This window comes from Streptomyces sp. NPDC031111 (assembly GCF_055570675.1).
This window is the reverse complement of the sequence record NZ_JBVIGS010000003.1, coordinates 55,739-112,198: the sequence shown is the minus strand read 5'-3', so window position 1 is coordinate 112,198 and position 56,460 is coordinate 55,739. Positions and strand designations below refer to the sequence as shown.

The 56,460-nt window shown below is 72.6% G+C and carries 49 protein-coding genes (2 of these 49 only partly in view); 17 read left to right on the top strand and 32 right to left on the bottom strand.

What is annotated here, in order from left to right; genetic code table 11:
- Positions 1 to 159, bottom strand: the 5' portion of a protein-coding gene (locus tag ACZ470_RS07720) for a hypothetical protein (RefSeq protein WP_468425372.1). Its footprint begins 1,299 nt before the window's first position; only the first 159 of its 1,458 coding nucleotides appear in the window; it begins with the start codon at positions 157 to 159; its stop codon lies beyond the left edge, outside the window.
- 118 nt (positions 160 to 277) lie between these two features.
- Between ACZ470_RS07720 and ACZ470_RS07715 the strand changes: the two genes are divergently transcribed.
- Positions 278 to 2,050, top strand: a complete 1,773-nt coding sequence (locus ACZ470_RS07715) for a hypothetical protein (RefSeq protein WP_468425371.1) — start codon at positions 278 to 280, stop codon at positions 2,048 to 2,050.
- A 3-nt stretch (positions 2,051 to 2,053) separates the two neighbouring features.
- Here the strand turns inward: ACZ470_RS07715 and ACZ470_RS07710 are convergent, their stop codons facing one another.
- The 5 genes from ACZ470_RS07710 to ACZ470_RS07690 form a co-directional block, all read right to left on the bottom strand.
- A complete protein-coding gene (locus ACZ470_RS07710; RefSeq protein WP_468425369.1) occupies positions 2,054 to 3,211 on the bottom strand; it encodes an XdhC family protein in 1,158 nt (385 codons plus the stop codon).
- 49 nt (positions 3,212 to 3,260) lie between these two features.
- Complete coding sequence (locus ACZ470_RS07705) at positions 3,261 to 4,718, bottom strand: NCS2 family permease (protein WP_468425367.1); 1,458 nt, start codon at positions 4,716 to 4,718, stop codon at positions 3,261 to 3,263.
- A gap of 264 nt (positions 4,719 to 4,982) precedes the next feature.
- Positions 4,983 to 7,370, bottom strand: coding sequence for a xanthine dehydrogenase family protein molybdopterin-binding subunit (locus tag ACZ470_RS07700; protein WP_468425365.1), 2,388 nt, complete (start codon positions 7,368 to 7,370; stop codon positions 4,983 to 4,985).
- A gap of 2 nt (positions 7,371 to 7,372) precedes the next feature.
- On the bottom strand, positions 7,373 to 7,945 hold the full coding sequence (locus tag ACZ470_RS07695) for a (2Fe-2S)-binding protein (protein ID WP_468425364.1): 573 nt from the start codon (positions 7,943 to 7,945) through the stop codon (positions 7,373 to 7,375).
- Positions 7,945 to 8,835 (bottom strand): FAD binding domain-containing protein, encoded by an 891-nt coding sequence (locus tag ACZ470_RS07690; protein ID WP_468425362.1) that lies wholly within the window; start codon positions 8,833 to 8,835, stop codon positions 7,945 to 7,947. Before ACZ470_RS07690 ends, ACZ470_RS07695 begins: the two co-directional genes overlap by 1 nt.
- A gap of 344 nt (positions 8,836 to 9,179) precedes the next feature.
- Between ACZ470_RS07690 and ACZ470_RS07685 the strand changes: the two genes are divergently transcribed.
- Both ACZ470_RS07685 and ACZ470_RS07680 read left to right on the top strand, forming a co-directional pair.
- A complete protein-coding gene (locus ACZ470_RS07685; RefSeq protein WP_468425360.1) occupies positions 9,180 to 10,865 on the top strand; it encodes a PucR family transcriptional regulator in 1,686 nt (561 codons plus the stop codon).
- Between the two features lie 160 nt (positions 10,866 to 11,025).
- Positions 11,026 to 11,787, top strand: a complete 762-nt coding sequence (locus ACZ470_RS07680) for a hypothetical protein (RefSeq protein WP_468426275.1) — start codon at positions 11,026 to 11,028, stop codon at positions 11,785 to 11,787.
- 183 nt (positions 11,788 to 11,970) lie between these two features.
- Here ACZ470_RS07680 and ACZ470_RS07675 read toward each other — a convergent pair whose 3' ends face one another.
- A complete protein-coding gene (locus ACZ470_RS07675) occupies positions 11,971 to 12,810 on the bottom strand; it encodes a GntR family transcriptional regulator (protein ID WP_468425359.1) in 840 nt (279 codons plus the stop codon).
- A 169-nt stretch (positions 12,811 to 12,979) separates the two neighbouring features.
- Between ACZ470_RS07675 and ACZ470_RS07670 the strand changes: the two genes are divergently transcribed.
- Complete coding sequence (locus ACZ470_RS07670) at positions 12,980 to 13,840, top strand: (2Fe-2S)-binding protein (RefSeq protein ID WP_468425358.1); 861 nt, start codon at positions 12,980 to 12,982, stop codon at positions 13,838 to 13,840.
- Positions 13,841 to 14,143: 303 nt separating this feature from the next.
- Positions 14,144 to 15,187, top strand: coding sequence for a DUF2637 domain-containing protein (locus ACZ470_RS07665; protein ID WP_468425357.1), 1,044 nt, complete (start codon positions 14,144 to 14,146; stop codon positions 15,185 to 15,187).
- Between the two features lie 58 nt (positions 15,188 to 15,245).
- Here the strand turns inward: ACZ470_RS07665 and ACZ470_RS07660 are convergent, their stop codons facing one another.
- Both ACZ470_RS07660 and ACZ470_RS07655 read right to left on the bottom strand, forming a co-directional pair.
- Positions 15,246 to 15,647: an ATP-binding protein gene (locus tag ACZ470_RS07660; protein WP_468425355.1), complete on the bottom strand. Its 402-nt coding sequence runs from the start codon at positions 15,645 to 15,647 to the stop codon at positions 15,246 to 15,248.
- A gap of 239 nt (positions 15,648 to 15,886) precedes the next feature.
- Positions 15,887 to 16,507, bottom strand: a complete 621-nt coding sequence (locus ACZ470_RS07655; RefSeq protein WP_468425353.1) for a hypothetical protein — start codon at positions 16,505 to 16,507, stop codon at positions 15,887 to 15,889.
- Positions 16,508 to 16,739: 232 nt separating this feature from the next.
- Between ACZ470_RS07655 and ACZ470_RS07650 the strand changes: the two genes are divergently transcribed.
- Positions 16,740 to 18,905, top strand: a complete 2,166-nt coding sequence (locus ACZ470_RS07650) for a helix-turn-helix domain-containing protein (protein ID WP_468425351.1) — start codon at positions 16,740 to 16,742, stop codon at positions 18,903 to 18,905.
- A gap of 6 nt (positions 18,906 to 18,911) precedes the next feature.
- Here ACZ470_RS07650 and ACZ470_RS07645 read toward each other — a convergent pair whose 3' ends face one another.
- Positions 18,912 to 20,654, bottom strand: a complete 1,743-nt coding sequence (locus tag ACZ470_RS07645; protein WP_468425350.1) for a pyruvate dehydrogenase — start codon at positions 20,652 to 20,654, stop codon at positions 18,912 to 18,914.
- Between the two features lie 66 nt (positions 20,655 to 20,720).
- Positions 20,721 to 22,145, bottom strand: a complete 1,425-nt coding sequence (locus ACZ470_RS07640) for a protein phosphatase 2C domain-containing protein (RefSeq protein ID WP_468425348.1) — start codon at positions 22,143 to 22,145, stop codon at positions 20,721 to 20,723.
- Between the two features lie 172 nt (positions 22,146 to 22,317).
- Between ACZ470_RS07640 and ACZ470_RS07635 the strand changes: the two genes are divergently transcribed.
- On the top strand, positions 22,318 to 22,800 hold the full coding sequence (locus ACZ470_RS07635) for a DUF456 domain-containing protein (protein ID WP_468425346.1): 483 nt from the start codon (positions 22,318 to 22,320) through the stop codon (positions 22,798 to 22,800).
- Positions 22,801 to 22,809: 9 nt separating this feature from the next.
- On the opposite strand, the gene ACZ470_RS07630 is transcribed toward ACZ470_RS07635, so the two are convergent.
- From ACZ470_RS07630 to ACZ470_RS07610, 5 genes are all read right to left on the bottom strand, one after another.
- Positions 22,810 to 23,313 (bottom strand): methylated-DNA--[protein]-cysteine S-methyltransferase, encoded by a 504-nt coding sequence (locus tag ACZ470_RS07630; RefSeq protein WP_468425344.1) that lies wholly within the window; start codon positions 23,311 to 23,313, stop codon positions 22,810 to 22,812.
- Between the two features lie 2 nt (positions 23,314 to 23,315).
- Positions 23,316 to 24,704 (bottom strand): DNA-3-methyladenine glycosylase 2 family protein, encoded by a 1,389-nt coding sequence (locus ACZ470_RS07625; protein ID WP_468426273.1) that lies wholly within the window; start codon positions 24,702 to 24,704, stop codon positions 23,316 to 23,318.
- 72 nt (positions 24,705 to 24,776) lie between these two features.
- Positions 24,777 to 25,868 carry a ribosome small subunit-dependent GTPase A gene (rsgA, locus tag ACZ470_RS07620; protein WP_468425342.1) on the bottom strand — a complete coding sequence of 364 codons (1,092 nt, stop codon included), beginning with the start codon at positions 25,866 to 25,868 and terminating at the stop codon, positions 24,777 to 24,779.
- A 286-nt stretch (positions 25,869 to 26,154) separates the two neighbouring features.
- Positions 26,155 to 27,636 carry a cellulose binding domain-containing protein gene (locus tag ACZ470_RS07615; protein WP_468425340.1) on the bottom strand — a complete coding sequence of 494 codons (1,482 nt, stop codon included), beginning with the start codon at positions 27,634 to 27,636 and terminating at the stop codon, positions 26,155 to 26,157.
- A gap of 228 nt (positions 27,637 to 27,864) precedes the next feature.
- Entirely contained in the window at positions 27,865 to 29,187 is a 1,323-nt protein-coding gene (locus tag ACZ470_RS07610; protein ID WP_468425338.1) for a radical SAM protein, read from the bottom strand.
- A 153-nt stretch (positions 29,188 to 29,340) separates the two neighbouring features.
- On the opposite strand from ACZ470_RS07610, the gene ACZ470_RS07605 reads away from it, so the two are divergent.
- The 6 genes from ACZ470_RS07605 (at position 29,341) to ACZ470_RS07580 (ending at position 38,068) form a co-directional block, all read left to right on the top strand.
- A complete protein-coding gene (locus ACZ470_RS07605) occupies positions 29,341 to 30,597 on the top strand; it encodes an FAD-binding protein (RefSeq protein WP_468425336.1) in 1,257 nt (418 codons plus the stop codon).
- Between the two features lie 123 nt (positions 30,598 to 30,720).
- The gene (locus tag ACZ470_RS07600; protein WP_468425334.1) at positions 30,721 to 31,935 is read left to right on the top strand and encodes an ROK family transcriptional regulator; all 1,215 of its coding nucleotides are present in this window, start codon (positions 30,721 to 30,723) and stop codon (positions 31,933 to 31,935) included.
- Between the two features lie 156 nt (positions 31,936 to 32,091).
- Positions 32,092 to 33,357 (top strand): ABC transporter substrate-binding protein, encoded by a 1,266-nt coding sequence (locus ACZ470_RS07595; protein WP_468425332.1) that lies wholly within the window; start codon positions 32,092 to 32,094, stop codon positions 33,355 to 33,357.
- A 23-nt stretch (positions 33,358 to 33,380) separates the two neighbouring features.
- Entirely contained in the window at positions 33,381 to 34,331 is a 951-nt protein-coding gene (locus ACZ470_RS07590; protein WP_468425330.1) for a carbohydrate ABC transporter permease, read from the top strand.
- Positions 34,328 to 35,185 carry a carbohydrate ABC transporter permease gene (locus ACZ470_RS07585; RefSeq protein ID WP_468425329.1) on the top strand — a complete coding sequence of 286 codons (858 nt, stop codon included), beginning with the start codon at positions 34,328 to 34,330 and terminating at the stop codon, positions 35,183 to 35,185. The genes ACZ470_RS07590 and ACZ470_RS07585 overlap by 4 nt, the downstream gene beginning before the upstream one ends.
- 12 nt (positions 35,186 to 35,197) lie before the next feature.
- The gene (locus tag ACZ470_RS07580) at positions 35,198 to 38,068 is read left to right on the top strand and encodes a glycoside hydrolase family 2 TIM barrel-domain containing protein (RefSeq protein WP_468425327.1); all 2,871 of its coding nucleotides are present in this window, start codon (positions 35,198 to 35,200) and stop codon (positions 38,066 to 38,068) included.
- Between the two features lie 5 nt (positions 38,069 to 38,073).
- Here ACZ470_RS07580 and ACZ470_RS07575 read toward each other — a convergent pair whose 3' ends face one another.
- Entirely contained in the window at positions 38,074 to 38,583 is a 510-nt protein-coding gene (locus ACZ470_RS07575; protein WP_468425326.1) for a hypothetical protein, read from the bottom strand.
- A complete protein-coding gene (locus ACZ470_RS07570; protein ID WP_468425325.1) occupies positions 38,580 to 40,304 on the bottom strand; it encodes a PHP domain-containing protein in 1,725 nt (574 codons plus the stop codon). The genes ACZ470_RS07575 and ACZ470_RS07570 overlap by 4 nt, the downstream gene beginning before the upstream one ends.
- Positions 40,305 to 40,480: 176 nt before the next feature.
- Here ACZ470_RS07570 and ACZ470_RS07565 point away from each other — a divergent pair, with 176 nt between their 5' ends.
- From ACZ470_RS07565 to ACZ470_RS07555, 3 genes are all read left to right on the top strand, one after another.
- The gene (locus tag ACZ470_RS07565; protein WP_468426271.1) at positions 40,481 to 41,059 is read left to right on the top strand and encodes a TetR/AcrR family transcriptional regulator; all 579 of its coding nucleotides are present in this window, start codon (positions 40,481 to 40,483) and stop codon (positions 41,057 to 41,059) included.
- 226 nt (positions 41,060 to 41,285) lie between these two features.
- Entirely contained in the window at positions 41,286 to 42,590 is a 1,305-nt protein-coding gene (locus ACZ470_RS07560) for a hypothetical protein (protein ID WP_468425324.1), read from the top strand.
- 18 nt (positions 42,591 to 42,608) lie between these two features.
- Positions 42,609 to 43,334: a hypothetical protein gene (locus tag ACZ470_RS07555; protein ID WP_468425322.1), complete on the top strand. Its 726-nt coding sequence runs from the start codon at positions 42,609 to 42,611 to the stop codon at positions 43,332 to 43,334.
- Here the strand turns inward: ACZ470_RS07555 and ACZ470_RS07550 are convergent.
- The 11 genes from ACZ470_RS07550 to ACZ470_RS07500 form a co-directional block, all read right to left on the bottom strand.
- Positions 43,321 to 43,746: an NUDIX hydrolase gene (locus ACZ470_RS07550; RefSeq protein ID WP_468425320.1), complete on the bottom strand. Its 426-nt coding sequence runs from the start codon at positions 43,744 to 43,746 to the stop codon at positions 43,321 to 43,323. The genes ACZ470_RS07555 and ACZ470_RS07550 overlap by 14 nt on opposite strands.
- A 97-nt stretch (positions 43,747 to 43,843) precedes the next feature.
- Positions 43,844 to 44,617, bottom strand: a complete 774-nt coding sequence (locus ACZ470_RS07545; protein ID WP_468425318.1) for an isocitrate lyase/PEP mutase family protein — start codon at positions 44,615 to 44,617, stop codon at positions 43,844 to 43,846.
- A complete protein-coding gene (locus tag ACZ470_RS07540) occupies positions 44,614 to 45,075 on the bottom strand; it encodes a hypothetical protein (RefSeq protein ID WP_468425316.1) in 462 nt (153 codons plus the stop codon). The genes ACZ470_RS07545 and ACZ470_RS07540 overlap by 4 nt, the downstream gene beginning before the upstream one ends.
- Before the next feature lie 152 nt (positions 45,076 to 45,227).
- Positions 45,228 to 46,640 carry an RICIN domain-containing protein gene (locus ACZ470_RS07535; protein ID WP_468425315.1) on the bottom strand — a complete coding sequence of 471 codons (1,413 nt, stop codon included), beginning with the start codon at positions 46,638 to 46,640 and terminating at the stop codon, positions 45,228 to 45,230.
- Position 46,641: 1 nt separating this feature from the next.
- Positions 46,642 to 47,730, bottom strand: coding sequence for a glycoside hydrolase family 43 protein (locus ACZ470_RS07530; protein WP_468425313.1), 1,089 nt, complete (start codon positions 47,728 to 47,730; stop codon positions 46,642 to 46,644).
- A 131-nt stretch (positions 47,731 to 47,861) separates the two neighbouring features.
- On the bottom strand, positions 47,862 to 48,410 hold the full coding sequence (locus ACZ470_RS07525; protein WP_468425311.1) for an AAA family ATPase: 549 nt from the start codon (positions 48,408 to 48,410) through the stop codon (positions 47,862 to 47,864).
- A gap of 51 nt (positions 48,411 to 48,461) precedes the next feature.
- The gene (locus ACZ470_RS07520) at positions 48,462 to 49,295 is read right to left on the bottom strand and encodes a class II glutamine amidotransferase (protein ID WP_468425310.1); all 834 of its coding nucleotides are present in this window, start codon (positions 49,293 to 49,295) and stop codon (positions 48,462 to 48,464) included.
- Positions 49,296 to 49,333: 38 nt separating this feature from the next.
- Positions 49,334 to 50,635: a diacylglycerol/lipid kinase family protein gene (locus tag ACZ470_RS07515; RefSeq protein ID WP_468425308.1), complete on the bottom strand. Its 1,302-nt coding sequence runs from the start codon at positions 50,633 to 50,635 to the stop codon at positions 49,334 to 49,336.
- A gap of 11 nt (positions 50,636 to 50,646) precedes the next feature.
- A complete protein-coding gene (locus ACZ470_RS07510) occupies positions 50,647 to 51,087 on the bottom strand; it encodes a DUF7144 family membrane protein (RefSeq protein WP_468425307.1) in 441 nt (146 codons plus the stop codon).
- A gap of 30 nt (positions 51,088 to 51,117) precedes the next feature.
- Complete coding sequence (locus ACZ470_RS07505; protein WP_468425305.1) at positions 51,118 to 51,588, bottom strand: SHOCT domain-containing protein; 471 nt, start codon at positions 51,586 to 51,588, stop codon at positions 51,118 to 51,120.
- Between the two features lie 126 nt (positions 51,589 to 51,714).
- A complete protein-coding gene (locus tag ACZ470_RS07500; protein WP_468425304.1) occupies positions 51,715 to 52,380 on the bottom strand; it encodes an HdeD family acid-resistance protein in 666 nt (221 codons plus the stop codon).
- 168 nt (positions 52,381 to 52,548) lie between these two features.
- Here ACZ470_RS07500 and ACZ470_RS07495 point away from each other — a divergent pair, with 168 nt between their 5' ends.
- Positions 52,549 to 53,952: a DUF2252 domain-containing protein gene (locus ACZ470_RS07495; RefSeq protein ID WP_468425302.1), complete on the top strand. Its 1,404-nt coding sequence runs from the start codon at positions 52,549 to 52,551 to the stop codon at positions 53,950 to 53,952.
- 13 nt (positions 53,953 to 53,965) lie between these two features.
- Here ACZ470_RS07495 and ACZ470_RS07490 read toward each other — a convergent pair whose 3' ends face one another.
- From ACZ470_RS07490 to ACZ470_RS07480, 3 genes are all read right to left on the bottom strand, one after another.
- A complete protein-coding gene (locus ACZ470_RS07490) occupies positions 53,966 to 54,163 on the bottom strand; it encodes a hypothetical protein (RefSeq protein ID WP_468425301.1) in 198 nt (65 codons plus the stop codon).
- A gap of 147 nt (positions 54,164 to 54,310) precedes the next feature.
- Entirely contained in the window at positions 54,311 to 54,835 is a 525-nt protein-coding gene (locus tag ACZ470_RS07485; protein ID WP_468425299.1) for a hypothetical protein, read from the bottom strand.
- A gap of 16 nt (positions 54,836 to 54,851) precedes the next feature.
- Positions 54,852 to 56,460, bottom strand: the 3' portion of a protein-coding gene (locus ACZ470_RS07480) for an MFS transporter (RefSeq protein WP_468425297.1). Its footprint extends 14 nt past the window's final position; only the last 1,609 of its 1,623 coding nucleotides appear in the window; its start codon lies off the right edge, out of view; it ends in the stop codon at positions 54,852 to 54,854.

Here is a 56,460-nt window from a genome sequence, read left to right as displayed (position 1 = left end):
GTCCAGGCGGAGTGTGCCGGTGACCGTCAGGCCCTCGTAGCGCTGGCTGGGTTGGCCGTCACCGTCCCGTGCGGCGATGGTCCCGGCCAGTGTTCCGGCGTCGACCCGGCCGGCCCGGAACGCACGTCGCGTACGCCGACTCCCCCTGAGACGTGACATGTTGATCCCCCTTTGTGATCACCCCTCTTCCGGCATGGCTTATCACATGCCGTCCCCCGGCCGTCCCCGCGCCCGGCGCACACCGGGGGCGTGAGCGCGGTCCGTTCATACTTGGGTCATGAGCCGACCGTCCTCCCCCGCCCCGCGTGTCTTCGGCGACGCAGCCGTGGACGGAGCCCTCGCCGAGTGGCTCGACACGAACCATCTCGAGCTCGTGGAAGCGGAGTTGCTGGAGACCGGAGGCAGCGGGGGCAAGCTGGTCTCGGCGTTCGTCCGGGAGCTGGACGACCGGCGCTCCGGGGGCATGCGGATCATCAAACTGGTCGGCCCTTCGCCGGATGCGGAGGCCGAGCCGCGCAACCACCGGGCGGCCCTGCTCAGCCGGGTGCCGGGCAATGAGGTGTTCATCGACCGGCATCTGGTCGGCCTGGCGGAAAAGGCCTGGAGGCTGGGCGACCACTGGGTGATGTTCCAGTGCCCCGCTGGGGACGGGAAGGACGAGACGACGACGCTCGCCACGCTCGGCCGGGTCCCGCACCTGCCCGGACTCGCGGCGCGCATCGTCCGGGGCGTGCTGAGCGGCTGGAATCCCGAGGACCCGGAGTTCAGCCAGGGCATGACGGCGGCGCGCTTCGTGTCGGAGCTCCTGGGGGCGCGTCTCGACGACAAGGCCCCGCTGCGGACCTGGGTGCGCGATCGGGTCGACGCGCGGGCGGGCGACCGGCTGTGGTTCTCCCTGACCGCGGAAGCGCCGGTGCTTCCGGACCCTCTGGCGCTGTCCGACGGTTCACCCCTGAGCGAGCACCCCGTCCGGTTCGCCGCACGCGGGCGCGGACACGGTGACCTGCACCCGGGCAACATCATGGCACCGGTCCGCACGGACGCGTCGCCGGACGACTACTGGCTCATCGACCTCTCCCGGTTCAGCGACCGGGCGCTGCTTGCGCGGGACCCGGTGCACCTGCTGCTGTGCCTGATCGCGGACGAGTATCTGCCCCATCTTTCCGAGGCGGCCCGAGCGGAACTCATGGCCGTGCTCAGCGCACCCGATCCCGGCCCCGAGCCGCGCTGCGACGGCCCGTTGGTCCCGCAGGGACTGGCGGATCTGGTCGGCCGGGTGCGCGCGGAACTGATCGAGTGGGGTGCCAGCCGGCGCTTCGGACCGGCCTGGCAGGCCCAGTGGTTCCTCGCCCTGCACGCCTGCTCGCTGATGGTCACGGCACGGGACCGGTACCCGGACCGCGACCGCTGGTGGTTCTACCTGCTCGCTGCGCACGCCTGCGGGGCGTACCTGGACTCCGTGAAGGTCAAGCGACCCCTGACCGCCGAGATCGTGAGCCCGCCGGTGCTCGGCGGCCGGGTCGTGGAAGCGGAGGAGAAGCCGGCTCCGGTGGCGGTGCCGGACATGGCGGTCGTGCGGCGAGGGGAGACGGTCGTGGCCGAAGCACGGGCCACCGCCGGGACCCTCACCGTGCCTCCGCCCGGACCCCAGGCGGTGACCGAGATCCTGCGCGACATCTTGAAGACCTTCGAATCGCCCCTGCGCCACGTGTCCGCGTCCGAGTTCGGCCGGCTCAAAGCGGATGTGGTGCTGTTCGCACAGCGCAGGGCGTCCCAGCTGGCAGTGGAGCTGAGCATGGCACAACTGGCGGCCGCCGCCCCGGCGTCCGCCGGTGGCGGTGACGCGGCGAAAGTCGACGGTGTGCTGGCCCTGTTGAGCGATGTCACGACCACTGCGGTGGAGCTGCGCAAGGCCATCGTGAGACGGGAGGTGGGCCTGAAGACGCCGACCACCCCGGGCCGGCCGCGGCAGCAGGAATACCTCGTGCAGGCTCTTACGGACCTCCTCGACGGGGTCCGCGGTCGGCTCGTCGCCCTGGGGGCCTGCTGACCCTCACGCCACCGACCCGATGAGGCCCGTCTCCCCCGCTGCCGGGGATGTGTCGTGGTGGATGGGTGTGTGCGCGCCGGTGAGGGCGACCCCGCTGCCGCCGCGCCGGTTCGCGACGATTTCCGCCGCGATGGACAGGGCCGTCTCCTCCGGGGTGCGGGCGCCCAGGTCGAGGCCGATCGGTGACCTGAGGCGGGCCAGCTCCAGGTCGGTCACGCCGACCTCGCGCAGGCGGGCGTTGCGGTCCAGGTGGGTGCGGCGGGAGCCCATCGCGCCGACGTACGCCACCGGCAGCCGCAGCGCGAGCCGCAGCAGCGGTACGTCGAACTTCGCGTCGTGGGTGAGGACGCACAGCACCGTGCGGGCGTCGACCGTCGTGCGCTCCAGGTACTCGTGCGGCCACGCGACGACGATCTCGTCGGCCTCCGGGAAGCGGGCCCTCGTGGCGAACACCGGGCGGGCGTCGCACACCGTGACATGGTGGCCGAGGAACTTGCCGACCCTCACCAGCGCCGACGCGAAGTCGATCGCGCCGAAGACGATCATCCGGGGCGGGGGGACCGAGGACTCGACCAGCAGTGTGAGCGGCGCCCCGCACCGCGAGCCCCGCTCGCCGATCTCCAGCGTGCCGGTGCGGCCGGCGTCCAGGAACGCGCCCGCCTCGGCGGCGACCGTGCGGTCCAGCTCCGGGTGTGCGCCGAAGCCGCCCCCGTACGAGCCGTCCGGGCGGACCGTCAGCGCCCGGCCCCGCAGCTCCGCCGGACCGCTCACGATCCGCGCCACCGCCGCCGCCTCCCCCCGCGCGGCGGCGGCGAGCACGGACGCCAGCACCGGGCGGGCGGGATCCGCCGCCCGTACCGGTGTGACCAGGATGTCGATGACCCCGCCGCAGGTCAGACCCACGGCGAAGGCGTCCTCGTCGCTGTAGCCGAACCGCTCCAGGACGGTTTCGCCGTCCCTGAGCGCCTGCTCGCACAGCTCGTACACCGCGCCCTCCACACAACCTCCGGAGACCGAGCCGACCGCCGTGCCGTCGGCGTCGACCGCGAGCGCGGCGCCGGGTCGGCGGGGCGCGCTGCCGCCGACCGCCACGACGGTGGCGACCGCGAAGTCACGGCCCTGCTCGACCCACCGGTTCAGCTCCTCGGCGATGTCCAGCATGTCTCGGTCTCCTCACCTGCGGTTGCGTGGAAGGTTCGTGGTGGAGCGGCTAGTGCACGCCCAGCCAGCTCTCGATCGGGGCGAGGGCGAAGTAGACCAGGAAGATCAGCGTCAGGCCCCACATGAAGGCGCCGATCTCCCGGGCCTTGCCCTGGGCGGTCCTGATGGCGACGTACGAGATGACCCCGGCGGCGACGCCCGCGGTGATGGAGTAGGTGAACGGCATGATCACCACGGTCAGGAACACCGGGATCGCGGTGGCGCGGTCGGCCCAGTCGACATGGCGGGCGTTCATCATCATCATCGCGCCGATCACCACCAGGGCCGCGGCGGCGACCTCGCCCGGCACGATCGCCGTCAGCGGGGTGAAGAACAGGCAGGCGGCGAAGAAGAGTCCGGTGACGACCGAGGACAGGCCGGTGCGGGCGCCCTCGCCGACGCCGGTCGCCGACTCGACGAACACCGTCTGGCCGGAGGCCCCGGAGACACCGCCGATCGCACCGCCGGCGCCGTCGATGAACAGCGCCTTGGACAGGCCCGGCATCCTGCCCTTGTCGTCGGCGAGCCCGGCCTCCGTGCCGACGCCGATGATGGTCGCCATCGCGTCGAAGAAGCCCGCGAGGACCAGGGTGAACACGATCATGGCGACCGTCATCGCGCCGACCTCGCCCCAGCCGCCGAACTCGACGTCCCCGAAGATCGAGAAGTCGGGCATCGACACCGCGCTGCCGTGCAGTTCGGGGGCGCCGCTCGCCCACTGCTTCGGGTCGACGACCCCGAACGCGTTGAGCGTGACGGCGAGGAGGGTGCCGCCGACGATGCCGAGCAGGATGGCGCCGGGGACGCCCCGGGCCTGGAGCATGAAGATGGCGAGGAGGGTGACGGCGAACAACAGGACCGGCCAGCCCGCCAGTTCGCCCGCCGGGCCGAGGGTGACCGGGGTCGCCTCGCCCTGGTGCACGAAGCCCGCCTTGTAGAAGCCGATGAGGGCGACGAACAGGCCGATGCCCATGGTGATGGCGTGCTTGAGCGCGAGCGGGATCGCGTTCATGATCATCTCGCGCAGGCCCGTGACGACCAGCAGCATGATGACCACGCCGTACATCACGCACATGCCCATGGCCTGCGGCCAGGTCATCTCGGGCGCGACCTGCGAGGCGAGGACGCCGGAGACGGACAGGCCGGCGGCGAGGGCGAGCGGCACCTTGCCGACGAAGCCCATCAGCAGGGTGGTGAGGGCGGCGGCGAAGGCCGTGGCGGTGATCAGGGCGGTGCGGCCGAGGGTGTTCCCGGCGGCGTCCTGGCCGGACAGGATCAGGGGGTTGAGCAGGAGGATGTACGCCATCGCCATGAAGGTGGTGACTCCGCCGCGCACTTCGCGGGCGACGGTGGATCCTCGGTGGGTGATGTGGAAGTACCGGTCGAGCCAGGAACGGCCGGCGGGGACGCGGGTTCCCGTGCCCGCGTCTTCGGCGGTGGTCGCCGGCTGGATGGACTGCTGGGTCATGGTGCGCTTCTCCCAAGGTTCATAGGTGCACCCGTGCCTTCGGTGAAGTGCGCGGGATTTGGGAGGTGCCGAGTCTCGGGGGACGGCCCGGTACTGCACCTTTCTGTGGGGGCGCCGGGGGGTGGTGCGTTGCCCGGCGTCGGGGTGCCGCTGCGCCCACCCGTGCCGCTGGGGGTCCCCCCAGGCCCTTCAGGCACTGGGGGAGGCACGACTGCCCGCAGCGGCAGCGGTGTTGCGACGTGCCGCATACTGCGGCGGGCGCAGTTATACGGTCCCGGTGGTGAGGTGTTCCGGGCGGACCGGGGTTCTGGTCAGTTCCAGGCCCGTGGCGTTGCGGATGGCTGCCAGGACTGCCGGGGTGGAGGACAGGGTGGGGGCCTCGCCGATGCCGCGCAGGCCGTAGGGGGCGTGGTCGTCGGCGAGTTCGAGGACGTCGACGGGGATGGTCGGCGTGTCGAGGATGGTGGGGATGAGGTAGTCCGTGAAGGACGGGTTGCGCACCTTCGCGGTCTTCGGGTCGACGACGATCTCCTCCATCACCGCGATGCCCAGCCCCTGGGTGGTGCCGCCCTGGATCTGGCCGAGCACGGAGAGCGGGTTGAGGGCCTTGCCGACGTCCTGCGCGCAGGCCAGTTCGATGACCTTCACCAGGCCGAGTTCGGTGTCGACCTCGACGACGGCGCGGTGCGCGGCGAAGGAGTACTGGACGTGGCCGTTGCCCTGGCCGGTGCGGAGGTCGAAGGGTTCGGTCGGCCGGTGCCGCCACTCCTCCTCGACCTCGACGGCCTCGTCCCCGAGGACGTCCACCAGGTCGGCGAGCACCTCGCCGCCGTCGGTGACGACCTTGCCGCCCTCCAGGAGGAGTTCGGCGGTGGCCCAGGCCGGGTGGTACGGGCCGAACCTGCGCCGGCCGAGTTCCAGCACCTTCTCGCGGACCAGCTCGCAGGCGTTCTTGACCGCGCCGCCGGTGACGTACGTCTGCCGTGAGGCCGAGGTCGAACCCGCCGAGCCCACCTGGGTGTTGGCCGGGTGGATGGTCACCTGGGCGACACCCAGCTCGGTGCGGGCGATCTGGGCGTGGACGGTGACACCGCCCTGGCCGACCTCCGCCATCGCGGTGTGCACGGTGGCGACCGGCTCACCGCCGACCACCTCCATGCGGACCCGCGCGGTGGAGTAGTCGTCGAAGCCCTCGGAGAAGCCGACGTTCTTGATGCCGACCGCGTAGCCGACCCCGCGGACGACGCCCTCGCCGTGCGTGGTGTTGGACAGTCCGCCCGGCAGCTGGCGCACGTCGGCGCCCTCGCTGCTCTCCCACTGGCGCTCCGGAGGCATGGGCATCGCCTTGACGCGGCGCAGGAGTTCGGCGACCGGTGCCGGGGAGTCGACCGGCTGCCCGGTGGGCATGAGCGTGCCCTGCTCCATGGCGTTGAACTGCCTCAGCTCCACCGGGTCCATGCCGAGCCGCGCCGCCAGCTTGTCCATCTGCGCCTCGTAGGCGAAGCACGCCTGGACCGCGCCAAAACCGCGCATGGCGCCGCAGGGCGGGTTGTTGGTGTAGAGGGCGATGGCCTCGATGTCGACGTCGTCGACGACGTACGGTCCGATGCCGAGCGAGGAGGCGTTGCCGACCACGGCCGGGGAGGCGGAGGCGTACGCGCCGCCGTCCAGGACGATGCGGCACTTGACGTGGGTGAGCTTGCCGTCCGCCGTGGCCCCGTGCTCGTAGTACAGCTTGGCCGGGTGGCGGTGGACGTGGCCGAAGAAGGACTCGAAGCGGTTGTAGACGATCTTGACCGGCTTGCCGGTGCGCAGGGCGAGCAGACAGGCGTGGATCTGCATCGACAGGTCCTCGCGGCCACCGAAGGCGCCGCCGACGCCGGCCAGTGTCATCCGTACCTTGTCCTCGGGCAGGCCGAGCACGGGGGCGATCTGGCGCAGGTCGGAGTGGAGCCACTGGGTGGCGATGTAGAGGTGGACGCCTCCGTCCTCCTCGGGGACCGCGAGCCCGGACTCGGGGCCGAGGAAGGCCTGGTCCTGCATGCCGAAGGTGTACTCGCCCTCGACGATCACGTCCGCGCGGCGCCGGGCCGCGTCCACGTCGCCGCGCACGATGGGCTGGCGGTGGACGATGTTGGGGTGCGGCACGTGGCCGGCGTGGTGGTCGTCGCGGTTCTCGTGGACGAGGACCGCGTCGGGGGCGGTGGCGGAGGCCTCGTCGGTGACGACGGGGAGTTCGCGGTAGTCGACCTTGATTTTTGCGGCGGCGCGGCGGGCCGTCTCCGGGTGGTCGGCGGCGACGATCGCGACCGGTTCGCCGTGGTGGCGGACCTTGCCGTGGGCGAGGACCGGGGTGTCCTGGATCTCCAGGCCGTAGTTCTTCACATCGGTCGGCAGGTCGTCGTACGTCATCACGGCGTACACGCCCGGGGTGGCCAGGGCCTCGCTGGTGTCGATCGACATGATCTCGGCGTGGGCGACGGTGGAGCGCAGGATGTGGCCCCACAACATGTCCTCGTGCCACATGTCGGAGGAGTACGCGAACTCACCGGTGACCTTGAGGGTGCCGTCGGGGCGGAGGGTGGACTCGCCGATGCCGCCCTTGGTCCCGGAGCCCTGCGTGATCCTGGTGGGAACACCGTTCGTCGGCATGCTCAGACCCCCTCGGACTGGCGTGCGGCCGCCAGGCGGACCGCGTCCATGATCTTCTCGTAGCCGGTGCAGCGGCACAGGTTGCCCGACAGGGCCTCGCGGATGTCCGCGTCGGTCGGGTTGGGGTTGTGCTCCAGCATCTCGTCGGCGGCGACCAGCAGACCCGGCGTGCAGAAGCCGCACTGGACGGCGCCGGCGTCGATGAACGCCTGCTGGATCGGGGAGAGTTCGGTGCCCTCGCCGGTCTGCGAGTCGGTGCCCCGGGCCTGCCATCCCTTGGCCTCGTCGAGCGAGGTGCCGTGGGTGTCGGTGCCGCATGAGCGCTGCTTGGCGAAGTCCGCCAGGCCCTCCACGGTGACGACCTCCCGGCCCTCCGCCTGACCTGCGGCGACGAGACACGAGCACACCGGCACGCCGTCCAGGCGGACCGTGCACGAGCCGCACTCGCCCTGCTCACAGGCGTTCTTGGAGCCGGGCAGGCCGAGCCGTTCGCGCAGCACGTACAGCAGGGACTCGCCCTCCCAGACGTCGTCGGCTTCCTGGGGTCGTCCGTTGACGGTGAAGTTGAGTCGCATTACGCCGCTCCCTCCGTGGTGCGGTGGGCGCCGCGGTACGACTCCCAGGTCCAGGTCAGGGTGCGGCGGGCCATGACGCCGACCGCGTGGCGGCGGTAGCTCGCGGTGCCCCGGACGTCGTCGATCGGGTTGCAGGCGGCGGCGCACAGATCGGCGAACCGCTTGGCGACGGACGGGGTGATGATCTTCCCGTTGTCCCAGAAGCCGCCCTCCTCCAGGGCCGCGTTCAGGAACTCCTCGGCGGCCCGGGCCCGGATGGGCGTCGGGGCGGCCGAACCGATCCCCGTGCGCACGGTCCGGGTCTCCGGGTGCAGGGCGAGTCCGAAGGCGCACACGGCGATGACCATGGCGTTGCGGGTGCCGACCTTGGAGTACTGCTGCGGGCCGTCCGCCTTCTTGATGTGCACGGCGCGGATCAGCTCGTCGGGAGCCAGCGCGTTGCGCTTCACTCCGGTGTAGAACTCGTCGATGGGGATGCGGCGCGACCCGCGCACCGACTCCACCTCCACCTCGGCGCCGGCGGCGAGCAGCGCCGGGTGGGCGTCCCCGGCCGGGGAGGCGGTGCCGAGGTTGCCGCCGACGCCGCCGCGGTTGCGGATCTGCGGGGAGGCGACCGTGTGGGAGGCGAGGGCGAGGCCCGGCAGCTCGGCGCGGAGCCGCTCCATGATCTTCGAGTACGGGACGGAGGCGCCCAGCCGTACGCTGTCCTCGCCGGTCTCCCATTCGTAGAGGTCGCCGATGCGGTTCAGGTCCATGAGGTACTCGGGCCGGCGGTGGTCGAAGTTGATCTCGACCATCACGTCGGTGCCACCCGCAATCGGCACAGCGGCGGGGTGCTCGGCCTTCGCGGCGAGCGCCTCCTCCCAGCTGGCGGGGCGAAGGAAGTCCATGACCGGCTCTCTTCTTCGTCTCGTGGGGCGTACAGATTGAGCCAATCCGTGTGCGGCGGGCCCGGCTCGTTCATGTGCGGTTCACTCGGAGTGGGCCCAGTACACCGCCGGGTGCTCCGCGGGGGTCAGTCACGGAAACCATGAAGGAGTTGGCTGGCCAGCAAGGGCATCTTGTAGATTCGTATGAACGGAGGTCGTCTGTAACCTCCCCACCTTCCTCCGGTAACAGAGGACACGGTCCAGGACACGGCCGACACCGCTGATCAGCCACCCGACGGGCCCTCGCCGGAAGATCCCCGCACGGTCCATCGTAGGTATCGAGACAAGAAACGACGGAGACGAGAATGCGGCTGCGCGCACTGCTGGACACCGACGCGCTGGGCCTGAAGCTGCTCGGCGGCGAGGACGAGCTGGAACGCGGTGTGCGCGGCGTGATGACCACCGACCTCAGGGATCCCAGCCGCTATCTCTCCGGCGGGGAGCTGGTGCTCACCGGTCTGGCCTGGCGCCGGGACGCGGCGGACTCCGAGCCGTTCGTACGGATCCTGGTGCAGGCCGGGGTGGCCGCGCTGGCCGCGGGCGAGGCGGAGCTGGGCGATGTGCCGGACGATCTGATCGTGGCCTGTGCGCGGCACCGGCTGCCGTTGTTCGCGGTGCACGAGTCGGTGGCCTTCGCGACGATCACCGAGCACGTCGTGCGGCAGGTGTCCGGCGAGCGGGCCGGGGACCTGGCGGCCGTGGTGGACCGGCACCGGCGGATGATGACCTCGGGTCCGGCGGGCGGCGGCCCCGACGTCGTGCTCGACCTGCTGGGGTCCGACCTGGACCTGCGGGCCTGGGTGCTGTCGCCGACCGGGCGGCTGATCGCCGGGTCGAAGGTGGCCGGGTCCCCGGGGACGGGGGCACTGCCCGCCGAGGTGTGCGCGCGGCTCGCCGCGGAGCAGCTGGCGGCCGCCCGCACCGGGCGGCGCGGACCCTACCGGGTGGCGGTGGACCGGACGACGTACAGCCTCTTCCCGGTGCGCGGCAGCGGTCGCTCCGCGGCTTCGGCGGGGGACGTGCGCGAGACGGTGCTGTCGGACTGGGTGCTGGCGGTCGAGGCGGACGCCGGGGAGTGGCCCGAGGAGCGGCTGGACCTGCTGCACGGCGTCACCCAGCTGATCGCCGTGGAGCGGGACCGCCGGGACGCGGCACGGACGGTGCGGCGGCGGCTGGCGCAGGAGGTGCTGGAACTGGTGCAGACGGGCGCCGCGCCCGCCGAGATCGCGGCGCGGCTGCGGGTGGCCGCGCCGGTGCTGCTGCCCGGGCTCGGCACCGCGCCGCACTGGCAGGTCGTGGTGGCCCGCGTCGACTGGGACGGCGGGGAGGTGGAGGGCGGCCCGGTGGCGCAGTCGCTGCTGGAGGAGATCCTGGTCGACCCGGCGTCGACGGGACCCGAGCACTCCGACCGCATCGCGGTGGCCCACACGGGCGACGAGGCGATCGCGCTCGTACCGCTGCCCGCGGTGACCGGCGAGCACGACGACTCCGCCGCGGGGGTTGTCGCGGACGCGCTGCTGGAGTCCGTGCGCGACCCGCTCACGGCCGGTCTGAACGACGACGGCCGGCTCACCCTCGGCGTCTCCGCCGCGGTGCACTCGGCGGAGGGGCTGCGTGGGGCGCTGGAGGAGGCGCGGCACGCCCGGCGTGTGGCCGCGGCCCGGCAGGGCCGGGTCTGCGCGGCCGGCCACCAGGAGCTGGCCTCGCACGTGCTGCTGCTGCCGTTCGTCCCCGACGACGTACGACGTGCCTTCACCGCCCGTCTGCTGGACCCGCTGCGGGACTACGACCGCCGCCACCGGGCCGAGCTGATCCCGACCCTGGAGGCGTTCCTCGACTGCGACGGCTCCTGGACCCGCTGTGCGTCCCGGCTCCATCTGCACGTCAACACGCTGCGCTACCGCGTCGGGCGGATCGAGCAGCTGACGAGCCGTGATCTGTCCCGTCTGGAGGACAAGCTGGACTTCTTCCTGGCGCTGCGGATGAGCTGAAACCGTCCGTGGGCGGGATCACGAATCCGGCCCGTGGTTCAGGACTTTGTGAAATCCTTCACCCACCCTCTTGGCCGGGCCCCGTGGTTCGTGCTGAGATGCGGCCACCACTCAACAGCTCGATGGCGTGCTCGGGGAGGGCAACGTGGCGCATACCGCCATGTCCGGTGACGGAACGACCGCCGATGACGATCCCCTCCAGACGGCGGTGTGGCGGCTTCGCTCCCGCGCCTGCTGGGCGGACGCCGCCGCGCTGCTCGAACCCGCCGGTCCGAAGGCGGCGTTGCAGCGGGCGTCCCTGCTGGTGGAGCGGTGTCTGTACACCGAGGCGGGGTGGGAGGAGGCGGAGGACGCGCTGCGTACGGCCGAGGCCGCGGCGGACTCCGACGACGAGCGGGGGGCGGCCGCTTGTGAACGCGGGTACTTGGCCTACGCCGCCACCCTGTTCGCCGTGCGCGACCGGGCGGACGAGGCGCGGGCGGCGCTCGGCCGGGCGGCGGCGCTGATCGCTCCGGGGGCGCCGGGGCGGGCGCTGCTGGACTTCCGGCGCGGACTGATCGCCGAGAACCTCACCCGGTCCCCGCAGGCGGCGCGGGCCGCGTACCGGCGCGCCCACGCGGGCGCCACCGCGCACGCCGACCCGCTGCTGCTCTCGGCCACCTGGCGCCACCTGGCCGGACTGGCCCTGCGGGAGGGCGAGTTGGCGGAGGCCCGGCACGGCTTCGCCGAGTCCCTGCGGATCCGCGAGGAGTTGGGCTACCTCGTCGGCACGGCGCCGGCGCTGGTGTCCCTCGCGGACACGGAGACGGAACCGGAGGCGGGGCGCCTGCGCGAGGAGGCTCGCCGCCTGTTTCGCCTCCTCGGAGGCGTTCCCACTTGGCTGGCCCACCAGTTGGCCCCACCGGGGGCCGCCACGGCGTGAGGGGCGCCCGTCCCTGGGGGCTGCGCCCCCAGACCCCCCTTTCGGCCCTTCGGGCCTCGTCCTCAAACGCCGGACGGGCTGAACTACTCAGCCCCTCCGGCGTTTGAGGAGCGGGGGTCCGGGGGCAGCGCCCCCGGGGACGGGACGGGAAGGGGCGGCGGGGGCGAGAGAAACCCGCCACCCTCACCCCGCCCCGTTGAAGTGCTCCCCCACCAGTGACCGCACCACATCCAAATCCCCCGCGATCAACGCGTCCAACAGCGCCGTGTGCTCATGCGCGTCCGCCACCAGCTCCGCCCGCCCCCGCGTCCCCGCCCCCGCCCCACCCCCGACCAGCGGCCACTGCGCCCGCCGATGCAGATCCTCGGCGATCCGCACCAACTGCTCGTTCCCCGCGAGAGCGAGCACCGCACCGTGGAACGCCCGATCAGCCTCCGCGTACGTGGCCCGGCACCCCCCCGACGCCGCCCGCACCGTCGCCTCCGCCAGCGGCCGCAGCTCGGCCCACCGCTCGGCCGGCACCGTCCGGGCCAGCCGCATCATCACCGGGACCTCGAGCAGCGCCCGGACCTCGGCGAGCTCGGCCAGTTCCCGCGCGCCCCGCTCGACGACCCGGAACCCCCGGTTGGGCACGACCTCGACCGCGCCCTCCAGCGTGAGCTGCTGCATCGCCTCCCGGACGGGCGTGGCGGAGACGCCGAACCGCTCGGCCAGCACCGGCGCCGAGTACACCTCGCCGGGCCGCAGGTCGCCCGCCACCAGCGCGGTGCGCAGGGCGTCGAGGATCTGCCCCCGCACGGAGGACCGCTGGACGGCGGGCCGGGGCCGGGGCAGGACGGGCTCGCAGTGCGTGTGCTCGCCGCGCGCCGCACCACCCCCGTCACCGCCCGGCCGGTCGCGCTCCCGGCCGGCGTCCCGGGCCACCGGCTGGACGGGCACCCGGAAACGGCCCGTGGCGGCGGGGCCGGCCGCCGCGTCCCCCATGGCGGCGGAGCCCTGCGTGCCTTGCGTGCCCTGTTTCACAAGGCCCTCCTGCGGACGTATCGGTACTTGGGGTCATTACGGCGGGTTGTCACCTGTCCGTCAAGCACCATAAGCGCACAGGGGCTACCGGTTCACATCTCACGGATCTTCGGTAAGGTGAGCCTTACCTTTATTGGCCCGGCTCCATGAGACGTGAAGGGGTGGCCCCATGCCCGTGCCCGGTTCGGCCGTCGCGGACGCGTACGCCCGCCTGGCGGAGGCCTTCCCCGCCCTGGCCGTCACCGAACTCGGCACCGGAGAGGCGGCGCCCACGGGCGGCGGCTGGGTCGCCGCGTCCGGGCTCGCCGAGGGCGGCGCGGCGCTGGAGCGCTTCCTGGCCTGGGACGACACCCAGGTGCTGCGGGACTACGGACAGCAGGGCCGCCCCGACGTGATCGCCACCTTCGGTCTGCACCGCTACGCCTGGCCCGCCTGCCTGCTGATCACGGTGCCGTGGTTCCTGGACCGCCGCGTGCCCTACTACCCCGTGACGCACGTCTCGTTCGACCGCACCGCCGCCGGCCTCGCCGTGGGCCGCATGGCCGTACGTCCGGACGGTTTCGCCTGCCTGCCCGGCGACCCCGCTGCCGCACTGCCCGGCGCGCGCGTGGTGCCCGACGAGGAGGCGCTGCGGGCGGAGGTGCGCGCGGCGGTCGCCCAGCACCTCGAACCCGTCCTGGCCGGTTTCGGACCCCGGATGCGGCGCCGCGGCCGGGCCCTGTGGGGCATGGCGACCGACGAGATCGTGGAGAGCCTACGGTACGTCTCGCAGCTGCTCGGCGAGGAGGAGCGGGGCCTGCGGGAGCTGGAGCTGCTGCTGCCGGGCGCGACCAAGCCGTATGTGGGCGCGGCGACGTTCCGCCGGCCGAGCGGGCCCGGCGCGGCGGAGGAGGGCGTCACCCGGGACCGGGTCAGCTGCTGCATGTTCTACACGCTGCGCCCCGCGGACATCTGCGCCACCTGCCCGCGCACCTGTGCCACCGGAGGGACGGGGAGGCGGGCCACCGAGCTGGCCGCGCAGGCGAGTTGACGCCACGTCGGACAACGGCACCCCCTTTCGGCGGGTAAGATCATCCGGTCTGTACGCAGCGGAGGTCACAGGGGATTCACAATTCCCTCACCCGTCGAGGGAACTTTCCGCGGAACCACCCGTACGGGTAGTCTTATTCGAACTCAACTCCCGCCCCTCACGCGGCAGTTCGAGCAGAACGCCGCCCTGGGCATCCCCCTCGCACTTCGTTGGCGGCCTCTTGCCCCGAAACCCCCTGAGGGCCGCTGGGATTGGGCCACTATGGCGGGCGTTACGCCCTATCCCAATGCAAGGGACCCCTAGATGAGACTGACCGACATATCGCTGAACTGGCTGCTTCCGGGCGCCGTGCTGCTCCTGGGCATGCTGGCGGCGGTGGCGGTGCTGGCGCGCGGGAAGCGCTCCTCGGTCAAGGACACCCGCGCCGACGACTCGTGGGAGCGCAGCGAGGAGCGGCGCAGGCGCAAGGAGGCCGTCTACGGCACCGTCTCCTACGTGCTGCTGTTCTGCTGTGCGGCGGTGGCCGCCGCGCTCTCCTTCCACGGCCTGGTCGGGTTCGGCGAACAGAACCTCGGACTGTCCGGCGGCTGGCAGTACCTCGTCCCCTTCGGCCTGGACGGCGCGGCGATGTTCTGCTCGGTGCTCGCCGTGCGCGAGGCCAGCCACGGTGACGCGGCCCTCGGCTCGCGGATACTCGTATGGACGTTCGCCTTCGCCGCGGCCTGGTTCAACTGGGTGCACGCTCCCCGGGGCGTCGGACACGCGGGCGCCCCGCACTTCTTCGCGGGCATGTCCCTGTCGGCGGCGGTCCTGTTCGACCGCGCGCTGAAGCAGACCCGCCGCGCCGCCCTGCGCGAACAGGGCCTGGTGCCGCGCCCGTTGCCGCAGATCCGTATCGTCCGCTGGCTGCGCGCCCCGCGTGAGACCTACGGTGCCTGGTCGCTGATGCTGCTGGAGGGCGTGCGCAGCCTCGACGAGGCGGTCGAGGAAGTACGCGAGGACAAGGCCCGCAAGAGCGAGGCGAAGCAGCGCCGGCGGGACCAGCAGCGCGTGGAGCGCGCCCGGCTGAAGGCGATCAGCCGCGGCCACCGTGGCTTCGTGGGCCGGGGCGGCGGGCGCGAGCTGGAGACGGCAACCGTGGAGCGGGAATCCGACCTGGTCTCCGCGGAGCCTGCCATATCGGCGCCGGAGGCCCTGCCCGTCCGCTCGCGTCCCTCCCTTCAGCCGGTCCGCACCGGCTCTGACGCGATGACCGTCGACCTCACCGCCGAGGACGACACCCAGGCGCTGCCGCGCCTGGACTCCCTGGAGCGCAAGCTCAAGGACCTGGAGCAGCAGTTCGGCTGACGCCGCGCGGCGGCGTGTGCGGGGGTGCGGTCCGTGCGGGCCGCGCCCCTTCGCCGTTTCAGGCCGCGTCCGCCTCGAGTTCGAACCAGACGGACTTGCCCACCCGGTGCCTTCGTACGCCCCACCCGTCGGCCAGGGACTCGACCAGCACCAGGCCCCTTCCGTTCGTGCCCTCGTCGGCGCACGGGGGGCGCGGCCGGGGCTCGTGGGCCACGAAGTCCCGTACCTCCACCCGTAGACCACGGGGTCCGAGGGTGGCCGTCAGGACCGCCTCGTAGTCGGTGTGGACGAGCGCGTTGGTGACGAGCTCGCTGGTGAGCAGTTCCGCCACCTCGGAACGCTCCGGTGTCCCCCAGTGCCGTAGCAGTTCCCGTAACGCCCGGCGGGACTCGGGCACCGCCCGTAGATCCGCCCGCCCCAGTGTGCGCCTCAGCTGAGCCGCCGAAGCCTGCCTCTTCATGGCCCCCGCCCGCGTGCCGATGTCGATTCCCCCTGTACTCGAACACCTTCACGGGAATGCTTGCCCGGTCACCCGGCCCGGCAGTCATGCGGGACGGTCACGGTCCGTGGTTGGCCGAAGTGCGATGGACACACAGATGGACACACAGAGGCCCACGCAGGCGCGCGGGGCCGTCCTCCCGACCCCCGGACGGGAGGACGACCCCGGCTTCTCGCAGTGGTCGTGGCGGCCGTGCGGCCTCAGTACAGCTTGGTGACGGCCTTCTTCGTCGTCTTCTTGAACGCGCCCACCGGGGCGTCGTCGAAGTCGCCCATCTGCCCCCAGCCGACGACGGTCACGGTCCTGCCGTCCCGTCCCACGGACAGCAGGTGGACGTCCGTGGCGCCCCAGGAGGTCTCGGTGTGCAGCCCGTGCACCTGCGCGCCCTCCTCGACCGGCAGCTTGCCGTAGTACCGGCCCTCGGCCTCGATGTCCGGGTAGGACTCCTCGATCCGGTCGGCGCAGGTACGGATCTCCTTGTTCAGCAGGGCGGCCAGCGCCTTGCCCTTGGCGGCGGAGCCGGTGACGACGGTGACCTGTACGGCGCCGGTGTCCAGGTCGGTGTGGAAGACCCGGTGCCGGTAGTCGTACGCCGGTACGCCCTCGCCCAGACAGTAGGCGAGCTCCACCGGGAAGCCGTCGGTGACCGGACCGGCGGTCCAGGCGGACGACGGGTGCGGGGGCAGCTCGGACGCCGCGAGGAACTTGGGCGAGGGTGCCTTCTGCGGCGCGGCGCCGGCCGGCGCGGTGAGTGCCGTGCCGGCGGCGAGTACGGCGACGGTGAGCGTCGCGAGGGTGGCGGCGCGGGTGTGCCTGGGCATGGATGTCCCCCGTGTGGTGAGCGTGATGGAATGGCGGCTGCCGTCGTGGCGGTTCGCGGTACCAAGAGCATCAGCCGTCTCAGGAGGCGGGCGCAAGCGTCGTCGCCGGATCCACCGGCATGGAACCATCCCAGCCCGTCCGACGTGCAGGTATATGGGGTGCCTGGGATGCCGTCCCAGGGCCCGGGTCGGTCAATTCGGGTGCGGGGTGACGGTGTCGGCGCAGGACGACGTGGCTGAGTTCGCGGCACTGCTGCGGGAGCTGAAGGAACGTACGGACCGCAGTTACGGCTCGCTGGCCCGCCGCCTGAACATGAACACCTCGACGCTGCACCGCTATTGCGCCGGCGAGGCGGTCCCCGTCGACTTCGCGCCGGTGGAACGGTTCGCCGCCCTGTGCGGCGCGACACGCGCGGAACGCCTGAACCTCCACGACCGCTGGCTCCGAGCAGCCGAATCCCGCCAACGCCCACGCGGCGCACGGGCCCAGGATCCCGACCCCGGCTCGGACTCCGACCCCGGCTCGCACTCCGGCTCCGGCTCCGGCTCGGGCTCGGGCTCGGGCTCGGTGCCAGGGCCGAACTCAGGCTCGGGCTCCGAACCAGTCACGAGTCCCGGCGCCGACGCGGGCGAGCAGCGCGCCGCCGCGCGGGAGCGGGCGCATGGCGCAGACCCCGGTGTCCCGGCCGCCGGGCCCGACGAGCCGCGGCCCGGACACAGCGCCGCTGCCGACCCCAAGCGCCGTGCGGCGGCCCCCGGGGCACCCCTCGACGGCACACCGGACCCAGGCACTCCGGGCGGGCGCCACGGCGAGAACCCACCTGCCGCCGGACCGGACGCAGAAGGCGGAGCGGCCCACGCCGACGGGCCCGACGCGCCGCGGCCCGGACACAGCGCCGCCAAGGGAGTTGGCCCCGAGCGCCGTGCGGCGGCCCCGGGGGTGCCCCTCAACGGTGCACCGGCCCCGGGCGCTCCAGGCGGGCGCCACGGCGCGAACCCGCCGGCCGCCGGACCGGCTGCGGAAAGCGGTGCGGCGCGCGCCGACGGGCTCGACGAGCCGCCGCCCCGACACAGCGCCGCCCACGGGGTCGACCGCGCCGCCATCGGCGGGCCGGACCCCGTAGCCGACCCCGAGCACCGTGCATCGCCCCCCGGGGCACCTCTCTACGGCGACCCCGCCGACGGCGGGCCGGACTCCGTAGCCGACCCTGAGGCCGCCGGCGGGCCGGACCCCGTAACCGGCGCCGGGCGCCGTGCCGCGGCCCCCGGGGCACCCCTCGACAGCGCACCGGACCCGGGTGCTCCGGGCGGGCGCGACGGCGCGAACCCGGCGGCCGCCGGAGCGGACCGGGTCCGCAGTGGGCCGGCCGCCCGGACCGGCGACGCGGTGCCGGACGCGGCGAGCGGACCGGGCGCCGCAGCCGCCACTCTGATCGGGTACGGACCCGGAGCTCGCGGGCCGCGGCCCTGGTATCGGCGCAAGCGGGTTGCCGTCGCCCTCGCCGCCGCCTGTGCGCTGCTCGCCACGGTGGGGAGTCTGGCCGTGCTGCCGGACGACCGGCGGGCGTCCGGCGGGAGCGGGCCCGCCGCCCAGCCACCGAGCGCGTCCACGACGAGTGACGGCCCGACGGCGTCCCGCAGCGGCACCTCCTCGCCCTCCCCGTCGTCCCCCTCCGCGACCGCCACCGCGAAGGAGGGCGGCCCCTCCTCCCCCGAGGCACGGCGCAAGCCCGACGCCTCCTCCCCCGGTGCGACGAAGTCGAAGGCCCCCGTCGGGCCACCGCCCCTCACCTGGTCCGCCGACTCCCACGTCTGGGCGCACGGGTGCGGGCACGACTACGTCATCGCCAAGGCCCCGAAGCAGGTCCCCCCGCCACCGGCCCCGCAGGACGCCGGGACCTGGGCCGGGACCCAGTCGGCCGTGCACGGGGGCGAGACGATGGTGGAGGTGTCGGTGCAGGGGACGTCCGACACGGCCGTCGTCCTCACCGCGCTGCGTGTCCGTGTGGCCGGCCGCGCCGACCCCGCGCAGGGGAACGCGTACGCCATGGACCAGGGCTGCGGCGGCGCGCTCACCCCGCGCTCCTTCGACGTGGACCTGGACAAGGACCGGCCCATCGCCCGCGCCGTCGCCGGGAACGACGCCGGTACGCCGATCCCGGCCGTGCGCATGCCCTACCGCGTCTCCGCGACGGACCCCGAGGTCCTCCTCGTCACCGCCCGCACGGCGCACTGCGACTGCCGCTGGTACCTGGAGCTCGACTGGTCCTCGCAGGGCCGCACCGGCACGGTCCGTATCGACGACCACGGCCGCCCGTTCCGCACCAGCGGCATCGAGGGCCTGCCCCGGTACGAGTACGACACCTCGGCACGCGGCTGGAGGCCCCGCGCGCAGTGAACCCCCTTACGGGCGCGGCACGTTGCGCAGATTGGACCGCGCCATCTGGAGCATCCGCCCCACACCGCCGTCCAGCACGATCTTGGACGCGGACAGCGCGAACCCGGTCACCATCTCCGCGCTGATCTTCGGCGGGATGGACAACGCGTTGGGGTCGGTGACGATGTCGACCAGGGCGGGACCCTTGTGCTTGAACGCGGACTTCAGCGCCCCGGCGAGTTCCTTCGGCTTCTCCACCCGCACCCCGTGGGCGCCGCACGCGCGGGCGACGGCGGCGAAGTCGGGGTTCTTCAGGGCGGTGCCGTGCGAGGGCAGTCCCGCGACCAGCATCTCCAACTCCACCATGCTCAGCGAGGAGTTGTTGAACAGGATCACCTTCACCGGCAGGTCGTACTGCACGAGGGTGAGGAAGTCGCCCATCAGCATGGTGAATCCGCCGTCGCCGGACATCGACACGACCTGCCGGCCCCGGTCGGTGAACTGCGCCCCGATCGCCATCGGCAGCGCGTTGGCCATCGAGCCGTGGGAGAACGAACCGATCACCCTGCGGCGGCCGTTGGGGGTGATGTAGCGGGCCGCCCAGACATTGCACATCCCGGTGTCAACCGTAAAAATCGCATCGGAGTCGGCCATCTCGTCCAGGACGGACGCCACGTACTCGGGGTGGATCGGCACATGCTTCTCCACCTTCCGCGTGTACGCCTTCACCACCCCCTCCAGCGCGTCCGCGTGCTTCTTCAGCATCCGGTCGAGGAACTTCCGGTTGTCCTTGGTGCGGACCCGGGGCATCAGACAGCTCAGCGTCTCCTTCACATCGCCCCACACCGCGAGGTCCAGCTTGGAGCGCCGGCCCAGGATCTCGGGCCGCACGTCCACCTGGACGATCCGCACGTCGTCCGGGAGGAAGGCGTTGTACGGGAAGTCGGTGCCGAGCAGGATCAGCAGATCGCACTCGTGGGTGGCCTCGTAGGCCGCGCCGTAGCCGAGCAGTCCGCTCATGCCGACGTCGTACGGGTTGTCGTACTGGATCCATTCCTTGCCGCGCAGGGCGTGCCCGACCGGGGACTTGATCTTGCCCGCGAACTCCATGACCTCGGCATGTGCCCCCTTGGTGCCGGCACCGCAGAAGAGGGTGATCTTCTCGGCCTCGTCGATCATGTCGACGAGGCGGTCGATCTCGGCGTCGCCGGGGCGGACCGTGGGCCGGGAGGTGACGAGGGCGGTCTCGGCGGGGTTCTCGGGGGCGGCATGGTCGGCGATGTCACCCGGGAGAGTGACGACGCTGACGCCGGAGCGGCCGACGGCGTGCTGAATGGCGGTGTCCAGCAGCCGGGGCATCTGCCGGGGGCTGGAGATCATCTCGCTGTAGTGGCTGCACTCGCGGAACAGCTGGTCGGGATGGGTCTCCTGGAAGTAGCCGAGGCCGATCTCGCTGGACGGGATGTGGGAGGCGAGGGCGAGGACCGGGGCCATGGAACGGTGGGCGTCGTACAGGCCGTTGATGAGGTGGAGGTTGCCGGGTCCGCAGGAGCCCGCGCAGGCGGCGAGCCTGCCGGTGACCTGGGCCTCGGCGCCGGCGGCGAAGGCGGCGGTCTCCTCGTGCCGGACGTGGATCCAGTCGATGGCGGCGTTGCGGCGAACGGCGTCGACGACAGGGTTGAGGCTGTCGCCGACGACGCCGTAGAGCCGCTTCACTCCCGCGCGGGTGAGGATGTCGACGAACTGTTCCGCGACGTTCTGTTTGGCCATGGCTTCCGTCTGCCCCTCGGGTGTCGAAGATGCCTGACGGGTTCCATGAATTCACACCGGGCGGGCTCACGCCTCCCAAACGGCGACGGCCGTACGGTCGTCCGCGTACCCCTTGACCCGTACCTGGGTGTCGGCGAGGAACGCGGCGAGGCCGGGCGGTTCGGGGCGCGACCACCGGTCGGCGAGGTGGGCGCGGAGGTCCCGCTCGCCGCGCAGGGGCTCGGCGAGGCCGGTGCCGCACATCAGCAGGGTGTCACCCGGGCGGGCTATGGAGGTGCGGAAGCGGAAGGGTTCGCGGGGCGGTTCGGGGGCCGGTTCGTACGGGCTCGGGGGTGTGGGGATGCCCAGGTCCATGGTGAGACGGTCGCCGTCGGGGGTCTCGGAGGGCGGCGAGCCGAAACCGACCACGGGTTCGCCCCTGACGTCGGCGACCTCGGGTTCGATGTCCTGCCACTCGCCGTCCCGCAGCCGGAACAGTCCGCCGGGGCCGACGCCGAAGAAGACCCGGGTGCGGCACTCGGGGTCGGCGGGCAGGAGGAGGCAGCGCAGGGTGGCCGCGTAGCCGTCGGGTTCGAGGCCCTGTTCGGCCGCGCCGGCGCGGAGCCTGCCGAGGCTGCGGTCGGTGAGGCGGTGCAGACCGGACTTGAGGTCGGCGCGCCGGGCGGCCCTGATGTCGTCGACGAGGCGGGCGTGGCTGCGGCCGACCGCGGCGCCGATCCACCGGCAGGCGTCGGCGGCGGCCCGGTGCGCCGCGGGCGCGGTCCGGACACCGGTCGCCAGCGCCACGAGGACGAGGGCCTGCTCCCCCGAGCCGAACCGGGCGGTCAGCAGCGCGTCGCGGCGCGGTTCGCCCCGGTACCGGGCTGAGTCCCCGCGTACGGACGCGGCACGCAGGGTGCAGGCCCCGTACCGGGCCCCGTCCAGCACGGTGTCCGGCACCGGGTCACCCGGGTCGTCGGGGTCGGCCTCGGGGAGGGCGGTGGGCTCGGCGTCGTAGGTGGGCGGCCGGGACCCCACGTAGGCGCGGGACGACGGCGGGGCGGGGGGCGGTTCGAGACGGGAGGGACGGGGGTCGGCGGGCTCGTCCGCGGGTTCCGGGGCCGGAGGGGGCGTGGACGGTGGCGTCGGGGCGGTGGCGGGCGTCCAGGAGCCGAAGGCCGTACCGGAGGTGGGGGCCGTCGGAGGCCGTAACGGGTGCGGCCCGGGCGGACGGCCGGTTCTCGGCGGGAAGGTCACCGGGCCCGGGGGTGTGGCGGGCGGGGGTTCCCAGGGGGCGCGTGGCGGGCGGGCCGCCGGCGCGTCGGGCGCCGGGCGCGGCTCGGGGACCGTCGGTGCCGGACCGCTCGTGTTCAGCGTGCCGGACGCCGAGGCGAAGCGGTCGTCCAGGGAATCGGGCGCCGGTGTGGGGCCCGTGTCGTCGGTGGCCTCGTCGTACAGCTGACCCCACCAGTCGTCCTCGGGACCGGTGGGCCTTCCCCCCTGCTGGCTCATGCCCCCAATTGTCCACCGCGCGGGCCGCGTGAAAACGGGGCATCCGGAAAATGTCCGTCCCGCGGCACGCCCGGGAGGGCCCGTCGGGTGAACGGCGGGACGGCTGTGCGACAGGGAGTCACCGGGGCCGTTCCGTCCTGCGCCGCCTCCCGGACTCCTGCACCCTGGACAGATGGGAGCGTGGGACCTCCTGCTCGCCGGACTGGTGCTCCTGCTCGGACTGTGCGGAGTGCTGCTGCCAGGAGTGCCCGGGTCGTGGCTGGTGTGGGCCGGGGTGCTGTGGTGGGCGCTGAAGGATCCACGGCCCGTCGCCTGGTGGGTGCTGGTGGGGGCGACCGTCGTGCTGTTCCTGTCCCAGGTGGTGCGCTGGGCGCTGCCGCCCCGCCGGCTGCGGGCGGGCGGGGCGGACGGGCGGCTGCTGGCGTACGCGGGCTGCGGGTCGTTCCTGGGCTTCGTGCTGCTGCCCGTGATCGGCGCGGTTCCGGGGTTCCTCGCCGGGATCTACGTCTGCGAGCGGCTGCGGCTGGGCCGCCACGGTGAGGCGGTCGCGGCGCTGCGCACGGCGATGCGCTCGGGCGGCTGGAGCGTGCTGACGGAGCTGTTCACCTGCCAGCTGATCACGGCGGCGTGGCTGGGCGCGGTGTTCTGGGGCTGACCCGCGCGCTCACGGCCCGACGGGGAGCGCGCCCTCGTGGGTGAGCAGCCGCACCTTGCGCTCCAGCCCGCCCGCGTAGCCGGTCAGGGCGCCGTCGGCGCCGATGACCCGGTGGCAGGGGCGGACGATCAGCAGCGGGTTCGCGCCGATCGCGCCGCCGACGGCCCGCACGGCGGCCCGGGGCGCGCCGATCCGTGCCGCGATCTCGCCGTAGGACACGGTCGACCCGTAGGGGACGTCGTCGAGCGCGGCCCACACCTTCTCCCGGAACGGGGTGCCCACGGCGGTCATGGCCAGCCGGAACTCCTTGAGGTCGCCCGCGAAGTAGGCGGTGAGCTGCCGCTCGGCCTCGCGGAACGGTCCGGGGTCGGGCCGCCAGTCGTCCCGCACGGTGCGCCCGCCCTTCTGCCCGGGCACGGACAGCGAGGTCAGTTCGCCGGTAGGGGCGGCCGTGAGCAGGAGCGGCCCGACGGGGCTGTCCACGCTCGTCCAGTACGTGGTGGTGGTCGTCATGGTTACTCCAACTCCCCTGCGGCACGCAGGTGGTTCAGGGCGTACGAGCGCCAGGGGCGCCAGCTGTCGGGAATGTCCGGTCCGGGCGGGGCCGCGTCCGGGTCGCCGAGCGCGCGGGTGCGGATCACGGCGACGGTACGGGCGTCCAGGCCGGGGACGGCGCCGAGGGCGTCCCGGGCGTCGTCCCGGTCGGCGCCGGGCCCGAGGCGTACGGTGCCGTCGGCGAGGGCGGCGGTGAGCGCGCCCAGGGTGCCGTCGGGTTCGGCGTCGGCGAGGACGGTGGTTTCGGGGAACAGGTGGGTGAGGCCGAGGCAGGGGGCGTCGAGCCGTTTGCCGTAGTGCCGGACCAGCCGTGCGGCCTCGTCGCGGCCCACCAGCGCGCGCACCGCGAGCTCCTCCGGGTCGGTGGCGCCCGGTGAGCGCAGGCCGGGCCGGGCGGCGACCAGCGGGGCGAGCCGGGCGTCGGCGCCGAGCCGTTCGTCGATGGCGTACGGGTCGGCGTCCAGGTCGAACAGCCGCCGCAGCCGTTGTACCGCGGTGGTCAGATCGCGGGGGTCGGTGAGGTGGACCCGGGCGTCGAGCCAGCCGCCGGGGTGGGCGCCGGGCCCGGTGTGCGGGCGTTCGTCGACGGCGGCGATGCCGGTGCCGTAGGGCAGGCGCAGGGTGCGCCGGTAGGTGCGGGTGCCCGGGGTGCCGCTCATCTCCTCGACGCCGGGGACGGCCTCGCGTTCCAGCAGGTCGAAGACGGGTCCCGCCTGGTAGGGGCCGCGGTGGGCGAGCCGCAGGGGGATCCCGGCGGAGGGTGTGGCGGTCCGTGCGGCGGCGCGGCCCCGGCGGGGCGCGGAGGCCCGCAGTGCGCTGGGTGTCGTGGCGTACACGGCCCGTACGGTGTCGTTGAACTGCCGCACGCTGGCGAAACCGGACGCGAAGGCGATCTGCGTGACCGGGAGCCCGGTGGTCTGGAGGAGCACGCGTGCGGCGTGCGCCCGCTGGGCGCGGGCGAGCGCGACCGGTCCGGCGCCGACCTCGCCGGTGAGCTGGCGCTGCACCTGGCGGGCGCTGTAGCCGAGCCGTGCGGCGAGTCCGGCGACGCCCTCGCGGTCGACGACGCCGTCGGCGATCAGCCGCATGGCGCGGCCGACGACGTCGGCCCGCACGTTCCACTCGGCGGAGCCGGGGACGGCGTCCGGGCGGCAGCGCCGGCAGGCCCGGAACCCGGAGCCCTGCGCGGCGGCGGCGGTCGCGAAGAACCGCACGTTGTCCCGCTTCGGGGTGACGGCGGGGCAGCTGGGACGGCAGTAGATCCCGGTTGTCTCGACGGCGAAGAAGAACACGCCGTCGAACCGGGCGTCCCGGCTGCGCACCGCCTCGTACCTGCTGTTCTCGTCCATCACGCTGTCCAGTGTCCGCCACCCGGGAGATCCCGGCTGGCGGATATCGGACATGGAGGTGGCGAGGTGGCGCTACCGCTGTCGGCCCCGCTTGGCCTCCATCGCCGCCCTGCCGATCGCGCCCTTGCGCTTCCAGTCCTTGCGGATCTCCGCACGGAGCCGGGCATCGGTCTTGGCGACGATGTACTGGTTCTCGCGGAGCAGCTTGCGGTAGCTGTCCAGGCGGCGTTGCGGCAGGGCGCCGGTCTCGATGGCTTCGAGGACGGCGCAGCCCGGCTCGCTCTCGTGGGCGCAGTCGTGGAAGCGGCAGTCCCGGGCGAGCTCCTCGATCTCGGCGAACACCTGGCCGACGCCGGTGCCGGCGTCCCACAGTCCGACGCCCCGCAGTCCGGGGGTGTCGATGAGGACTCCCCCGCCCGGCAGGACCAGCAGGTTGCGGGTGGTGGTGGTGTGCCGTCCCTTGCCGTCGACGTCCCGGGTGGCCTGGACGTCCATCACGTCCTCGCCGAGGAGCGCGTTGGCGAGGGTGGACTTGCCCGCGCCGGACTGCCCGAGCAGCACCGTCGTGCCGCCCGAGACGATGGCGGCGAGGACGTCGAGCCCCTCCCCGTCCTGGGCGCTGACGGTGAGCACCGGCACGCCGGGCGCGCTGGTCTCCACGTCCTGGACGAGGTGGGACCGGGTCACCGCGTCCGGCACGAGGTCGGCCTTGGTGAGCACGACCACCGGCTGTGCCCCGGACTCCCAGGCCAGTGCGAGGAACCGTTCGATCCGGGCCAGGTCGAGTTCCACGGCGAGGGAGACGGCGACGACGGCGTGGTCCACGTTGGCGGCGAGGATCTGCCCCTCGGACCGCTTGGACGAGGTGGAGCGCACGAAGGCGGTACGGCGCGGCAGGTACGCGCGTACGTAGCGCGGGTTGCCGCCGGGTTCGACGGCGACCCAGTCGCCGGTGCACACGACCCGCAGGGGGTCGTGCGGGGTGACGAAGGCGGTGTCGGCGCGCAGGGTGCCGCCGGCGGTGACGACGTCGCACTGGCCGCGGTCGACCCGGATCACGCGCCCGGGCAGCAGCCCTTCCGCGTCGTAGGGGGCGAACTCGTCGGCCCAGGCGTCGTCCCAGCCGTAGGGGGTGAGCGCGGAGGTGACGGAGGGGGAACTCATGGAGTTCAAGGGGGTGACCCTTCGGGTGGGTGGCCCCGGCGGCGCGTACGCAGGGTGGTACGCGAACTGGAAAGGGTGAGGTCAGCCGGTGGCCACGGAGGTGGACTTGATGGATTCGCGAATGCGGGCAGCGCCCAGCGCAATGACAGCCATCGGTCGACACCTCCTCACTCCATGAACGGTCCGGTGCGGCGGCGCACGGCCTCCGCGTGATCTGGCGACACAGTAGCCCGCGGCCGCCCGTGTCCGTCAACTTGTTTTTCCGGGCTCCCGGGTCGGACGGTTGTCAGACGGTCGCGCACGTCCGGCCGTTGAGCGTGAAGCCGGACGGCGGGTGGTTGGTGCCCTGCCAGGACGCGAGGAAGCCGAAGGCGAGCTTTCCGCCGGCGTTGACCGTCCTGTTGTAGTCCTGGGCGGTGACGGTGACACGGGAACCGTCCTGGTCCACCGAGGCGTCCCACATCTGCGTGACCTGCTGGCCGTCCCCGAAGCTGAAGCCGACGCGCCAGGAGTCGAGGGGCTCGCGGGTGGTGACGGTGACGGCTGCCTGGAAGCCGTCGGGCCACTGGTTGACCAGGTCGTAGTCGACGCGGCAGGCGGCAGGAGCGGTGCGGCCGGTGGTCTCGGGCGCGGTGGTGGCGGAGGAGGTGCCCTGCGGTTCGGGGTCGGGGTCCTTCCGGTCCGGGGTGCTGTCGGCGGTGTGCTCGGCGGACGGTTCCGGGGACGGGGGGTCCGGGGAGAGCGTGGGCGCGGCCGGCAGGGAGGGGCCGGGGTCGGCCACCGGCTGCCGGTCGGCGTCGGGGTGCGCGGCGCTCTCGTCGGCGGTGTCGCCGCCGAACGGCACCAGTGTGGCGGCGAGCGCGATCAGGGAGACGAGGAGGGCCGCGACCAGCGGGCCGTGCCGTGCGACGCGGGTCCGGCCGCCGCCGTCGGCCGGGTCACCGGTGTCGGTGTCGGCCCGGTCGGGGCGTCCGGCTCCGAGGCGTACCTCGGCGGCGCGGCGACGGCGTTCCAGATAGGCGAGGCCGCCCCAGCCGACCACCCCGCCGACCAGCGCCCCGGGCAGTCCCCCGCCGTGCAGCCGCAGACAGGCGGCGGCCTCGGCGCACTGGTGGCAGGTGGCGAGGTGCCGGGACAGGTCGTCGGGGGTGTCCGCGGCGGGTGAGCGGGTGACGGCGTCGAGCAGCCGGGCGTAGGCGCGGCACTCGGCGGCCATGGGGGAGTCGAGGTGGTTGCGGTGGCAGCGGTCCCGGAACAGGCGGCCGACCTGGGCGAGTTCGTCGGCGGCGGTGGCGGGGTCGAGGCCGAGCCGGCGGGCCACCAGGGGCAGGGGCAGGGCCTCCGCCTCGGCCAGCCACAGCAGTTCGGCGTCCGCCGGCTGGAGATCACGCAGTCCGCGCAGGGCGATCGGGCGGGACGGCGGGGGGCCGATGTAGCGGGTGGCCTGGTCGGAGTGGAGCCACAGCCTCAGGTCGGGGTCGAGCTTGTGGCCCTGTCCGGCCTCCTCCCAGGCGGCGGCCGTGCTGCGAACGGCCGTCAGCAGCAGGGGTATCCGGGGCAGGCGGGCGGGACGGCGGCCATGGCCGCGGACGGTTCCCGCCTCGGCGGCGCGCAGCTCCCGTATGCCCTGTTCGAAGGCCTCGCGGGCGAGTTCCGCGGCGGCGGCCGACCCGGCCGTGCACAGGTCGGCGTAGGAGAGCGCCGCGTCCCAGCACTCGGTGAACAGCGCCGCCTCGGTGGCGTCCTGAGGGCTCGGCAGGTCGGGCATGAGTCTCCCGCATCACGAACGAGGTCAACTCGCCATAGTGGCTATGGAGTTGGGGGAAACCTCGCGGCAGTCGCCGAGCCTTTCACGTCCTCGACACAACTGACAAGCGCCACCCTCACTTTCTGTGGTGGCATGGCAACCCCTCGCGGGGACAATACGCAAGGAAGGCCGGAACGTCTCGGTTCCGGCCTTCCCAATCCTCCCGGGGCCGCTGGGAGCCCCCGTGGCTCAGACCGTCTCGGCGGGCTCCCGCGCCGGGAGGCTGTCCATGAAGGAGCTGACGGAGAACACCGCGCGGCCGGGTCCGGGCGGACCGTAGCCGGGGGGCGAGGACAGGCCGAAGTCCTCCATGGTCTGCCGGTACGCCTGGAGCAGCCGGATGTGGTACTCCAGCGGCGCGCCCTGCGGGTTGGCCTTGCCGAGCGGGGTGGTCGGCTCCGGGCACCAGGTGGTGAAGCGGGGCGTGATGCCGTGCGACATGAAGAAGCGCAGGCCCTCGGTGGTGGACGCGATGGCCTCGTCGACCGTCTTGAAACCGAACGGCTCGGCCATCTCGACGCCCGCGACGAAGTTCGGGATCACATTGCGCGCCCCGAACACGTCGGCGGAGTCCAGGATGCGCCGGTGCCACTCGTCCCGGCCGACATAGCGCTCCTTGCCGGGGCAGTACATCTTGAACAGGTACTCGTCCCACACCTCGAAGTTGGGGTGGTAGATCTGCACGCCGTAGTCCTTGAAGCGCTGCACGTCCGGCTTGGGCAGGGCCTGGGCGACGACCTTGCCGATCCAGCGGCCGGGGAAGCGCTCCTCGATGGCCTTGGCGTAGTGGCCGTAGAAGTCGGCCTCGTCGCGTCCGGAGACCGTCTTGGTGATGGCGCCGCCGGTGAGGGTGTAGGCGGTGGACGCCTTCGCCGTGTCGTACCGGTCGATGATCTCGAGGGCCTCCAGGACCTCCTCGACGTCCTTCACCCCGGTGTAGGGCCGGCCGGCCGCCTTGTGCTGGCGCCAGTTGTGATTGATGTCGCAGTACTGGCACTCCTCCTTGGCGCCGAAGTACTGGCAGACCCGGAAGACGGTCAGATAGATCAGGTAGCCCCACTGGATGGTGGGGGCGACCTCCATGACGGACTTCCCGTTGGAGAGGGTGTGCCGGTAGTACTCGGGCATGGGCGGCACGCCGACGTCCGAGATCCGCCTGCCGTCGAGGTAGAGGCCGAGCATGCCGTGCTCGTCGGCGGCGACGCGGTAGGGGGACGCCGGGTTCACGCGCACCGACACCACCGTGCGGCGCAGGTCGTACGGGCCGCCGGTGAGGATGATCTCCTCCGGCGGGCGGCGCAGCGCGGCCTCGCCCAGCTCGGGCAGGGTGCCGTGGTCGAAGGAGAAGATGAAGTAGGACTTCGGTTTGACCTCGCCGCTCTCGTTGTCGCTGAGCGCGGACGGGTCGAAGGCCACACCGCCGCGCAGCAGGTCCTCCTTGAAGACGGCCTCGCGCGGCACGTGCGGGAACCGCTCCATCAGATCCTCGACCAGCGCGGTACGGCTGCCCATCGAAGTGTCTCCTCCCGGTTCGGACGTACGACTCCTCACGGTATGCCCCCGCTGGGACATCCGGGGCGCCGGGTCCCCCCACAGACGTGGACCACGCGCGAGGTAGGTTCCGGCGGGGACCTTTTCGGTCCCGATCGCCAGGAGGGACGAGGGATGACCGAGAGCGTGACCAACTGGGCGGGCAACATCACGTACGCCGCCAAGGAGCTGCACCGCCCGCACAGCGTGAACGCGCTGCTGAACCTGGTCGCCGCGAGCTCGCGGGTGCGGGTGCTGGGCAGCGGGCACTCCTTCAACGAGATCGCCGAGCCCGGCGAGGACGGTGTCCTGCTCTCCCTCGACGCGCTGCCCCCCGTGATCGACGTGGACACGACGGCCCGGACGGTACGGGTCGGGGGCGGCGTGCGCTACGCCGAACTGGCGCGGGAGGTGCACCGGCACGGGCTGGCGCTGGCGAACATGGCGTCGCTGCCGCACATCTCGGTGGCCGGGTCGGTCGCCACCGGCACCCATGGCTCCGGTGTCGGCAACGGACCGCTGGCCTCGTCCGTGCGCGCGGTGGAGATGGTGGTGGCGGACGGCTCCCGGGGACGGTTCACGCAAGGGGTGACGAACCTCTTCGACGGTGTCGTCACCTCGCTGGGCGCGCTCGGTGTCGTGACCTCGCTCACCCTGAGCCTGGAGCCGGCCTTCGAGGTCGAACAGCACGTGTTCACCGAGATGCCCCTGGAGGGCCTGGACCAGGCCACGTTCGACACGGTGATGTCGGCGGCGTACAGCGTGAGCCTGTTCACCGACTGGCGGGCGCCGGGCTTCCGTCAGGTGTGGGTGAAGCGGCGCACCGACCAGCCGCTGCCGAACTTCCCCTGGGCGGCTCCGGCGACGGAGAAGATGCACCCGGTGCCGGGCATGCCGGCGGTGAACTGCACCGAGCAGTTCGGGGTGCCCGGGCCCTGGCACGAGCGGCTGCCGCACTTCCGGGCGGAGTTCACCCCGAGTAGCGGCGCGGAGCTCCAGTCGGAGTACCTGATGCCGCGCGAGTCGGCGGTCGCCGCGCTGCACGCGCTGGACGGGATCCGGGAGACGGTCGCCCCCGTGCTCCAGACCTGCGAGGTGCGGACCGTCGCCGGTGACGACCAGTGGCTCAGCCCCTCCTACGGCCGGGACACGGTGGCCGTCCACTTCACCTGGATCGAGGACACGCGGGCGGTGCTGCCGGTGGTGCGGCGGGTGGAGGAGGCGCTGGCGCCGTTCGACCCGCGCCCGCACTGGGGGAAGGTGTTCACCACCCCGGCGGCGGAGCTGCGCGCCCGCTACCCGCGGCTGAACGACTTCCGGAGCACCGCCGAGGACCTGGACCCGCGGCGCAAGTTCACCAACGCCTTCGTGCGGGACGTCCTGGGCGACTGATCCCCGCCCCCTGCCCGGACTTCGTCAAGCCCCTTTCCAAACCCCTTGTCGAAAGGTCGGCCGCCGCCATAGCCTTGCCGCGCCGGTGCCGGGTCGGCCCGGCAGGGATGGGGGCAGCTGACGGTGAAGCGCACATCGCGGGACATCCGCACGGCCAACCGCTACCAGGTGCTGCGCCAGATCATCGCCGCCTCGCCCACCTCCCGGCAGGAGCTGGCGGCCGCCACCGGTCTCAGTCTCGCCACCGTCGCCACCCTGGTCGGCGAGCTGCTCGACCTCGGCATGATCACCGAGGTCGGCTTCGAGGACTCGGCCGGCGGCCGCCCCCGGGGCCTGGTGGCCGTCCACGCGTCCGGGGGCGCGCTGATCGGTGTCGATCTGGCGGAGACCTATGTCCGGGTCGAGCTGTTCGACCTGGCGCTGAACGTGCTGGCCCGCGCCGAGGAGGGCATGCGCCCCGGGGAGAGCCGGCCCGAGCAGGTCGTGGGCCATGTCGCCACGGCGGTCGGTTCCGTGGTGGCCCAGGCCGGGGTGGCGGGCGCGCGGGTGCTCGGGGTCGGGGTGAGCGTGCCGGGTCAGGTGGACCGGGACACCGGTGTCTGCGCGTACGCGCCGAACTGGGACTGGCACGACGTGCCCCTGCTCGACCTGCTCACCGACCACATCGCCTACCCCTTGCACCTGGACAACCCGTTGCGGGCCTGCGCGGTGGCCGAGCTGTGGTTCGGGGCGGCACGCGGGCACGGGGACGCGGTGGTGGTGAACCTCGGGACCGGGGTGGGCGCCGGGCTGGTGCTGGGCGGCGGGGTGCACCGGGGCGTCAGCAACAGCGCCGGCGAATGGGGCCACACCACGCTCGTCCTGGACGGCCGCCCCTGCCACTGCGGCAACCACGGCTGCGTGGAGACGTACGTCGGTGCGCCCGGGATCATGCTCAATCTGCGGGAGCTGAGCCCGGACAGTCCGCTGCTGCGGCCCGGGGACCAGACGGCCACCATCGACGCGCTCGCCGCGGGGGTGCGGGCCGGCGATCCGGTGGCGGTGGAGGTGCTCGCGCACACCGCCCGCTTCCTGGGCGCCGGTGTCGCGGATCTGATCAACCTCTTCAACCCTGAGGTGGTCGTGCTCAGCAGCTGGGTCGCGGCCGCGTTCGGCGAGCCGCTGCTCGACGAGGTGCGCGAGGCCGTCACCCGGCACGCGCTGCGCCGCCCGCTGGCCGCCACCCGGATCGTCCTCTCCCCGATCCCGACCGACCCGGTGTGTCTGGGAGCGGCGACGTTCGCCCTGGAGGGGGCGTTGCAGTCGACCGGCAAGCGGGCCCCCGCCAACCGGCGCTGACTCCTGGACCCGTTCGTCATCACGAACGACCCCGCCTCTTCGTACGGGCTTTGTCCAACCCCTTGCCGAAGTATTTGCCGAAGGTTAGCGTCCCGCGCACCGCAAGTCCTTGAGCGCCATCCCGCCGACAGCCGCACTCGAGACAAGGACGTCGCCATGCCTCCATCGAGCAACAGCACGTGGGACCGTCGATCAGTACTGCGCGCGGCCCTGGGGCTCGCCGCCGCCGGGGGACTCGCCGCCTGCGGCGGCAACAACGGCCGGGGCGGCGGCTCCGGTTCGGGCGGCACCCTGGTCCAGTACTTCCACGCCTACGGTGAGGCCGGCACCGAGCAGGCGATCAAGCGGTACGCGAAGGCGTACGAGGAAGCGAACGTGACCACCCAGTGGATCACCGGCTCCAACTTCGAGAGCAAGCTGTTCGCCTCGCTGCTCACCGACAAGGCACCGGACGTCTTCGAGTTCCACCCGCAGATCCAGCTCGTCAAGAGCGGCCAGGTGGCCGATCTGAGCGACCTGATCGAGCCAGTGAAGGACGACTTCAACCCGGCGGACATCCAGTCGCACACCGTCGACGGGAAGATCTACGGCGTCCGGATGATCGACGACCCGCAGTTCTTCTTCTACCGCAAGTCGCTGTTCGACAAGGCGGGCGTCGGCATCCCGCAGACCCTCGACGAACTCCTCTCCACCGCAGCCGAGTTGACCACGGACAAGGTCAAGGGGATCTACCTCGGGAACACCCTGCACTCGATCGTCAACCCGATGATCTGGGCGTCCGGCGCCGACACCCTGGACGAGAACAACGCGATCGCGTACCACACGGACGGCGTCGTCGGCGGCTTCCGCACCCTGCGCAAGCTGTTCACCAGCGGCGATCTGCTGCTCGACGCGCCGACCGACTTCTGGGACCCCTCCGCGCTCAACCAGGGGCTCACCGCGATCCAGTGGTGCGGCATGTGGGCCATGCCGCAGATGCAGGAGGCACTGGGCGACGACCTCGGGATCTTCCCCTTCCCCAAGGTCACCGACGGGGGCAAGCAGGCCGTCTACAACGGCGGCTGGTCGATGTTCGTCAACGCCAAGGGAAAGAACGTCGACGCGGCCAAGGAGTACGTGAAGTGGCTGTGGATCGACCAGAAGGAGTACCAGGAGGACTGGGCACTCTCCTACGGCTTCCACATCCCGCCCCGCACGTCGCTCGCCGAGTCCGCCGACAAGCTGAAGTCCGGTCTGCCGGCCGAGGGCGTGAAGCTGTTCAACGAGTTCGGGCACTTCGACAACATCGGCTGGACCCAGGCGATGATCACGGCCCTGGAGGACGTCCTCGCCGACTGCGTCCGCAAGGGCGGTGACCCGGAGGCCGCGCTCGACAAGGCCGACGGGAAGGTGAACCGCGAACTCGACAAGCTCTTCGGATAGACCGGCGGACGGGCAGTCACGAGATGTCGACCACCACGCCGCGCGAGGTCACCCCTCCCGCCCCCGCCCGGCCACGGCGGAGCCTGCGGACCCACCACACCCTCGCCTTCTGGCTGTTCACCGGGCCCTTCCTCCTCGGCCTGCTGATCTTCGTCTACGTCCCCATCCTCTGGAGCGCCTGGCTGTCGTTCTTCGAGGCCCGCTTCACGGTCACGCCCAGCGAGTTCGTCGGCTTCGAGAACTACCGCACCATGCTCACGGACGACGACTTCATGGGCTCCCTGGTCACCTTCACCGTCTTCGCCGCGATCGTCGTCCCCACCACCTGGGCGCTGTCGCTGGCCCTCGCGCTGGCGGTGAACCGGCTGCGGTTCATGCGGGCGTTCTTCCGGTCCGTGTTCTTCCTGCCGACGGCGGTGAGTTATGTCGCCGCCTCGCTGATCTGGAAGATGTCCATCTTCAACGGCGTGCGTTTCGGGCTCGCCAACACGGTCCTCGGCTGGTTCGGCGCCGACACCACCGCCTGGCTGGCCAGCCCCGACCCGCCCTGGTACTGGCTGGTCATCGTCACCGTACGGCTGTGGCTCCAGGCCGGTTTCTACATGATCCTCTTCCTGGCGGCGCTCCAGAACATCCCGCCGGAGCTGTACGAGGCGGCGGCCATCGACGGGGCGAAGCCCGGCCGGCAGACGTTCCGGCACATCACGCTGCCGCAGCTGCGCGCGACCTCGACGGCGGTGGTCCTGCTGCTGCTGGTGGCGGCGTACCAGGCCTTCGACGAGTTCTTCAACCTGCTGTCGAAGACGACCTGGGGGCGCCCTCCGCTGGTCGAGCTGTACTACAAGGCGCTGGGCGACAACCAGGACTACGGCGCGGGCAGCGCGGGAGCGCTGATCCTCACGCTGCTGATCTGTCTGGTGACGCTGCTCCAGGGCCGGATCATGGGCTTCGGCAGGTCGGAGGGCGCCAAGTGACCACCAGGACACCGCGCCGGGTCAGGCGCGGGAACGTCATCGGCTCGGCGGGCCTGTACGCCGCCACGGCCGTCGCCGCGCTGCTCTTCCTCGTCCCCTTCTATCTGATCGTGCGCAACGCCCTGTCCACCGACGCCGCGATCACGGGCGAGGAGTGGCAGTTCTTCCCCACCGACATCCAGTGGGGCAACATCACCGAGCCGTTCGACGACCCGACGGTCGACTTCGCCCGGTCGCTGTGGAACTCGGCGGTCGTCGGCGTGGCGCACACCGTCGGCACCCTGCTGGTCTGCTCCCTGGCCGGATACGGTCTCGCCCGCATCCCGTACCGGCACGCCGACAAGGTGTTCTACGCCGTGCTGGTGACCCTGATGGTGCCGACCGCCGTCACCTTCGTGCCCAGCTTCGTGCTCGTCTCCTCGCTCGGCTGGGTGGACAGCTACCGGGGCCTGATCATTCCGGGCCTCTTCAGTGGTTTCACCTGCTTCCTGTTCCGGCAGTACTTCCTGGGGTTCCCCAAGGAGCTGGAGGAGGCGGCGCGGGTGGACGGGCTCGGCCACTGGGGCGCGTACTGGCGGGTCGTCGTGCCGAACTCGCTGAACTTCTTCGCCGCCATCGCCACGATCACCTTCATCAGCGGCTGGAACTCCTTCCTGTGGCCGCTGGTCATCGGCCAGGACCCGAGCGCCTGGACGGTCCAGGTGGCGCTGTCCTCCTACATGACCAACCAGACCGTCAACTTCCATCTGATCTTCATGGCCACGGCCATTTCCATCCTCCCCCTGGTGTGCGTGTTCCTGTTCCTCCAGCGCTGGCTGGTGCAGGGCATCGCGCAGACCGGGATCAAGGGCTGAGCTAGGAGACCCATGTCAGTGCGCACCACGGCGAACGGCCCGACCGGCTACGTCGAGGACGTCTCCCCCGGCCGCGGGACCCTGCCCCCGCGCGCCTGGTACGCGTCCTCGGACGCGGCGTCCCTGTCACTGAACGGCAGTTGGCGCCTGCGGGTGTCCGCGACGGCCGACGCCGAGGACGACTCGTTCGCCGAGCCCGGGTACGACGCCGGGAGCTGGGCGGAGGTGACAGTGCCCGGCCACTGGGTGCTCCAGGGTCACGGCGCGCCGATCTACACCAACCACCTCTACCCCTTCCCCGTCGACCCGCCGCGCGTGCCCACCGAGAACCCGACCGGCGACCATCTGCGCGTCTTCGACCTGCCCGGCGACTGGCCGGCCGACGGTACGGCCGTGCTCCGCTTCGACGGCGTGGAGTCCTGCGCCCGGGTGTGGCTGAACGGCACGGAGCTCGGGGAGTTCAAGGGGTCGCGGCTGCCGCACGAGTTCGCGGTCGGGGAACTGCTGAAGACGTCCGGGAACGTGCTGGCGGTGCGGGTCCACCAGTGGTCGGCGGGGTCGTATCTGGAGGACCAGGACCAGTGGTGGCTGCCCGGCGTCTTCCGTGACGTGACCCTGCTGCACCGCCCGCCCGGCGCCGCGGGCGACTTCTTCGTACACGCCTCCTACGACCATGTCACCGGCGAGGGCACCCTGCGCGTCGACTCCGAGGTTGAAGGGCACGTGTTCATCGAGGAGTTGGGCGTCGACGTGGCGACCGGCGAGCCGGTGACGGTCCCGGTCGAGCCGTGGACGGCGGAGACACCCCGGCTGTACGACGGGGTCCTGGCCACGGCGGGCGAACGCGTCCCCCTGCGCGTCGGCTTCCGTACGGTCGTCGTCGAGGACGGCCTGATCAAGGTGAACGGAACGCCGCTGCTGTTCAAGGGCGTCAACCGGCACGAGTGGCATCCGCGCCAGGGCCGGGCGCTGGACCTGGACACCATGCGCGAGGACGTGCTGCTCATGAAGCGGCACAACGTCAACGCCGTCCGCACCTCCCACTATCCGCCGCACCCGGCGTTCCTCGGCCTGTGCGACGAGTACGGGCTGTGGGTGATCGACGAGTGCGATCTGGAGACGCACGGCTTCGTCGAGCAGGAGTGGCGGGACAATCCGGTCGACGACGAGCGGTGGACCCCGGCCCTGCTGGACCGGGCCGCGCGCATGGTCGAGCGGGACAAGAACCATCCGTCGGTGGTGATGTGGTCCCTCGGCAACGAGGCGGGCACCGGACGCGGACTCACCGCGATGGCCGACTGGATCCACGGCCGGGACCCCTCCCGCCCGGTGCACTACGAGGGCGACCCCGGCTGCCGGGACACCGACGTGTACTCGCGGATGTACCCGCCGCACGAGGAGGTCGAGCGGATCGGCCGGGGCCTGGACGGAGGCACCCACAGCAGGCGTCGGCTGCCCCTGATCCTCTGCGAGTACGCGCACGCCATGGGCAACGGCCCCGGCGGACTCACCGAGTACCAGGAGCTGTTCGAGCGGTACGACCGGCTCCAGGGCGGCTTCGTCTGGGAGTGGATCGACCACGGTGTCGAGCACCCGGAGCTGGGTTACGCCTACGGCGGGGACTTCGGGGAGGAGCTGCACGACGCCAACTTCGTCTGCGACGGGCTGATCTTCCCGGACCGCACGCCCTCACCGGGACTGATCGAGTACAAGAAGGTGATCGAGCCGGTCCGGATCGGGCCCGGCGACACGGACGGCACCGTACGGGTGACCAACCGGTACGACTTCGCGGACCTGTCCCATCTGGAGTTCGAGTTCTCCCACCAGGTGGACGGCTGGCCAACGGGGGCGCACCCGCTCACCGTGCCGCCGCTGGCCCCGGGGGAGTCGGCGGAGGTCAAGCTGCCCGAGGCGCCGGACGGCGAGGGCCAGGAGGTCCAGTGGACGGTGCGGGCGCTGCTCGCCGAGGACGCGCCCTGGGCCGGTCGGGGTCACGAGGTGGCCTGGGCGCAGGCGACGGTGGCCCGCCGCGCCCCGCTGCCGTCGGCGACCGGCGTGCGGCCCTCCGTCGACGGTGACCGGATCACCCTCGGCCCGGCGGTGTTCGACGCCCGCACCGGCGCGGTGCGTTCCCTCGCCGGTGTGCCGGTGAGCGAGCTGCGCCTGGACGTGTGGCGGGCGACGACCGACAACGACGACGGCGCGTCCTGGCAGACCGACACCCGGTACGGGCCGCTCTGGCGCGAGCTGGGCCTGCACCGGATGCGGCACCGCCTGGACGGCGTGGAGACGGACGGCGACGCGTTGACCGTACGCACCCGGGTGGCGCCCGCCGGCCGGGAGACGGGGCTGCGGACGGCGTACCGCTGGACGTCCGACGGCACGCGCGTACGGCTGACCGTCTCGGTCGTGCCGGAGGGCCACTGGCGGGTGCCGCTCCCCCGGCTCGGCGTCCGCTTCGGGATCGCGGGCACCCCCGAGGACGCCGTCTTCTGGTTCGGCGGCGGGAACGAGGCGTATCCGGACACCAGGGCCGCGTCCAAGGACCTGCTGTGGGACGCGAGCGTCCAGGACCTCCAGACGCCCTATGTCCGCCCGCAGGAGAACGGCGCCCGCGCCGACGTGCGCTGGGCGGAGGTCGGCGGCCTCAGGGTCGACGGCGACCCGGAGTTCTGGTTCACGGCCAGGCCCTGGACCACCGAGCACCTGGACGCCGCCCGCCATCGCACCGACCTCGTGCCCGGCGACACGATCTGGGTCAACCTCGACCACCGGCTGCACGGCATCGGCTCCCAGTCCTGCGGGCCGGGCCCCCTCCCCCGGTACTTCCTGTGGCCCGGGCCCGCGGAGTTCTCGTTCGTCTTCTCTCAGCCGCGCGACTGACCTCCTCAGTGATCGGCGCAGCAGGGCGTGGGGTCCGGGGCCTCGAACGGCACGAGGGTGCCGCCCAGGGCCGGGGTGGCGGCGAGGACGAGTTCGTCCCGCTGCCACGTCGGCCGCACATGGTCACGGGTGATCACGCGGGTCTCCGGGCCCGGGGGCCCGGGCGTGCCCAGCACCGTCACGCGGGCGATCGCGGAGCCGGCCAGCAGCTCCGCGACGGTCAGCGTGCCGGTGAGGGCGGGGGCGCCCGGGTAGAGCACCGCGCGCCCCACCGCGTCGGGCAGGCCCGGGGAGACGGGGCCGTACCCCGCGAGCCGCTCCCGGAGGGTGTCCGGGAGCGGCCGCGAGGGCAGGGACAGGGACACCGTGACCCGCGGGCGGTCGTCGCGCACCAGGTGGGTGCAGCCGAACACGTCCTCGGGCAGGTCGAGTTCGGCGGCCATCCGGTGCAGCAGGTGGTCGGCCTCGAGCAGGTCCCGGATGCCCGGGTCCACGGTGAGGGCGTACGGCGTCACGACGGCAGGACCCACACCGGGTTGGAGTAGAACCACAGGTCGCGCCACGGGTCGGCGTCGCCGACGACGTCGATGGCGGGGCCCGCCGGGTCGACGTTCGCGCCCATCACGCCGACGGCGGACCGGTTGCCGTCGGTGCCGCGCAGGCGGACGTACAGCGGGCGGTCGACCCGGCCCAGGTCGAAGGTGACGCGGACGGTGCCGACGGTCTTGTCGATGTCGTACGACCGGACGACCTTCGCGGTGGGCGCGGTGAACGTGTCCTTGTCGGCGACCGGGCCGGTGACATCGCCCTGGATGACGTCCACGCGGGCGAGCTTCGGCGTGAATCCGGCCCAGTTGTTGCCGCCGGCGAGGGCGACGTCGGCGGTCAGCGTGACCTTGGTGCCCTTGCGCACGTGCAGGGCGCCGCCGAGGGTGGCCCAGCGGCTGCCGCCGGAGACACGGACGTCGAGGCCGCTGATCAGCTGCCCGTGGTCGACCCAGACGCGTCCGGCGCGGATGCCGTCCATGACGGCGGCGTAGGAGAAGCCGTCGGCGCCGACGTGGGTGCGGCTGTACTGGCCGGGCCAGAAGTCGCCCTGGGTGACGTCGATCTTCCCGGCGTAGACGGGGTCGTCGTAGCGGCCGTTGGCCGCGAAGTCGCCGCCGCCGCGGGCGCCGGTGTCGGCGTACACCTGGTGGGAGTCGGAGTTGGCGGTGATCCACCAGGGGCGGCCCTCGGCGAGGAGGCTGTCCCAGAGGCCGCCGACGGTGGCGGTCATCCAGTCGAAGCCGCCCCAGGTGCGGTAGCTCTCCAGCGGGTAGCCGGCGAAGGAGTTGGGGCCGGGGCTGCCGTCGTAGATGCCGCGGCCTCCGCCGGGGCCGAGCGGCTTGGGCAGTCCGGCGGCCTGGTGGCCGGGGGCGCCCTCGAAGCCGACGGCGATCTGCCGTTCGCCGGTGCCGGTCGCGTCGCGCCAGGCGCGGATCTCGTGCGGGGAGTCGATGCCCTTGCGCGCGGGGTGGTTGGCGAGCATCAGGGCGTCCTTGACCTTGCGCCGCCTCACCTGGTCGGCGAGGAAGTTGAGGCCGGCGATGGCCAGCGCCTCGTTGGCCGGGGTGGAGTCGCCGGCGCCCTTGACGCTGCCGTCGTAGTCGGTCTCGAACTGCTTGAGGACGGAGACCTCGTTGCGGCCGGGGTGGACGAAGACGGTGCCGTGCTCGGCGGCCGGGATGTTCCACTCCAGGCCCTGGAAGACGAGGGTGTCCTCGTGGGCGGCGCGGGCCTCCTGGATGTCCGGGTTGACCTTCTCGACGCCGATCTTCGCGTGGGTGGTGCTGCCGTGGTCGGTGATGACCAGCCAGTCCATGCCGTGCCGGGCGCCCTGGCGGACCTGGTCGACGACGCGGTACTTGCCGTCGCTGCTGTACTGGGTGTGGATGTGGTGGTCACCCGCCAGCCACAGGAACCCCTTGCCCCTGCCGCCGCCGCGACGGCTGTCGCCCGCCGCGTGCGCGGGCGTGGCGGCACCGGCGCCCGTGGAGAGCACGGTGCCGGCCGCGAGGCCCGCGCCGAGCAGCCCGGCCCGGCGCAGCAGCGTACGGCGGGACTTCTGCTCGGGGTTCAGCGCCTCGTCGGGCACGGAGGTGTCGAACGCGGCGGGCAGCGGGGCCGTCGCCTCGTGCCCGTGGTCGTGCTCGTGATGGTGGTGGTGCGGCCCGTGCGCGTGTCCGTGACCCATGAAGTGCCTCCTCGATGCCGCGGCGCGACCACGCCGCGTGTGGAGGATCAAGGCAACGCATGAACGTTGAACGACGTGCAGATGAGCGCCGCATGCCCCGGACACGGCGGCTCGTTCGGGCACGCTCGATAGGCTGGGCGCTTCCCGGACCCCTCAGGTTCCCTTCGGAGGCCTCCATTCCGCGCGCCGGACTCACCACGGACCGTCTCGTCGCGGCGGCCGCCGACCTCGCCGACGAAGCCGGATACGAGAACGTCACCCTGTCCGCGCTGGCCCGGCGTTTCGGTGTGCGGGACGCGAGCCTGTACGCGCATGTGCGCGGTCTGCGCGACCTGCGCACCCGGATGGCGCTGCTCGCCGGCGGCGAGATGATCGACCGGATCGCGGCGGCGGTGGAGGGGCGGACCGGCAAGGAGGCGCTGGCGGCGTTCGCCGACGCCTACCGGGAGTACGCCCTCACCTGCCCGGGCCGCTATGCGGCCACCCAGATCCCCCTGGACCGTTCCCTGGTCACCGACTCCCCCGCCCTGCGCCGCACCGCCGAGATCACCTACGGCATGCTCCGCGCGTACGGCCTGGACGAGCCGGACCTCACCGACGCCGTGCGCCTGCTCCGCAGCACCTTCCACGGCTACTGCGCCCTGGAGTCCGCCGGCGCCTTCGGCGACCCCCGTGACGTGCGGACCTCCTGGGACAGAACGGTCGAGGCCCTGCACATCGCCCTGGTGAACTGGCCCCGGGAGCGGGCACGTTGACCGGCGGGTGGGCGTGTCGGGTGTGAGACGGCGAAAACAGCGGTACGGACGTTGAGTCGGAGCCGTTTTCCTAGGATGGGATCTTCGGGCACACCATGTGGCCGCCGCTCGCGGGAGGGAGTGCGCCTTGTCCCAACAGCGCCTGGGGCGCGGCCCTTTGAGGCCCGTGCGCCCCGGTCCGCCGACGGGCGGTACGGGTGGCGGGCCGTCCCGTCCCGTCCGGTTCGTGGGCTGGCTCGGCGGTCTCGGGTGCGCGGCCGCCGGGTACGGGGTGTTCCAGTTCCTGTTCCAGGTGCTGCCCGACTCCCTGGGCGGGGAGGCGGCGAAGTATCTGATCTCCTCGGTGAGCGGGGTCGGCACGGGGGTCGCCGCGTGGCTGGCTGCGGCGCTGGTGCGGGCCCGGACCGCCGAGCCGGCCGGCGCCTCCCCGCCGACGGAGCCCACGGCCGGCCCCGCGCCCGGCCCGCTCCCCGAAGTCCTCGCGTCCGTGTACGACACCCTGGTCGCGCAGGTGTCGGTGGTGGACGACCCGGACCGGGGGCGGCTCACCGGCTGGTCGCACTCCCTGGGCGAGAGCGGCCCCTCCCGTCCCACGTCCGTCGGCACCGCGTACGGGCTTCAGACGCTGCTCGACCTGGGCATGACCGACGGCCGGCTGGGTCCGGGCGAGCTGGTCGACACGCTGTGGCGGCTGCGGCTGCCGGGCGGTGGCTGGTCGGCCCGGTCCCAGGGGGCCGTGGCGCGGCCCGAGGTGACCGCGCTGGTGCTGGGTGCGCTGGCCCGCGCGGGTGTGCCGGCGGACCGTCTCGCGCGGGAGGTGGACCACTGCACGGACGCGTTCACCCGTGAACTCGACCGGGCGGGACGGGAGTCGACGCACGTCGTGACGACGGTGCTGCGCGGCCTGCTGCGGGCCGCGCCCGACTGCGCGGCCCTGCCGCACCTGCGCGAGGCCCTCGTCGACGGGGTGATCAGCGATCCGGCCCGTGACCGTCTGCGCTGCTGGGGCTACCGGCTCGACCCGCCGTACGGGCCGCCGTCCCCGCTGCACACCGCGCAGGCGGTGGTGGCCCTGGAGCGTGCGGCGCGGGTCCTGGGCGAGACCGCGGGTGTGCGCGCCGCCCGTGAGGACGGCGTGCGCTGGCTGCTGTCCTGCCCGGACGCCCCGCACCACGCCTGCCTGGACCTGGAGAACCTGCGCGAGGAGGTGCGCCGGCCCCGCCCGGACGACCCCGCGCGCCACGAGGTGCTGAACGTACGGCACTTCACCGCGACCTGGGTCGTGCGGGCGCTGCTCTCACGGGGCGCGCTGGAGGTCGCCCGGCAGGACGGCCTGGAGGAGACGTGGCGGGAGCTGGTGGACGGGGCCGCCGCCGCGGTGCGGTCGGGGCAGCGGGACGGCATCTGGTCCTGGGGACGGGGCGACAGCACCGAACTGCGGCACCCGATGTGGATGACGTATCAGGGCGTGTCGGCGCTGCGTGCGCACGCCCTGTGGACGTACCGGCCGGACGACCGGGACACGGCGTGACGAGAAGGGACGGGGTGCATGGGAGGTCGGCGGGCGTCGGCGGCACGGCGGTTACTGGCGGGGGCACTGGACGGTGAGCTGCCCGAGCGGGACCGGGTGGCGGCGGCCGACGCGGTGGTCACCGAACTGGGCGCACCCGACCGGCTGTTGGAGCTGGTGACCGAACTGGCCCGCGGGGAGGGCGATCCGGAGGGCCGCGCGCGGCTGTCGTACCGGCATGTGCTCGGCTTCGACAAGCTGTTGCTGGTGGACGCGGGGCCGCGGCACATGCTGCGCGTGCATCTGTGGCACGCGGGCGCGGGCGGCACCGGCCGGGAGGACATCCACAACCACCGTTCGACGCTGGCCTCGCACATCGTGCGGGGGCGGCTGCGCATGGAGTTGTACGAGGTGGGCGACGACGGCGGTGTCGAGGCGACCCGGTACGAGGAGTCCCTGGCGGACGGTTCGGCGGACTGGCTGCTGACCCCGGCGGGTCCGGCGCGGCTGCGGCTGTCCCACACCGGCCGCTACGCGGCGGGCAGCACCTACGCCCTGCCCGCGCACACCCTGCACCGCGCCTGGTGCGACACACGGGAGCCGACGGTGACGCTGTTCCTGGAGACGGGGACCGAACGACGGCCGCACACCGATGTGTTCACGGCGGCGGGCCCGCGCGCGGGCGCGACGGCGAAGGAGCCGCTGGACGTGGCGGGCTATCTGGCCGCGCTGAACGGGCTGGCGGAGCTGCTCAGGAATCCGTGAGGGCCTGGCGTACGACGTCGAGGTTGTAGGCGTCGATGTCGACGCCGGTCAGCTCGGACGGGTGCAGCCAGGCGTGGGCCTGGTCCGGGCGGGGGAGGGTGATCCGCCACGTCAGCGGGCGGACCAGGAAGTTCTCCTGCCAGTTCTTGGTCTCCTGCCCCCGGTACTCGCTGACGAAGGACGACTCGCCCACCTTGCGCACGATCTCGCCGAGCAGGCCGGTCTCCTCCTTCAGCTCGCGCAGCGCGCCGTCGCGGGCGTTCTCGTCGGGTTCGAGTTTGCCGCACGGAACGCCCCACACCCGGGGCAGGAACCTCTCCTCCGCGCTGCGGCGCACCAGGAGCACCCGCCCCTCGTCGTCCCGCACGACCGCGGCCGCCAGTCGTTTCTCGCCGGGGATGTCCATGTCCATGGTTCCTCGGTCCCTCGCCGGAGATGAGTCCAAAGGGTCTGATACCCGCGAAAGTCCCAACCGTACCAGGGTCGCCCGAAGGAATCCGTGCCGTCGCTCACACCGCGCTCGCGCCGGGCCGGCGACTGGACCTCCTCTGGATCTCCTCGTACGAGGGTGCCGTGCCCTCGGGCCTCCGGCCCGCCCTGACGTCCACCGCCGTCTCCACCGCCGCGCCCAGCGCCCGCCGGTACAGCAGCGATCCGAGGCTGACGCGGCGGACGCCGAGGTCGGCGAGGTGCGGGACGGAGGGGCCGCCGGGCGAGTACAGGATGTTGAGGGGCACTCCGTCGAGGGCGCGCACCAGGGCGGCGATCTCCCGGGGGTCGGTGAGGCCGGGGACGAAGACGCCGTGCGCGCCCGCGTCGCGGTAGGCGTCGAGGCGGCGGGTGGTGCCCTCGCCGTCGCCGAGCCAGTACGTGTCGGTGCGGGCGTTCACGAAGAGGCCGGGGGCCGCCGCCCGGACGGCGGCGATCTTCGCCGCGTGCCGGTCGACGGGCCCGAGCCCGTCCTCCAGGTTGATGCCGGCGGCGCCGAGCGCGTACAGCTCGCGGGCCAGTTCGGCCACCTCGTCGGGGTCGTCGGCGAAGCCGCCCTCCGCGTCCACGGAGAGCGGGAACGGCTCCGAGCCGAGGGTGAGGGCGAGGCGCAGCGTCTCCTCCCGGGTGGCCGCCGCCCCGTCGGGCAGGCCGGCCGCCGCCGCGACGGCCAGGCTGGTGGTGCCGATGGCCCGGAAGCCGTGGGCGGCGAGGGCGAGCGCGGAGGCGTGGTCCCAGGCGTTCGGCAGCAGCAGGGGCTCGTCGGCGTGGTGCAGGTCGGCGAAGGCGGTCATGAGAGGTCTCCCACGGCGTCCGCGTAGTAGACCGACTCGTGGAGGTGGCGGGCGAGTTCGCGGAAGCTCCAGCCTTCGCCCGGGGAGTCGTCGAGCTGTTCGTCGGTGAGCGCGTCGAGGCGGTTGGCCCAGATGCGGGCGAGCCGGGTGAGGCGGCTGCGGGCCTCGTCGAGGTCCTGCGGAGTGAAGGGGGCGAGGTCGGCCTCGGTGGTGACGAGGGAGGCGTGCCAGTGGTCGGGCTGCGGCTCCTCGCCGGCGAGACGTGCCTCCAGTTCCGCGAGGTGGTCGATCAGGTGGTCGGCGACGCGGCGGATGGCCTTGTGAGGGGTGTAGAGGCGGTCATCGACGTGCGCGGGTTCGCCGTCCCAGCGGGTCCAGCCGGCGGCCAGCGCGAGGACGTGGTCGACCATGCCGGTGACGGCCGCGGAAGGGGTGCCGGTCTGCGTGCTCTCGGTCATACGGCAACGCTAGAAGCGGGACGCTTCGGTGCCGGCCGAACTGTGGCGGGGGGTGGGCCTGGGGCGCCCCGGTTCCGGTCGGAGCGCCCCAGGGGTTCATCCCACCCCGACAGTGCCCTCGGGCACCAGATGCCGGGCTGCCTTGTTTGGTCTCATGTTCCGCGGGTCCACTGCTGGTTGGTGCCTCCGTTGCAGGGATATGTGATGATCGCGGCGGAGTTGGCGGTGGACGCGCCGTTCACGTCCAGGCACTCGCCGGTGGCGCGGGACTTCACGTTGACGTACGAGCCGGTGGTGGTGAGCGACCACTGCTGGGCGGTCGCGGAGGCGTCGCAGTTCTCCTGCGTGACCGTGCTCGCGTTCTCCCGCACGCACAGGCCGCTGTTCCGGACCACCAGTTGGTGGTGGCCGCCGCCGAGGGACTTGAACCAGAACCTCTGGTTGCCGCCGCCGTTGCAGTCGTACTGCTTGAGCTGGGCGCCCTGCCAGAGCGACTGACCGGTCACGTCCGCGCACCTGCCGCTGTGCCGGGCGGTCAGCGTGTGGTACGTGGCGGACGTACCGCCGATGGTCCCGGCGGCCGTGTCGATCGTGACCTCCGGCGACCAGGACATCGACATCGACGTGGACGAGGGGAAGGTCAGCGGCAGCCACACGTAGCGGGAGTCGTTGACGGTCCCGCCGAAGGAGTTGCCCCAGCGGTCGCCCAGGTACAGGTAGGAGGTGCCGGTGGAGCCCTGCACGGGAAGGACGTACGCGGTCTGGGATCCGTAGGCGGTGGAGTCGCCGATGTCGCGCATCGCCGACCAGGGGCCGGAGAGGCTGGTGGCGGTGGCGTACCGCTGCTGGTTGGGGTTCCAGCCGGTGGCGCCCGAGGTCAGCATGAAGTAGACACCGTTCCGCTTGAACAGGGCCGGGGCCTCGCGGTGGCCGCCGGGCCAGGGGTTGGCCACCAGGCTCGCGATGCCGGTGTAGTCGGCGGTGAGCCGGTAGATGTGCAGGTCGTAGTTCTCGCGGGCGGCGGAGACCATGTAGCCGGCGCCGTCGGTGTCCGTGAAGACGGTGATGTCGCGGGACATGTGCTGCCCGAGCGGCCGGAAGCTGCCCCGCCAGGTGTAGGCGCCGTCCACGGTGTCGGAGACGGCGACGGCGGCTCGGGCCTCGCTGTAGTCGCTGCCGTTCTCCTTGTGCATCCACATCACGAACTGGCCGGTGGAGGCGTTGTACATGACCTTGGGCCGCTCGATGTTGGCGGTGGCGAGCTCCGGGTGACTGGCCTCGGTGAGGACGTGGTTGCGGAACTCCCAGTTCTTCAGGTCGGTGGAGCGGTAGGCGTCCACGTAGCGGAAGGTGTTGTCGGCGTTGCGGTGCTCGCCGAACCAGTAGTAGTAGGACCCGACCTTGAGGACCCCGCCGCCGTGGGCGTGGACGGGGCTTCCCGAACCGTCCGTGAACTGTGTGCCGTTGGCGATGGTCTGCGGGGCGGCCTGCGCGGGCCCCGCGGTGACCAGGGCGCCGGCGAGCGCGAGACAGAGGGCGAGCAGCACCGCGTGGGCACGTCTCATGTCACGCCCCCTCCCCCGCCGTGTCGGCCACGGGGACACCGAAGTCCGGGGTGCCGTCCGGCTTCCAGCCGAGCTTCTGGACGCGGGTGTGGCGGTTGGGGTCGTCCAGCGGATCGCCCGTGATCTCCTTGTACTGGCGGGCGTGGTAGACGAGCACGTCGGTACGGCCGTCCTCGGCGACGGTGAAGCAGTTGTGCCCGGGGCCGTATTGCCGGGTCGTGTCGTCGCTGGTGAAGACGGGGACGGGCGACTTGGTCCAGCTCGCGGGGTCCATGAGGTCGCTGTCCTCGTCGGCGGTCAGCAGGCCCACGCAGTAGTTGTGGTCGGTGGCGCTGGCCGAGTAGGTCATGAACAGACGGCCGTTGCGGTGCAGTACGTACGGTCCCTCGTTGACGGCGAAGCCGACGCGCTCCCAGTCGTACTCGGGGGTGGACAGCCGTATCTGGGGGCCTGTCAGGGTCCAGGGGTCGGCCATCTCGGAGAGCCAGACGGCGGTGTTGTTGTCCATGCCGGGTTCGTGCTGGGCCCAGGCGAGGTAGCGGGTGCCGCGGTGGGCGAAGGTGGTGGCGTCCAGGGAGAAGGTCTCCCACGCGGTCTTGACCTGCCCCTTCTCGACCCAGGTGCCGCGGAAGGGGTTCGGGTGGGCGTTCTCCAGCACCCAGATGCGGATGGCCCACACGTCCTCGGCGGGCGCGGCGGCGAAGTAGACGTACCACTTGCCGTCGACGCGGTGCATCTCCGGCGCCCAGATGTGGGCGCCCATGTTCCCGGTGGGGTGCGCCCGCCAGATGACGGACTCGGCGGCGGCGCCCAGCCCGTTGAGCGTGCGGGAGCGGCGCAGGACGATGCGGTCGTACTCGGGGGCGGTGGCGGTGAAGTAGTAGAAGCCGTCGGTGTGCCGGGTGATGTGCGGGTCGGCGCGGTGGGGGACGAGCGGGTTCACGTACGGGGCTGCCTTCGGGGATGTGGCGGCGTAGGCGGCGGCCGGGCTCGCGGCGGCCAGGGCGCCCGCGGCGAGGGCGCCCTTCAGCAGGAGTCTGCGGGCGGGGGGCGGGGGCAGGTCGGGCAGGTCGTCGGCGGCGCGGCTCATGCGGTCTGCCTCTCGTGGGGAAGATGACACGCTTCGCCAATTCGATATCTCGAACGGCATCTGACATGACGAACGCCGAAAAGGTAAAGGCGTGTCAGGGAGAGGTCAACGGGTCCGGCGGGGCGTATCGGTCAGGGATGCGCGGGCGGGACGGCCCAACCCGTCACGGCCACCACCTCCCGCGCGATGTCCACGACGGACCGCCCGTCCGTCACCACCCGTACCGTCCCCGCCTCGGCACGCCGGTCCAGAAGCCGCGCGGAACGGGCACTGCCCGCCAGTTCCCGCTCCAGCTCCGAACCGATCTCCCGGCCCCTCAGCCGCTCGCCGGCGGTGGCGTCCGACGCGGTGAGCAGGACCCGTACGATCCTCACGTCGGCCCCCATCGCCCGCTCGAACATGCCCGTCGCCTCGGGCAGCACACTGGCCGTGTTCGTGTAGACGAGGCGCCGGTATCCCCGCCGGGCGAAGTTGGCCCACACGGCGGTCAGATTGCACTCGGTGATCTCCGCGCGGTGGGGGTCCCCCTCCGGTGCCGGATGCACCTGTCCCATGAAGTCGCCCTCGACGACGGCGTGGGAGACCGCCGCGGCACGCAGCCGCGCCGAAACCTCCCACGCCACGGTCGACTTGCCGACACCGGCTCGTCCTCCGACGAGCAGTACCTCAGCCCGGTCCATGCGGGCAGCGTGCCGGACCGCGGCCGCCTCCCGCGACCCGATTCCGGCCCGTCAGGCCGCGACCGGCGTGAAGGTCCCCATCCGGTCGCCCTCCGGCTGGACGACGCCGTACGTGCCCTCGGGGACCTCGTTCCAGGCGCCGGGCAGGTTGCCCAGGGGTTCGGAGACGATGAGGCGGGCGTCGTCGGAGATCTCACGCAGGAAGGCCACGTCCGGGTGGAGGGAGCGCAGCGTGTCCACGCGCGTGCTGTAGAAGAGCGAGCGCGACTTCTTCTCGCTGGAGTAGCGGAAGGCCCACAGGCGCACGCCCTCGGTCACCGCGACCGTCATCTGGAGCGGGTGCTCCACGCCGTGCTCGTGGCCGACGCGTTCCACCAGGCCGGCCATCCGGGCGACGGCGGCGGGCGGGTCCTCCTCCAGACCGAGGCTGAGCGCGAGGTAGAACATCATCTCCGAGTCCGTGGAGCCCTCGACGTACGGGAACAGCGGCGGCTCGACGGACAGCGCGAGGTCGCGCCGGAGCCGGGGGAACTCCTCGATCGCCCCGTTGTGCATCCACATCCAGCGGCCGTACCGGAACGGATGGCAGTTGGTCTGCTGCACCGCCGAGCCGGTCGAGGCCCGGATGTGGGCGAAGAAGAGCGGGGAGACGACGTGTTCGGCGATCTCCCGCAGGTTGCGGTCGCTCCAGGCCGGCCCGATGTCCCGGATCACCGCCGGGCTGTCCTTGTCCGGCACGTACCAGCCCACGCCGAACCCGTCACCGTTGGTCGTCTCGACCCCCATCTTGGCGTGCAGGCTCTGGTCGATCAGTGAGTGCACCGGCTTGTAGAGGATGCTGTCGAGCAGGATGGGAGTGCCCGCATAGGCAAGCCAACGGCACATCGTCCACCGCCTTCCCGGTCACGGCCGGAACCGCCGTCTCACGGACCGTCGTCCCGTCGGCCCAGCGCGAGTGTCGTCACCCGCGGCCAGTCGGGTGTCATGTTCCCCCACCGCGTACCCACGGCGGCGCGCGGAACGCGCACCCGCAGCGCCCCGGGGGCGATCCGGCACACCACGGGGGCCGGCAGCGGCACGTGCTCCCCGTCCACGCCGGCCGGGACGGTCGGCGTGTCCGCCTCCACGACGACCTGCTCGGCGGTGAGCCGCAGCAGGCCGGCCGCGCGGGGGCCGCGGGCCGCACCGGCGGCCCGTACCGCGCTCTCGACCCGCACTCCCAGCACCCCGAGCCGTCCCGAGTCCAGCCGCTCCCTGCGGCCCGGCCTGGCCGCGTCCACCGCCCGCAGATAGGGGTTGTTGCTGACGAGCAGCGCCTGGAGCCCGTCCGCGACGGTCCCGTCGGCCCGCATCCGCAGCCGGGACGCCGAGGGCCCGGACAGCAGCCCCGGCAGCATCCGGAGTGTGGTCCGCCGCTTCTCCTCCCGGTACGCGGGATCGGCCACGACCGCCGCGTACGTGCCGAAGGAGGCGTTGTTGACGAACACCCGCCCGGCGGCGAACCCGAGGTCGACGCGGAGTTCGACGCCGTCCGTCAGGGCGTCGAGGGCCTTCGCCGGATCGTCCCGGTCGAGGCGGAGATCGAGCGCGAAGTGGTTGCGGGTGCCGGCCGGTATCACCAGGAACGGCAGGTCGTTCCGGGCGGCCACCTCGGCGACCAGCGCCTGGGTGCCGTCCCCTCCGGCCACGGCGAGCAGATCCGCTCCGTCGCGTACGGCGCCCTCGGCGAGTCCGGTGACGTCCTGGTGCCCGGCGCCCAGCAGCTCCACCCGGACGCCCGCCGCACGCGCCCGGTCCGCCAGCCGGAAGCGTTCCACCTTGCCGCCGCCGGAGCGCGGGTTCATGAGCGCCCAGGGCCGGCGAGGCGGAGGGGCGGGCACGTGCGCCGCGCTCGCGGGCGCCACCGCCGCCCGCGCGGCGGCCACGGCCCCCACCCACAGCGCCAGGGACACCGCGGCCGGCCCCAGCATCCCGCCCGCGGCGTACAGGGCGAGGACCGTGAGCGGCGCCGTCACGCACAGCACCGCGCCGGCGATCCGCACCACGCCGGAGTGGGCGAGCGTCCACCACAGCCCCATGGCGGCGAGGGCCAGTCCGGCGATGCCCAGCAGCGCCCAGAGCACACTGCGCAGTCCGGCGGCCACGAGCGGCACCAGAACGCCGGCCGCGAGGGCGAGGAGGGACAGGCGTGCCCATCCCGTGCCCTCCCGGCCGGCGGTCCGCACGCGGCCGACGCTCAGCGGTCGGCCCGGCCGTGCGAACGCGACACGCACAGCGCCCAGATGATGAAGCCGGAGAAGGCGATCATCACGACGGACCAGACGGGGTAGTACGGCAGGGACAGGAAGTTGGCGATGATGATCAGCCCGGCGATCGTCACGCCGGCGATACGCGCCCACATGGCGTCCCGGACCAGCCCGAGGCTGACGAGCACTCCGATGACACCGAGCGCCAGGTGGGTCCAGCCCCAGCCGGTGAGGTCGAACTCGAAGACGTAGTTCTGCGTCGTGACGAAGACGTCGTCCTCGGCGATGCCCATGATGCCCCGGAGGATGTCGAGCACGGACACGATCATCAGCGTGACGGCGGCGAAGACCGTCAGGCCCTCGGCCCAGTGCCGCTTGGCCGTCGGCGCGTGCGCGCCGGTCGCTCCGTGTGTCGGGTGTGTCGCTGTCATCCCGGTACCTCGATTCGGTGTCGTGCCGGCTCAGCGTCCGGCGGAGGAGGCGAAGGGACCCGGGTGGTCCGTGGCGCCGTGGCCGCTCAGGACCAGTTCCTTCGCCCTGCGGAACTCGTCGTCCGAGATGTCACCGCGAGCCTTGATCTCCGACAGCCGGGCGAGTTCGTCGACACTGCTCGCCCGCCCGCCGGTCCCCTTGGCGGTCTCACGGATGTAGCTGTCGAAGGCCTCCTGCTGGGCGCGTGCCTGCGCCACCTCGCGGCGGCCCATGTTCTTGCCCCGGGCGATCACGTAGACGAACACGCCCAGGAAGGGCAGGACGACCGTGAACACCAGCCAGCCGGCCTTGGCCCAGCCGCTCAGGTCGTCGTCACGGAAGATGTCGACGACGATCCGGAACAGCAGGATGAACCACATGATCCACAGGAAGAACACCAGCATGGTCCAGAAGGCGCTCAGCAGCGGATAGTCGTACGCGAGATAGGTCGCCCCACTCATCTCTTCCTCCGTTCCGGGCCGCCTGTGCCCGACGTTGCCGTTCTGCTCCGCCCTCAGCGTGTGCGCGGCGGGGCACCGCTGCCTCACCCGGGAAGGGTGAAGTGCCGGGGCGCCCGGCGGGATGTGTCAGCCCGCCCCGGCTGGTCGGCGGGCCGTGCCGGTGACGCCCGGCCCGCGCAGGGCGGCCCGCCAGGCCAGGGCGACGGCCGCCTCGACCAGTCCGAGCAGGACCAGCCAGAGGCCGAGCAGCCGGGTCAGCGCCCGCGCCGATTCGGCGGGCATGGCCAGGACGACGATCCCCGCGACGACGGCGAGCACCGCGGCACCGAGGACGACGCCGCGGTGCGGCAGGTCCCTCGCGGAGACGGCCGTGAACAGGGTCAGCATCCCGGACACCAGCCAGACGACCCCGACGACGAGGGAGAGGACGGCGACGGTCTGAAGCGGGTCGCGCAGGCACAGCACCCCGGCCAGGACGAACAGGACCGCGAGCAGCAGGCCGGGGAGCCGTTCGCCCGGGTCCTCCCGCCCGAGGGCACCGACGAACCGGAACGCCCCGGTCGCCAGCAGGTACAGGCCGATGAGGACCGCGAGGACGTGCAGTGTCGTCTCCGGCCACACCAGCACGACGACGCCCGGCACGAAGGTGGCGACGGCGGAGCCGAGGATCCACTGCCACGAGCGCCCGAGTGCCGCCAGTGTGTCGACGGGGAGACCCGGTGGTCCGGGCGCCGTGCCGTCGGGCGTGTGCTCCGGCCCGGCACCGGGTGCCGGACCGCGGGTCACGGCCATGGTTCCTCCTGGGTCCTGTGACGACGCGTACGGGGCGCCGCCCCGCCGGTACAGCGTCCCTCCGGCCGCCCGTCACCGGGTCACCCACGAGGGGTGAGCCCAGGGCGGCGCGGGCGCGGTGGGATGGGCTGGACAGTCGCCGTTTCGCGACGCAGGCGGGAGTGAGCGATGGCCGTACCGAGTCCTTTCAGCGCCTCCCCGACTCCGGCCGACCGGGCCGCCGGCGGCAGGAACGCGCGCAGCCGCGCGCCGCGGTCCTCCCACGGCTGGTTCGAGGCGGCCCGGGGACGGCGGGAGCCCGTCGGCGTGCTCGAACGGCAGTCGGCCACCCGGCTGCCGGAGCTGGTGCCGATCCGCTACGGCCGCATGCTCGAGTCCCCCTTCCGGTTCTACCGGGGAGCGGCGGCGGTCATGGCGGCCGATCTCGGGCCGCTCCCGGACACCGGCCTGACCGTGCAGCTGTGCGGTGACGCCCATCTGCTCAACTTCCGCCTGCTGGCCTCCCCGGAGCGCCATCTGGTGTTCGACATCAACGACTTCGACGAGACCCACACCGGTCCCTTCGAATGGGACGTCAAGCGGCTCGCGGCGAGCTTCGCCATCGCCGGCCGGGCGAACGGCTTCACGGTGGAGGAGCAGAACGGCGCGGTGCGCGCCTGCGTGGAGGCGTACCGCCGGCGCATGCGGGAGTTCGCCGGCATGCGCACCCTCGACATCTGGTACGCCCAGGACGACGCCGGGCGGCTGCGCGAGCTCCTGGACTCGTCGATGGACCGCGAGGCCCGCCGCCGTACCCGGGAGGCGACGGAGCGTGCCCGGTCCCGCACGCATCTCCAGGCGTTCGCGAAACTCACCCGCGTCTCGGCCGACGGTCGGCGCATCACCCCTGATCCGCCGCTGGTCACGCCGTTGCGCGACCTGCTCGACGACCCCTCCGCCGAGGCGGAGGCCCTGAGCGCGGTGCTGGACGGTTACGCGCGCTCGCTGTCGTCGGAGCGCCGCCATCTGCTGGGGCGCTACCACCTGGTCGACATGGCCCGGAAGGTGGTGGGCGTCGGCAGTGTCGGCACCCGGTGCTGGATCGTGCTCCTGCTCGGCCGGGACGACGACGATCCCCTGCTGCTCCAGGCCAAGGAGGCCCAGGAGTCGGTGCTCGCCCCGCACACGGCCGGTGAGCGCTTCGAGAACCAGGGCCGCCGGGTGGTGGCCGGTCAGCGGCTGATCCAGACGACCAGCGACATCCTGCTCGGCTGGACGCACGCCGTGGGACTCGACGGGCGGCCCCGGGACTTCTACGTACGGCAGCTGCGCGACTGGAAGGGCATCGCCCGGCCGGAGACCATGGACCCGGGCCTGCTGCGACTGTTCGGACAATTGTGCGGGGCAAGTCTGGCGCGGGCCCACGCCCGGTCCGGCGACCCGATCGCCATCGCCGCGTACCTGGGCCGCAGCGACCGGTTCGAGCGGGCGCTCACCGGCTTCGCGCAGGACTACGCGGACCGCAACGAGCGGGACTTCCAGGCGCTCGGGGACGCCGTCCGGTCCGGCAGGGTGCGCGCCGAGAGCCCGTGAACCGGCCGGGCGCTCACTCCGGCACCTGACGCAGCTCCAGGACCCTGAGGCCCAGTGACTGACAGCGGGCCAGCAGCCCGTACAGGTGCGCCTCGTCGACGACGTGCCCGAACAGCAGGGTCTGCCCCGACATCGTCACGTGGTCGAGTTCCGGAAAAACCTTGATCAGCGGTTCCGAGAGATGCCCGTCGACACGGATCTCGTAGCGCATGAGCCGCTCCCCGGGTGGCCTGGGACGGGCGGGCCGCGCCCGTGGCTCCCATCGTCCCGCGGCCGGACGGTGGCCCGGCTCACCCCGTACAGGTGAGAGGGAAGCCCGGTGCGGGTGTGCGGCTCAGTGCTTCAGCCAGAGGTCGGCTCAGTGCTTCAGCCAGAGCTTGCACGAGACGATCACCAGGCCGAGCACCAGGTTCACCGCGACCGACACCGCCATCAGACGCCGGGTGGCACCCGCCCGCCGGGCCGCGGCCGCCGACCAGCCCACCTGCCCGGCCACGGCGACGGCCAGCGCGAACCACACGGCGCCCTGGACGCCGAGCCCAAGCAGCGGGCTGACCGCCACGGCGGCCGCGGGAGGCACGGCGGCCTTCACGATCGGCCACTCCTCACGGCACACGTGCAGGACGACACTGCGGTCCGGGCTCCGATTCGCCAGCCGCTCCCCGAACAGCAGGGCGTGCACATGGGCGATCCAGAAGACCAGACCGGTGAGCAACAGCAGCAGCACCAGTTCCAGCCGGGGGAACGAGCCCAGGGTGCCGGCGCCGACGACGACCGACGCGGCGAGCATGGATCCGTAGACACCGCCGGTGTAGTCGGCGCGCGCCCTGCGCTCGGCGGTGCGCGCGGCAGGGCCCGCCGCGAGGTGCCGGCTGCCGGACATCAGGGCCTCCTCGGGTTCAGCCGGGCGGTGGGACGGAACCGGCGGGCATCCCGGCCCGCCGGGTCCGGTCGGCCGGCCGCCCCGGCAGATGCGATGTGACCAGGAAACTCGCCAGTGTGATCCCGCCGGTGGCGAGAATCGCCGCCTTCAGCCCGTCGAGCTGCGCCGACGCGTAGGAGTCCGTCACGGCGTCCACCTCGGACGGCGGGAGCCCGGCACGGACCGCCGCAGAGCGCACCTGGTCGGTGGGCACGAAGGTGACCCCGGCCTCCAGGGCGACACCGACCTGCTCGCGTGCCTGCTGGGAGAGCCGGGGGTCGTCCTCCACGTGTGCGGTGAAGGCGTGCGCGAGGGAGCCGATGAGCAGCGAACCGATGAGCGCGGTGCCCAGGGAGGAGCCCAGGTTCTGCGCCGTGTACTGGAGCCCGCCGGCCTCGCTGCGCTCCTCCTCGCCCACGCCCGACTGGACGACATTGCCGAGCTGGGAGGCGAACAGGCCCATGCCGACCCCGAGCAGGGCCATCGCGCCAGCGAAGTTCGCGTCGTCGATGACCGGGTCGATGGTGGCCAGCAGCCAGACGACGGCCGCCGCGACGGTGAGCAGGGCCAGCCGGACGACGCGGCGCGGCCCGGCCAGACGCCCGAGCCGGGCCGCGCCCAGCGAGGTCACGAGCATCGTGACGGACACCGGCAGCAGCCTGAGCCCCGTCTCGAAGGCGTCGAAGCCCTGGACGACCTGCAAGTACAGGGGAATGGTGAAGAACAGGCCCAGCAGGATGAGGTTCTGGCTCACCAGCGACATCAGGCCGGACCGCAGGACGGGCAGGCGCAGCAGGGACAGGTGGACGAGCGGATCGGCGCCCCGCTCGTCCCGGCGCCGCTCCCACCACCGGAAGGCCGCGAGGACGGCGATTCCGGCGGCGACGACGAACAGGGTGGGCGCGAACCCGAGGACGGTGAAGGGCGGGTTGCGCGGCCGCACCCAGCCCCAGGTGCCGCTCTGGAGCACGCCGAGCACGCCGAGCGCCAGACCCGCCGCCGACAGTACGGCGCCGACGACGTCCAGCCGGGGGCGCCCGCCGGCCCTCGGGACCTCCGTGATCGCGCTCCGCAGGGCGAGCACGGCGAGTACGACGACGACCTCCCCGGCGAAGACCAGCCGCCAGGTGAGGTACGTCGTCACCCACCCGCCGAGCAGGGGCCCCACGGCGATCCCGGCACCGGCCAGTCCGCCCACGACCCCGTAGGCGACGGCCCGGTCCCGCCCCCGGTAGGACTCGGCGACGAGCGCCGCCATGGCCGGGAGCACCATCGCGGCGCCGATTCCCTCGATGACCGACCAGCCGAGCACCAGGACCCCCAGCGTGGGGGCGAGGGCGGTCAGGGCCGATCCGGTGGCGTAGACGACGAGTCCGCCGAGGAAGAGGCGGCGGCGTCCGAGGATGTCCCCCAGCCTGGCCCCGATGATCATGAAGGCGGCCATGACCAGCGCGTACAGCGTGATGACGGCCTGGATGGCGGTGACCTCGGTGTCGAAGTCGTCCACCAGTTGGCTGATGGAGACGTTCATGACCGACGTGTCGAGCACCATCAGGAACTGCGCGGTCCCCAGGACGGCCAGCGCA

What these genes read in the sequence shown, in the direction of transcription:
- ACZ470_RS07715 (WP_468425371.1), top strand. Translation starts at nt 278, where the DNA reads ATGAGCCGACCGTCCTCCCCCGCCCCGCGTGTCTTCGGCGACGCAGCC.
- ACZ470_RS07710 (WP_468425369.1), bottom strand. Translation starts at nt 3,211, where the DNA reads ATGCTGGACATCGCCGAGGAGCTGAACCGGTGGGTCGAGCAGGGCCGT.
- ACZ470_RS07705 (WP_468425367.1), bottom strand. Translation starts at nt 4,718, where the DNA reads ATGACCCAGCAGTCCATCCAGCCGGCGACCACCGCCGAAGACGCGGGC.
- ACZ470_RS07700 (WP_468425365.1), bottom strand. Translation starts at nt 7,370, where the DNA reads ATGCCGACGAACGGTGTTCCCACCAGGATCACGCAGGGCTCCGGGACC.
- ACZ470_RS07695 (WP_468425364.1), bottom strand. Translation starts at nt 7,945, where the DNA reads ATGCGACTCAACTTCACCGTCAACGGACGACCCCAGGAAGCCGACGAC.
- ACZ470_RS07690 (WP_468425362.1), bottom strand. Translation starts at nt 8,835, where the DNA reads ATGGACTTCCTTCGCCCCGCCAGCTGGGAGGAGGCGCTCGCCGCGAAG.
- ACZ470_RS07685 (WP_468425360.1), top strand. Translation starts at nt 9,180, where the DNA reads ATGCGGCTGCGCGCACTGCTGGACACCGACGCGCTGGGCCTGAAGCTG.
- ACZ470_RS07680 (WP_468426275.1), top strand. Translation starts at nt 11,026, where the DNA reads ATGTCCGGTGACGGAACGACCGCCGATGACGATCCCCTCCAGACGGCG.
- ACZ470_RS07670 (WP_468425358.1), top strand. Translation starts at nt 12,980, where the DNA reads ATGCCCGTGCCCGGTTCGGCCGTCGCGGACGCGTACGCCCGCCTGGCG.
- ACZ470_RS07665 (WP_468425357.1), top strand. Translation starts at nt 14,144, where the DNA reads ATGAGACTGACCGACATATCGCTGAACTGGCTGCTTCCGGGCGCCGTG.
- ACZ470_RS07660 (WP_468425355.1), bottom strand. Translation starts at nt 15,647, where the DNA reads ATGAAGAGGCAGGCTTCGGCGGCTCAGCTGAGGCGCACACTGGGGCGG.
- ACZ470_RS07655 (WP_468425353.1), bottom strand. Translation starts at nt 16,507, where the DNA reads ATGCCCAGGCACACCCGCGCCGCCACCCTCGCGACGCTCACCGTCGCC.
- ACZ470_RS07645 (WP_468425350.1), bottom strand. Translation starts at nt 20,654, where the DNA reads ATGGCCAAACAGAACGTCGCGGAACAGTTCGTCGACATCCTCACCCGC.
- ACZ470_RS07640 (WP_468425348.1), bottom strand. Translation starts at nt 22,145, where the DNA reads ATGAGCCAGCAGGGGGGAAGGCCCACCGGTCCCGAGGACGACTGGTGG.
- ACZ470_RS07635 (WP_468425346.1), top strand. Translation starts at nt 22,318, where the DNA reads ATGGGAGCGTGGGACCTCCTGCTCGCCGGACTGGTGCTCCTGCTCGGA.
- ACZ470_RS07630 (WP_468425344.1), bottom strand. Translation starts at nt 23,313, where the DNA reads ATGACGACCACCACCACGTACTGGACGAGCGTGGACAGCCCCGTCGGG.
- ACZ470_RS07625 (WP_468426273.1), bottom strand. Translation starts at nt 24,704, where the DNA reads ATGGACGAGAACAGCAGGTACGAGGCGGTGCGCAGCCGGGACGCCCGG.
- rsgA (WP_468425342.1), bottom strand. Translation starts at nt 25,868, where the DNA reads ATGAGTTCCCCCTCCGTCACCTCCGCGCTCACCCCCTACGGCTGGGAC.
- ACZ470_RS07615 (WP_468425340.1), bottom strand. Translation starts at nt 27,636, where the DNA reads ATGCCCGACCTGCCGAGCCCTCAGGACGCCACCGAGGCGGCGCTGTTC.
- ACZ470_RS07610 (WP_468425338.1), bottom strand. Translation starts at nt 29,187, where the DNA reads ATGGGCAGCCGTACCGCGCTGGTCGAGGATCTGATGGAGCGGTTCCCG.
- ACZ470_RS07605 (WP_468425336.1), top strand. Translation starts at nt 29,341, where the DNA reads ATGACCGAGAGCGTGACCAACTGGGCGGGCAACATCACGTACGCCGCC.
- ACZ470_RS07595 (WP_468425332.1), top strand. Translation starts at nt 32,092, where the DNA reads ATGCCTCCATCGAGCAACAGCACGTGGGACCGTCGATCAGTACTGCGC.
- ACZ470_RS07590 (WP_468425330.1), top strand. Translation starts at nt 33,381, where the DNA reads ATGTCGACCACCACGCCGCGCGAGGTCACCCCTCCCGCCCCCGCCCGG.
- ACZ470_RS07580 (WP_468425327.1), top strand. Translation starts at nt 35,198, where the DNA reads ATGTCAGTGCGCACCACGGCGAACGGCCCGACCGGCTACGTCGAGGAC.
- ACZ470_RS07570 (WP_468425325.1), bottom strand. Translation starts at nt 40,304, where the DNA reads ATGGGTCACGGACACGCGCACGGGCCGCACCACCACCATCACGAGCAC.
- ACZ470_RS07555 (WP_468425322.1), top strand. Translation starts at nt 42,609, where the DNA reads ATGGGAGGTCGGCGGGCGTCGGCGGCACGGCGGTTACTGGCGGGGGCA.
- ACZ470_RS07550 (WP_468425320.1), bottom strand. Translation starts at nt 43,746, where the DNA reads ATGGACATGGACATCCCCGGCGAGAAACGACTGGCGGCCGCGGTCGTG.
- ACZ470_RS07545 (WP_468425318.1), bottom strand. Translation starts at nt 44,617, where the DNA reads ATGACCGCCTTCGCCGACCTGCACCACGCCGACGAGCCCCTGCTGCTG.
- ACZ470_RS07540 (WP_468425316.1), bottom strand. Translation starts at nt 45,075, where the DNA reads ATGACCGAGAGCACGCAGACCGGCACCCCTTCCGCGGCCGTCACCGGC.
- ACZ470_RS07535 (WP_468425315.1), bottom strand. Translation starts at nt 46,640, where the DNA reads ATGAGACGTGCCCACGCGGTGCTGCTCGCCCTCTGTCTCGCGCTCGCC.
- ACZ470_RS07530 (WP_468425313.1), bottom strand. Translation starts at nt 47,730, where the DNA reads ATGAGCCGCGCCGCCGACGACCTGCCCGACCTGCCCCCGCCCCCCGCC.
- ACZ470_RS07525 (WP_468425311.1), bottom strand. Translation starts at nt 48,410, where the DNA reads ATGGACCGGGCTGAGGTACTGCTCGTCGGAGGACGAGCCGGTGTCGGC.
- ACZ470_RS07520 (WP_468425310.1), bottom strand. Translation starts at nt 49,295, where the DNA reads ATGTGCCGTTGGCTTGCCTATGCGGGCACTCCCATCCTGCTCGACAGC.
- ACZ470_RS07510 (WP_468425307.1), bottom strand. Translation starts at nt 51,087, where the DNA reads ATGACAGCGACACACCCGACACACGGAGCGACCGGCGCGCACGCGCCG.
- ACZ470_RS07505 (WP_468425305.1), bottom strand. Translation starts at nt 51,588, where the DNA reads ATGAGTGGGGCGACCTATCTCGCGTACGACTATCCGCTGCTGAGCGCC.
- ACZ470_RS07500 (WP_468425304.1), bottom strand. Translation starts at nt 52,380, where the DNA reads ATGGCCGTGACCCGCGGTCCGGCACCCGGTGCCGGGCCGGAGCACACG.
- ACZ470_RS07495 (WP_468425302.1), top strand. Translation starts at nt 52,549, where the DNA reads ATGGCCGTACCGAGTCCTTTCAGCGCCTCCCCGACTCCGGCCGACCGG.
- ACZ470_RS07490 (WP_468425301.1), bottom strand. Translation starts at nt 54,163, where the DNA reads ATGCGCTACGAGATCCGTGTCGACGGGCATCTCTCGGAACCGCTGATC.
- ACZ470_RS07485 (WP_468425299.1), bottom strand. Translation starts at nt 54,835, where the DNA reads ATGTCCGGCAGCCGGCACCTCGCGGCGGGCCCTGCCGCGCGCACCGCC.